Raw genomic sequence first — 42,263 nt, forward strand, 5'->3', positions numbered from 1 at the left:
ACCGTGGCGCGCATGTAGCAACGCCTCAGATCCAAGCGGCTCAACCAGATCAAGTGAAATGGGCAGGGCCGAGGATTGGCCCTCGTCGGACAATGTCACATGTTCAGGGCGTATACCCACGATGACGTCACGCCCGGCATGACCCGCAACCGCACCGTTGATCTTGATCTCTGCATCGCCGATCTTTGCCCCAGTTTCGGTCAGCATGCCCTTCATCTGGTTCATCGGGGGTGAACCAAGGAAACCAGCAACAAAGGTGTTGGCGGGGTTATTGAACAGCTCCATCGGGGTGCCAACCTGTTCTATCCTGCCATCATTCATAACGACAATCCGGTCTGCAAGGGTCATTGCCTCGACCTGATCGTGGGTCACGTAAACAGAAGTGACGCCCAAACGATTATGCAACCGCTTGATTTCGGCCCGCATCTGCGTGCGCAGCTTAGCGTCAAGGTTAGAGAGAGGCTCATCAAACAAAAAAACCTTTGGGTGGCGCACGATGGCGCGGCCCATCGCGACCCGCTGACGTTGCCCGCCCGACAGATCAGCAGGGCGGCGATCAAGATAGGGGGTCAGGCCAAGAATTTCCGCCACATCGGCGATAGTTGTCTTGATCTCGGCCTTGGGCATTTTGCGGATACGCAAACCGAAGGCCATGTTGTCGGCGACATTCAGGTGTGGATAAAGGGCGTAATTCTGGAACACCATGGCGACATCCCGGTCCTTTGGAGCCACCCGGTTCACGCGCCGGTCGTGGATCGTCAGATCACCGTCGGTGATTTCCTCTAGGCCTGCAATCATCCGCAATGTTGTGGATTTTCCACAACCAGAAGGGCCAACAAGAACCACGAACTCCTTCTCTGCGACAGTCAGATCTATTCCATGGACAACCTGCAAAGCCCCATAAGCCTTAACGATTCCGCTTAGATTCACACCCGACAATGTTTCCCTCCCTTTAGCGCAGTTGAAGCGGTGCCCGGGCGAGGGGCCGAATCAACTACAAACTAGTATACTAGTAAGAAACAGGAATGCTAGACTGGTATACTAGTCTGAGTTCTGATAGTTGAGAAAGCAGGTCGGCTTGAAAGGAGCACTCTTATGGCTCAAGCACCCGTAGTTTCTGAACGGCGCACGGTGGTTGATGATGTGTTTGATCATCTACATGAACAGATTGCGACATTGCAGCTAAAACCAGGTGATCGCATTTCAGAAGCAGAGATTGCAGCACAATTTGGCGTGTCGCGCCAACCTGTGCGTGATGCATTCAGCCGACTGGCAAACCTTGACCTGCTGCTGATCCGCCCGCAGCGTGCCACCGAAGTGCGCCGTTTCTCCATGCGAGAAATCGAAAAAGCGCGGTTCGTGCGCGCGGCCATTGAAAAAGAGGTCTTGTTCCGCGCCGCCGACGCATGCGATGCGGCCGGGGCCGCGCGTCTGGATGCTGCTTTGGAACAACAGGACATCGCCGTAAAGGCCAAGAAAGTGGACGTGTTCGGGCGGCTCGACTACGAATTTCACCAGATCCTGTGCGAGATTGCAGGTGCTGATTTCGCCTTCGACGTCATCTTGGAAGAAAAAGCCAAGGTCGACCGGCTGTGCATGCTGGGGCTATCCAAAGAACAGCGGATGCCTGATCTGGTCATGGATCACCGCGCCATTGCGGACGGGGTCAAGAAACACGATGCGCAGGCGGCCATTGCCGCCGGTATGAAACATCTGTCGCGCCTTGATGAAACCATCACACGGATCACCGCTTCGAATGCCAATTACTTTGAGCATATGAACGACTGACGCCAAGAACCGCACGCGGGACAGCGTGAAACGAAAGCAGGCCATGACAGCCACCCAAACGCTCACTGCCGCCAAGCCCGCGCCGGGGGCCAGAGAGGTGTTCACGCTAGCCTGGCCAATGACGCTCAAGGCAATCTTTCTGCATGGCACGGTCGTGATTGACGGCCTTCTGCTGTCGTCAATTGGTGAAGGCGCACTGGCCGCGATGGGGCTGGCTGCAGCATTGGGTGGTATCGTTCTGGGCGTGATCTTTGCGTTTTCGCATGCGATGCAGATCCGCACAGCGCAGGCCTTTGGCGGTGCAGACCCGGTCTTTCTCAAATCCGTGCTTGCATCGGGCCTGACGATCAGCATCGGTATTGGCGTTGTTGGTGCCAGCATCATCTTGCTGTGGGGCGGTACGCTGATCGCGGCACTGGCCCCCTCACCTGCCATCGCGGTTCAGGCACAGACCTATCTGTCGATCTTCACCATCGTCATTCTTGGCGAAGCCATCGGCCAATGCATCGCAAGCTTCTTCAACGGATGCAGCCGCAGCAAGCTGCCGCTTTATGGCTACCTCTTATCCGTACCGATCAATGTCAGCGCCAGCATCGTGCTAATCCACGGCTATTGGGGGTTTCCTGCGCTAGGGGTTGCGGGTGCGGCCACAGGCAGCGCGATTGCAATCACGGTTCAGACCATATTCTGGAGCCTCCTTTTACTACGTACCAACGGTCATCTGCGCCATGTCTTGGGCTGGCACCGCAACAGCTTTGTGCCAACCGTTCAAGGGCACATGCGGTTTGCCCTCCCCATCGCTGCAACTTTTGTCAGTGCAACACTTGCTGGGCATGTCTGTTCCTTGATCTACGTAAATATGTCGCTGAACAGTTTTGCCGCGATGACGCTGATTGCGCCCTGGAACATGCTGGCCGGACAGATCGCGATGCAATGGACCCAGGCGACCGGCATTCTGGTGGCGCAACTGTTGGGCAAAGGCACACCCGAAGACGTGCTTGACCGTTTCTTGTCGCGCGCATGGAACGGCGCCTTCGTGGCAGCGGGGATCGTGGCAACCATCTTTCTGGTGATGTGCCTGTCGCTCGACTGGATTTATCCAAACCTAGAGGCTGACACCCGCGCCATTCTGTTTGGGTTCCTGCCGATCCTGCTGATCATCCAGTTCCCCCGCGCCACCAATGCCATCTGCGGGAACACACTGCGCGCGGCGGGCGATACAGTTTACGTCATGCATATCTTCATCTGGTCACAATGGGCATTTCGTGTACCGGCAACGGCATTGTGCATCCTATATTTCGATCTGTCCGCCTTTTGGATCTTGTCACTCTTTCTTTGGGAAGAAGTCATCAAGTTCCCCGCCTTCCACCGCCGCCTGTGGCGCGGTGACTGGAAGCGGTCCAACGTCACGGCGTAATTGCCGTACGCCACCATCATGCATCACGGGAGGAAACGATGCTCGAAACCAACCTACGCCGCGCCATTGACCCGCGCCACGCCAAGACCTTCGACACAACTGAATTGCGCAATGAATTCCTGATCGAAAACCTGTGGAAAGATGACGTGGTTTGCCTGACCTATACGCAATACGACCGCATGATCGTGGGTGGGGCCTCCCCCAAAAACGGTCCACTGACCATCGATGGCGTTGACCAGACCGGCACGCCATCATGGCTTGACCGGCGCGAGGCTGTGTTGGTCAATCTCGGCACATCGGGCACCGTCACGGCAGGCGGAGAGACCTATCAGATGGGGCGCTGCGATATGCTGTATCTTGGCATGGGCACCGGGGCCGTCACACTTAGCGGGTCAGACGACGCGCATTTCTACATCATCTCGGCCCCCGCGCATCGCACCATCGCGGCCCGCCTGATCACCATTGATGACGCAGCACAGGTGCCGCTCGGCGACCGCGACACATCCAACGAAAGGGTGATCTATCAGTTCGTACATCCGGCCGTCATGGAAAGTTGCCAGATCGTCATGGGTATGACCAAGCTGGGTACAGGGTCAGTCTGGAACACCATGCCCGCACACCACCATGAACGCCGGTCAGAGGCCTATCTTTACCTCGATCTGGATGAAGGGCAGAACATCCTGCACCTGATGGGGGAACCCGACGAAACCCGCCACCTGATCGTGCGTAATGAACAGGCAGTGCTGTCCCCGCCGTGGTCAATACACTGCGGGGCAGGAACGTCATCCTACAGCTTTATCTGGGCCATGGCCGGCGATAACGTGGACTATACCGACGTCGATATGGTCGCGATGGAGGATATGCAATGAACCGGTTTTCAATGAAGGGCACGCGCAGCTTTGTAACAGGGGCCAACACAGGGATCGGTCAGGCGATTGCCGTCGATCTAGCCCGGGCCGGTGCGCATGTCGTGGCGGTAGGACGGTCCGGCATGGACGACACATTGGCAAAAATCGCAGCAGTCGGCGGGACAGCTGATGCGCTGCAAGCCGACCTTGGCACCGTCGCCGCCGCACAAGCTGCTTTCGCGCAGGCCGAAAGCCAGTTCGGCCCCGTTGATACGCTGGTCAACAACGCCGGGATCATCCGCCGCGCCGATAGTCTGGATTTCTCAGAGGAAGACTGGGACGCCGTGATGGACATCAACCTGAAGGTTGTCTTCTTCCTCAGCCAAGCCTTTGCCAAGTCCCGCGTGGCCACTTCGGCGGCGGGAAGTATCATCAACGTAGCCTCGCTGTTGTCGTTTCAGGGGGGCATTCGTGTGCCATCCTATACTGCCTCGAAAAGCGGGGTTGCAGGGCTGACCAAGACCCTTTCAAACGAATGGTCAGCCAAGGGCATTACCGTCAATGCGGTCGCACCAGGTTATGTCGTCAGCAACAATACCACAGACCTGCGCAACGATCCCGAACGCAACAAAGCCATTCTGGATCGCATCCCGGTGGGTCGTTGGGCAGAGCCTGAAGATATCGCCGGTGCGGTCACCTTTCTTGCTTCGCCTGCGGCACGCTATGTGACAGGCATCACTTTGCCGGTCGATGGAGGATGGCTGGGCAGATGAACCCACTGCGTGACGCAGGACATTCTGTGCAACTGCGCAAGGCCTGCCCCGCTGACGCCCCGCATGTGCTGTGGTTGGAAGAGGTCTGTATGAAAGACCATGCAACCGCACTTTGGGGTCAGTGGCGGCCTGCCGATACGCTGGCAACGCTTGACCTTGCGGGCCATGAGATGATCGCGTGGCAAGGCCGCGCCGCAGGCTGCCTCGCAACCAACCAAACACCAGAAGCATTGCATCTATCGCGGCTTTATCTTGCACCCGACGCCAGAAACCATGGGGTCGGCACACAGGTGCTTGGGCAAGTCATCACGCGTGCAAATCAACAACAGATACCAACCAAGCTAAGTGTCCTGATCACAAATCCCGCCGTCCGATTCTACCAGCGCCACAGGTTCTGCGTGCAACGCAAAACATCCGAACGCTATCTGATGATCCGCCCCTACAGCCCCTCGCAGGAGGATGCCACTCATGAAAATCACTGATGCAAAGGTCTTTGTCGGGGGTCCCGGCAAAAACTATGTCACGCTCAAGATCATGACCGATCAAGGCATCTACGGGCTGGGTGATGCCACGCTGAATAACCGCGAAACGCTGCCCGCAGCCTACCTGCGGGATTATCTTATCCCGAACCTTATTGGGATGGACCCGCGAAACTCTGAAGATATCTGGCAGTTTTTCTATCGCGGCGCGTACTTCCGCGGTGGGCCTATCGCCATGGCGGCCTTTGGCGCGATCGACGTCGCCTTGTGGGACATCAAAGGCAAACTGGCCAACTTACCGCTTTATCAGCTTTTCGGAGGCAAAAGTCGTGATGGCGCCATGGTCTATGCCCACGCGACAGGGGCAGATTTGCCTGACCTGATGGAAGCAGTCGCACACTACGTCGCGCAGGGTTACAAGGCTGTGCGCGTGCAATGTGGCATCCCTGGCATGCCAAAGGCGGGCTATGCGGTACCAAATGAAAAGGGCAGTGCTGGCGATTACATCACGGATTTTAGCGGTATCCGCCCGCAAACCGAAATCTGGGACACAGATCGCTACATGCAGTTCATGCCCGGCGCATTGGCCGACATCAGGGACAGCTTCGGGCCAGAGTTAAAAATCCTGCACGACGTACATCACCGCCTGCTACCCCGCGAGGCCGCAGCTTTTGCCAAAGCAGTTGAACCGGTGGGGCTTTATTGGCTGGAAGACCCGACACCTGCCGAAGATCAAGACGCCTTGCGGCTGATCCGTCGGCATGCAACGACCCCTATCGCCATCGGCGAGGTCTTCAACACGATCTGGGATTGCAACAAACTGATCCAAGATGAGCTGATTGATTTCATCCGCGTGGCCGTGACCTATGCAGGTGGGATCACACCTGTGAAACGGATCGTCGATCTGGCCGGGCTGCATCATGTGCGCACGGGCTTTCACGGTGCGCCCAGCCATTCGCCCATCTCAATGGCAGCGCAACATCATCTGAACGCATGGGCACCCAACTTTGGCATTCAGGAATACCTCGTGCTTGGCACGCCCGAATGTGACGCGCTGTTTCCGTCAGATCACCAGATGCACGACGGGTTGTTTTATGTCAGCGACGCCCCCGGCCATGGGGTTGATTTCGACGAAAAAGAAGCGGCACGCTATGAATACAAACCCGGAAGCCACCCGGTTGTGCGGCTGCAAGATGGCACGATCTGGAATTATTGAGCGGCGCTCATCAGACAGCTACATTAGGCATTGGCAACGCAGGAGCAAAACGCGGGCCTTGCGGTCGCACACGCAATTAGCTTCAATAGCAGCTATCGGTTATCTGACATAGCTTGCACCGTTTAGGTCCAGCGTTGCACCACTGAGTGACCTTTGATCCGGGCGAAGGGCGAAGCATACCAGTTCGGCAACTTCACTAGGTTCTACCATTTCTCCGATCGGGATGTCGCCAACGGCAGCATCCTTGCCCTTGGCGCGAATGAATTCCTCAGCCATTTCGGTGCGTACAAAGCCCGGTGCAATACCTATCGCGATAATGCCCTCATCGCCGAACGAGCGGGCAATCGTCTTGGTCAAATTCAGCAGGCCTGCCTTAGACGCACCGTAAGGCATATGATTTGCGGTGTAGCCCCTTTGCCCCGCGCGGCTGGCGATGTTGATGATGCGTCCACCATCATATGTACGAAAATGCCTTATGGCCATGCGACACAGATCAGCAGGCGCGCGAAGATTGACCTGCAAATCAGCATCCCAAGCCTGTGACCAATCATCGAAATCATCTTCGATCCGCGTTGTCACTCGCATGCCTGCGTTATTCACCAGCGACCCGATGCGACCGACGCTGTTTTCCGCAGCTTCCCAAAGTTCTCTTGCGCCGAACTTTTCTGCTAGATCGGCCCTAACAAGTGTTCCATGGCCATCTATCGCCTCCAAGAGCGCTTGCGCGTTATGTTCATTGCTGCGGTAGTGGAGGATTGGATGGCCACCCAGTTCTGCAACACGACGAACGATTGTCCGTCCAATCCCGCCTGTTGCGCCGGTGACCAAAACGGTTTCGTTTTTCAAGGGTAGATGTGATGTCATTTCGTTGCTTTGAGATCAGAGACTTACAAGAGTTACTATACGTTAAGCGCGCAGTCGCATGTTGGTTAATGCCCCACTTATCGACTTTGCGCCTGCTGCAATGAAAACCACACCGATTGCGCGTGTGATGAAACGGCTGTGTCGCGCGAAAAGACGTCGTGTAACGGGCAAACCCGTCCAAAACACTACGCCCACAGTGGCCGCGCAGAATCCGAGGAATGCAGCAAGCACGAGAATGACCGCATTCTGGAAGGCCATAGCGTCTTCGAACCGTGCAAAAACAGCCGTAAACATCGCCAGCGCAAACGGATACGCTTTCGGGTTTGTGAAGCCAAAGATTAGGCCTGACTTCCAAGGCACATCTACAATGACGGCTGCGTTTGCGCCATGACTGCAAAGCGCCTTGACGCCCAGCCAAATGAGATAGGCTCCGCAGGCAAGCCCCAATATATCGAATAGCAACGGTCCAGCCTGCGAAACCCCAATGATCGCTGAGATTGCGAGTATCGCCCAGGCCAGATCACCAAGCAGATGACATGACAAGAAAATCGCGCAAGCCATTCGCCCAGAACCTGCAGAAAGGCTCAGAGCCGCTAGCGTCGCTGGTCCAGGAATGAAGACATAAAAAAGGCCCGCCACAAAGGTTGTTGCAAATAGTTCTGGCATCATATGCTCTTCCCGCGAATGGATATCGTCGTAAAAACTAACTTTCGCTGCGATGCAGAAATCTGTCAAACTGGGTTCTTTTGACACCTTCTCAGTTCCGCAAACGAACGGCTGGTTTCGATAACCTGCGATCTGGCCCCTACCCGAACGGGCCCTTGATGCGCCGCCGGTGTTACACGGCGGCGCATCTGACGTTTTGGGCCTCTAGAACCTAAGCAAAGACGAACGCGTCCTCGACCACGCGCTCGAACCCAAAGCCATCGAGTGAGAAGGCAGTGTCACCGACGGCGCGGATTTCGACGGCATCAAAGCTTGCGCCATCCCGATCTGCGGTGATCGTGCCTCCGCTGGCATCCAACACCTGCGATCCGATCAGGATACCATCTTCAAGGAACAGCACTTCAACCTCGCCGTCACCGCGCAGGTCCGCAAAGTCAAAGAAGGCCGCGGTCGCATCGCCCAAATCGCCATCCTGCAATGTGAACACGAGGGTCTCATCATCGTTCACAAGGCCAAACTCACCCGCAAGGAATTTGTCGCCACGCGACGCGACGCCGACTTCGCCATCAATGAAGGTCAGTTTTTCCCATCCCGCGTCCTCTGCTGTGAGATCCACAGCGACGTCCGTGAATGAGACATCATCCTTGATGAAAGACAGGCGGTCAGTATCCACGGTTACCCCGTCAACACTCTCGGTCGCGCGCGTGCCAAAGAACCCACTGTCCTCGAACGCGACGGCCACATCAACCGTGTCAGGTGCGACATCGCCAATGGTCAGCTGCGCGACCAGCGGGTCGTGATCACTGCCGCGGTCGTCCGTATCGGCGAATTCGGAATTGACATGCACAATGTCGAACTGCGCGTCCTCTGCCAAACCTTCTGACACCAGAATATGATCAAGCGCCTGACTGTTGCCTTGGAAATTGAAGCTATACCGCTCATCCTCTGGCAGCGTATTGGTCAGGTTGGTCAGCCCGGCATCTTCAAGGCCAGTCAAAGGGGACACAAATTCAAACTCATTGAAATCCCCCACGACCACAACATTTGCATCAGCATCCGCCGCAATCGCATCGGCGACAAAACCCGCCACAGCCTCGGACTGTGCTTGGCGCTCGTCTAACGATCCGTTGACATCAACGTCTTCCTGACGGTCCGCAAAGTCCTGCTCTACCCCCAAAATCGGCGCACTGCCCCCTTTGGACGAAAAGTGGTTGTTGACGACGGTCACTTCCTCGCCGTTGAATTCAAACGTCGCAACCAAAGGCAGGCGCGCACCTTCAAATGCCTCACCTTCTTCCTGCGATCCGATCGTCTGTACAGACCCTTCAACAAGGCTCACCCGGTCCTCTTTATACAGGAACCCGGTGCGAATATTGCCGCCCGGCTGACCGCCGCTTTCCAGATCGGTGATGAACGTATTGTCGATATAGGCATAGCCCGAACTGTCGTTCATGATCCCGTCATCCGCCATATCAATGGCATCAATCAGGGTTTCAAACGTCAATGCAGCCGACACAACACCATCACCGGTTTCAGCACCGGTACTGTCCTGAATTTCCTGCAGGCCGATGATGTCAGGGCTGCCAAGGTTATCCACGATCTGCGCTGCAATGGTGTCAAACCTGCCGTCGCCTATGTCATCATCCACATTGCTCGCGCTGGCGCCGTTGGTCAGATCCTGATCTTCAACAATCGGATCAAGGTTCAGCACATTATAGCTGGCGATGGTCAACTGGTTCTCGGACCCGGCCAGCGACGTACTTTCAGGCTCCAGAAGCGACGGTTCTGCCACCACAATCTGTTCGGTCGGGTTAATCTGGAAGTAGCCGAAATCATAAGACACAACGCCGGTGACATCCTCCAAGACAGCACCTGTATCCACGTCAACCGCATCAAGGCCAAAGTCCCAGTCGATCTGCACCTTTTCGGGGTTGAAATCATCGGGCGAGATATTGAGCGTGCCGCGCTCCGACAGACCCGTGGCCCCTTCCCCGCCATCGACAGCAACAAAAAGCTCTCCAAACCCGTTGGTTCCAGAAACAGCCACAGGCTGCGGTGCTGTCACCAGCATCCCTTCCAAGCTTTCCCAAAAATCGATGCCGTCGGTTTCAGGATCGAACGAGGTAAATCCATCATCCTCAATCGTCTCGGTCGGCAAGGGCCGCCCATCAGCGCCAAGGATCACAGCGGCAGGCAAGGCGTTCCCGCTTGACAGCACCGTCACCTCTGGGTCGCCCGAAATCTGGGTCGTGCTCAGGTTGCCAGTGCTCTGACCACCGGGGTAAAACTCGCTTACTGTACCGCTGACATCGACCGCGTCACCAATGGTCACGGCAGGCACCGTACCCGTAAAGACAAAGATCGCGTCAGAGGTGGCGATATCACCATCCCCATCGGGGTCCTGCATATAAAACCCGTTTGTATCGACCGCCGTGACAATCCCACCGGTGGTCACCAGCCCACTGCCCGTCCCCGTCGTCGGATCCAACGGAGTGGCACTGGTCAGGCCAGACACATGGCCCGCGCCCTGAATTTCCATGATGGTCAGACGCGGTCCGCCGGTACCGGTATCTGCCTCATTGCTCTCACCCGGCGTATCGCCAGACTGATCGTCAAAGGTCAGGGCCACAAAATCACCTGTGCCATCCACATCCCGCGCGCCCCCGGCGACTGTGAAAATTCCATCAGCAGGGATCACCGTATCGGCATAGCTCAGGTCAGCGTTCGCATCCCCATCCACCAAGGACACACCATCAAGAATGGCGTCCCACGGGGCGGCATCGAAAGTGCCATCATCATTGGTATCAAGGTCATCGCCCGCCGCACCGGTAAACCCTTCGACAATCAGAAAGCTTTGGGGAGAGCCAAAAAAGTCAAGCCCCGCGACACCCACATCGCCGGTGCCAAGATTGGGGTTCTGGTCATTGCCGATCAGGACAAAGCCACCGTCATCGGCAACGGCATCGTTCAGATCAATGGCAAAATCGATGGACCCGGGGGAAAACTCACCCGACACGACCAGCAATGTCTTACCGGCCAACGACGCGCCGGGATCGGTAAACAGCTCTACGAAGTTCGAGGTGTCATCGTCATCACCCGGAGAGGAAATACGAAATTCGTTAATCGCGACAGAAACCTGCGGTTCAGGCGCGCCAGGCACCGGAAACGGATTGGGCGCGCTTGCGTTATCGGTCACATTATCCAGCGCATTGGGTCCGCTGAATGTCCAGTCAGCCGGATCAAAGATCGGGTCTGGACCAGCATCAACAGCGCGTGATGCCCAGCCATCCATATATTCCCAAACCTCACCGGTGCCGTCGGTGTCGATATCACCAAAGAGATCAACAACAGCGCCATTCAGAAACAGCTCAATCGCGTCATCGCCATTGATATTGGCAGCACTGGACGTGTAGTCCGGCGCGAAGCCAAAGAAAGCCTCAAAGCTATCGGTTTCGCTCGCGATATAAATGGTTGTGCCTGCGGCCAAGGCGACCGCCGGGAAGGTGAATTCTTCACCATCCGTCCCACCACCATTATTGGCTGCGCCAATCCCATAAACCGACAAATCGGCAATATCGCTCACTGCCGTAAGCTGAATGGCCTTGGGCAAACCGCCCGAAAGGCTCCCGTCAATAACGCCGGTGATCATCAAATCTGACATAGTGTAATTCCTTGCAAAAGAAGGAGAGCGCACACCCGCCCCCACGGTTGAACAATCCAGTCTGGACCGACGTAAGCCGCGTTTGCAACAGTAGGATGTCAGTGACGCAACGTCCGCCACTTAACGTGCTGATTCTTTGCGCAGTTTACAGCAACGTCATCCTAAACCCGCATCGCCTTTAGACCGCGACATGGTAGATAAAGACTGCTTTGGCCAACCGTTTAAGGTTGCACTACGCATCATGCACCTCTGCAATGAATATATAGCCAGCCCCGTAAACGGTCTTAATAATACGCGCATTTTGCGCATCATCGCCCAGTTTTGTGCGCAACCGCGACACCTTCACATCAATGGATCGATCATAGGCATCATCCGCGTTGCTTCCCAGATAGTCGAGTATCTGTTCACGTTTGATCAGACGGTTCGGCGCGGCCAGAAACATCTTCAAAATCTCATTCTCGGCGAATGTCAGGCTTTTGTGCTCACCCGTGTCCTTCGTCAACTGCAGCAAGTCGAGATCAGCCGTCCAGCCACAGAACCGCACGCTTTTGGCTTCGATTTTTGAAGTTTCGGCGTGCGTCCTGCGTAAAATGACACGCAGGCGGGCAATGACCTCTTCGACCTCAAACGGTTTGATGATGTAGTCGTCTGCACCCAGCTCCAACCCCACAATCTTGTCGGATGTGCGCGACCTGCCCGAAATAATCAGGATCGGCACGTCAGACTGGCTTGCAAAGCGGTGCACAAGGGCCAGCCCGTCACTGTCAGGCAAACCCAGATCAATAATACAGGCATCAGGCGAAATCGTTTTGCAGGCATGCTCAAACTCGGCGGCGCGCCCGAATGATCGCACCCGGAACCCTGCCTGTTCCAGCGCATCAGACAGAATGCTGCGAATTTCCGGTGTGTCATCAAGCACAGTGATCAGCGGGGCAGGTTTCATGGCAGCGTCACTTCATGCATTTTCGCTGACAAAGCATCAAATTCAAAAGGTTTGTGCAAGACCCGATATGCCTGCGCCGCGGCCCTGCATTGCGGATCGTCCGGCGGTAAACCGGTGATGATCAGAATGGGCAAATCACCGCGACACTCGCGCAGGTATGCGGCCAACTCCAACCCTATACCGCCTTTCGCCAGTGTCAGATCGGTGACTACAAAGGTGACATCACCAACCAAAGCCAGTGTTTTCGCCTCTGCCACGTTATCGGTTTCCACGACAGCATGCCCCATGCGTTGTAGATAGCTTCGGACTGTCTGACGAATGTCGATATTGTCTTCCACCAAAAGAACGACACCGGGTACAACAGGCTTGGTCGGCAAATAAGGGACAAGTATTGATACTTGCGCCCCGCCCGCATCACGGTTTGCCAAACGCACGGTTCCACCACTTGATCTTGCAAAATCGAAGGTGGTCGATAACCCAAGACCGCGCCCGGCCCTGTCCGATTTTGATGTAAAAAATGGGGCTAATGCGTTACTTAGCGCATCTTGCGAAAAGCCGGGTCCTGTGTCCTCGACGCAGAAACGCAGGAAATTCGCAGCATCCACTGACACCGAAACTGTCACTGTTCCTTCCTCCTCAATCGCGTCGATCGCGTTAAGAACAAGGTTCAGCAAGGCATCCTGCGCAAATCCTGCATCAATCATCAAATGCGACGCGCTGACGTGATTATCAACAATCAGGTCAATCCGATCAGGCACAGCGGCCCGCGCCAAAAGGGTCATCTTTTTGATGAAACTGTCAAAATCGGTCAGGCGGATATTGATTGCGCGTTGCGTGTCCAGATCACCAAGGCCGGCAATCAGATCACCACCGCGCCGCGCCGCTGATTTGATTGTATCGATATACTGCAAAGCCCCCTCGGGTAACCCATCCAACCGCGATAGCCTGTCTTGCTCGCCCAGGATAATCGTCAGCAAATTCCCAAAATCATGCGCCAGCCCGCTTGTCAGCTGTGCCGCCAGTTCGCGCCTGCGCGTATGTGCCAAGGCCTGACGCGCCCGCACCTGCTCGGTCACATTGGTCGACAACAGATAGGCGCCGACAACCTGATTGGCCTCATCAATATCCGGGGTAAAGGCGACGCGGTTAAAACGCCCCGCCTCTTTATGCTCGAACTCCACCACCGGCGCGTCACCGGTCAGCGTTGCGGCAAACGCATCTGCGATTTTGTCAAAAACCTCTTGCCCTAAGGCATCAATCATATGTTTGCCGACAATATCATTGGACCGCCCCGGCACGATCGAATTCAGCTTATGGTTGGTGTAGGTATAGACCCCATCGCGATTGACACGCGCGATATGCGCCGGGATCATTGAGTTGGTCAGGTTCAGCCTTGCCTGCGATGCCAGCAGCTGATGTTTGGTTTCCTCTAAGGTCGTAACAGTCGCGGTCAACGTACGGTTTGCCCGCGCCAGCTCTTCTGAGCGGGCAATCAGCTCCTCTGACAGACCGGCAGAGCGCGACCGCAACAGCGCCTCTTGTGTCTTCAGCTCTGTGATGTCGGAATAGACCGCCACCCAACCGCCGCCCTGAAGTGGGCTGCCCTCGACCGAGATCGTGGTGCCATTGGCACGCGTCCGCTCAAAGTAGTGAGGTTCAAACGCTTTGGCCTGCGCCACCCGTTCAGCCAGAAAACTGTCCACGTCCTCAAGCTCACCATAATCGCCCCGCTCGGCCAACACCCGCAGCGTTTCTTCGAATGATCCGCCGGGTTTGACCAAGGCATCGGGCAAGTCAAACATCCGCTGAAATTGCAGATTGGCCAGGACCAGCCGCAGATCCTGATCATAGATCGAAATCGCCTGTTTGATCAGGTTCAGACCCGCTTGGGTCAATGTCTCGTGATTTGCGGACATATGGGCCATCCCATATCTGTAGCAGCAAAGCGGCCCGCCACAAGGGCACGACACCCTTGCAAGGTTTCGCAACATTTCGGATAAATTTCTGTAAAACTTGTCTGTCACACATGGAGGACCGACCTTCGGGAGGAGCATTGAAGGTCAGTCACGATTGCGTTTGGGAGGATGCATGACGGATCAACATCCACCAGAAACCCTGGTGTCTGTGCCCCATTTGCTGGCGCGCAATGCACAGCTTTACGCGGATAAACCGGCGTACCGCGAAAAGGAATTCGGGATATGGCAAAGCTGGACCTGGGCAGAAACCGCTGACGAGGTTGAGGCGTTAGCCTTGGGCCTGCTGGACCTTGGGGTGAATGTGGGCGACCACGTCGCCGTTATCGGCCGCAACCGCCCTGCCCTTTACTGGTCCATGGTTGCCGTGCAATCCGTTGGCGCCGTTCCTGTGCCCCTCTACCAAGACGCTGTTGTCGAAGAGATGACCTATGTGCTGGAAAACTGCGGCGCGCGTTTTGCGATTGCGGGTGATCAGGAACAGGTCGACAAGATTATCGAGGCGCAGGAAACGGTCCATGGGATCGACCACGTGATTTATTTCGACACGCGCGGGATGCGGAAATACGATCATAGCGAGATTACGTCCTTTGCCGACATACAGAATGAAGGGCGGGCAGCCAAAGCACGCCTGTCGAAACAACTGAACAAACGCCGCGATGCGCTGACCTATGACGACACCTGCGTGATGCTTTACACCTCCGGCACCACCGGTCGGCCCAAGGGCGTCGTCTTGTCCAACCGCAACGTGATTGAGACATCCAAGAACTCTTCTGAATTCGACCACCTGAGTGCTGGCGAAGAAACGCTGGCCTATCTGCCCATGGCGTGGGTGGGCGACTTCATATTCTCCATCGGCCAGGCCTATTGGTCAGCCTTCTGCGTGAACTGCCCCGAAAGTGCCGAAACGATGAATGCCGATCTGCGCGAGATTGGTCCCACATATTTCTTCGCGCCGCCTGCGATTTTTGAAGGGCATCTGACCCAAGTGATGATCCGCATGGAAGACGCCAGCCGGTTCAAACGCTGGATGTTTGCGTATTTCATGGAGCACGCCAAGAGCATTGGACCAAAATTGCTGGACGGCAAAACCGTCAGCTTCAAGGATCGCCTGATCCACAGCATTGGCAAATACATGGTCTACGGCCCACTGAAAAACCGCCTCGGCATGAGCCGCGTGCGGGTTGGGTATACGGCGGGCGAAGCGATTGGCCCTGAACTCTTTGATTTCTATCGTAGCCTCGGGATCAACCTCAAACAGCTTTATGGGCAAACCGAGGCGACCGTCTTTATCACCCAGCAGCCTGATGGCGAGGTGCGGTCTGATACGGTGGGTGTGCCGTCGCCGGGCGTTGAGGTGAAGATCGCTGACAATGGTGAGGTTTTTTACCGCTCACCCGGCACATTCGTGGAATACTACCAGAACCCCGAAAGCACCGCATCGACCAAAGACCCCGAAGGCTGGGTCGCCACCGGCGATGCAGGCTTTATCGAGGAAACCTCAGGCCATCTGCGCATCATTGACCGGATCAAGGACGTGTCAAAAATGGCGGACGGCAGCATGTTTGCGCCCAAGTATATCGAAAACAAGCTGAAGTTTTATCCCAACATCCTTGAGGCCGTCGTCTTTGGCGCCAGCCGCGACCGCTGCTGCGCTTTCATCAACATCGACCTGACAGCGGTGGGCAACTGGGCCGAGCGGAACAATATCGCCTATTCCAGCTATCAGGAACTGTCGCAGCACCCGCAGGTGCTGGATACCGTTCTGGGGCATGTGAATGCGGTCAATGAAAGCGTGTCGCAAGACGAAATGCTCGCCGCCTGCCAAATTCACCGTTTCCTTGTGCTGCATAAGGAACTTGATGCCGACGACGGCGAAATGACCCGCACGCGCAAAGTGCGCCGTGCGGTGATTGCCGAAAAGTTCGATGATCTGATTGATGCGCTCTATGACGGGTCCGATACGGTCTATACCGAAACCGAAGTCACCTATGAGGATGGGCGCAAAGGCAAGATCAAAGCCACGCTGGACATTCGCGATGCGACCGTCATCGCAAGAACAAAGGTGGCGGCATGACTGCGTTCGAGCGAACGATCCTAGTTCAACTTGTGATCGCGGCAAACGTGGCTGCCGCAGTCTTCATTTGGGGCAGCGATAGCCTCAAATTCTCCATCCTCCCTTGGTCGATTGCTTGGATCGGCGCACTTATGCTCTTAACGCAAGTTACATACCGAGATGGTGCTTCCAAAATAGTCTTTTCGGAGGGTGAATTGGGTCAACTCATTTTCCCGATTATGTCCGCGATGCTTGGCGTTTTCTTCGCTAGTCTTGCGGCCATCCCTCTTGTCGGATTTGCTTGGTTCTTGGGGGCAATATGAATTCTCCAGTCGAACACTACGTTACGACCGATGGCCGCCAAATCGGCGGCGTCATGATGGACCTGCGCGATATCACCCTGCGCTTTGGCGGGGTTGAGGCGATCAAGGCCATCAGTTTTGACATTCGCGAGGGCGAAATCCGCGCGATCATCGGGCCGAATGGGGCTGGCAAGTCATCCATGCTGAACGTGATCTCGGGTTTTTACAAACCGCAGCAGGGGGAGGTGTACTTTCGGGGGCAAAAACGCCCGCCTTTGAAACCCTATCAGGTCGCCCGCCAAGGCGTGGCCCGTACGTTCCAGAACATCGCACTGTTTGAGGGCATGTCGGTGCTCGACAACATCATGACCGGGCGCATGGGGCATATCAAAAGCAACATGCTGGCACAGGCGATTTGGGCGGGTAAAGCACAGCGCGAAGAAAACGAGAACCGCGCGGCGGTAGAGCGGATTATTGATTTTCTGGAAATTCAGGCAATCCGCAAAACACCGGTCGGGCGACTGCCTTATGGTTTGAAGAAGCGGGTTGAACTTGCCCGTGCGTTAGCGGCTGAACCTGATCTCTTGCTGCTGGACGAACCGATGGCTGGCATGAACGTCGAAGAGAAAGAGGACATGAGCCGCTTTATTCTGGACGTCAACGATGAATTCGGCACCACAATCGCCCTGATCGAACACGATATGGGCGTGGTCATGGACCTGTCTGACCGCGTGGTCGTAATGGACTATGGCCGCAAGATTGGTGACGGCACCCCCGATGAGGTGCGCAACAATCAAGAAGTGATCGATGCGTATCTGGGGGTGGCACATGACTGATCTGATCATCCATAGGAGGGCCGCCTATGTCCGCTGATTTCCTCTACGGCATCGAAGTTGTGATCAACGGCCTGATGGCGGGTGTGCTTTATGCATTGGTCGCTTTGGGGTTCGTGCTGATCTACAAGGCCTCGGGTATCTTCAACTATGCCCAAGGCGTCATGGCGCTTTTTTCGGCCCTGACGTTGGCGGGCATCATGTCCGGTCAGGTGCCCTTCGCGCATCTGATCAACGCCATCTTCGGCACGGACATCCACTACTTCGGATGGAACGTCCCTGTCCTTGCCGCCATCATCCTGACCCTAATCGTCATGGTGATCTTTGCCTGGGGCGTGCAGCGGTTTGTTTTCCGACATTTGGTGGGGCAGGAACCAATCATCCTGTTCATGGCCACCATCGGCCTTGCCTATTTCCTTGAAGGCGTGGGGGATCTGATGTGGGGGTCCGACATCAAGACGCTTGCCGTGGGCCTGCCGCAGGGTGGGTCGCTGGTGGTGGAAGAATGGACAGCGGGCTTGGGCGGTGACGACTTCTTTGGCTTCTTTATCGACGAACTTGATATGGCGGCAACGGTCGTCGCGATCATCCTTGTGATCGGGCTGATCGGCTTTAGCCAATACACAAAACAGGGCCGTGCAATGCGCGCGGTGGCGGATGATCACCAAGCGGCATTGTCCGTGGGTATTTCGCTGAACTTCATCTGGGTGCTGGTCTGGTCGCTTGCAGGGCTTGTGGCGCTGGTGGCCGGCATCATGTGGGGGGCGAAGTCCGGGGTTCAGTTCTCGCTGTCACTCATCGCGCTCAAAGCGCTGCCCGTCCTGATGCTAGGCGGTTTCACCTCGATCCCCGGTGCGATTGTGGGCGGGTTGATCATCGGCGTGGGCGAGAAGCTGTTCGAGTACCTAATTGGTGCGCCCTATCTGGGCGGGGCCACCGAAAACTGGTTTGCCTACGTGCTGGCACTGCTGTTTTTGGTGTTCCGTCCGCAAGGGCTATTCGGGGAGCGGATCATTGAGAGGGTTTAACTGGTCCCTACGGTCTAGCCGCTTCGCAGCCTACAAGGTGTTGGTGAACGACACACTTGTCGTTTTGATTAGCACCATGAAGTTGAGAACGGCCAAAATGACCGCAGAGACAGCAATCCACCTTAGCGGTTTGACGCGGTCTTCCACGATCGCACGGCCAGCGGCAAACTCTCCTTTGGACAATTCACCAACATCACGCAAATACCGCAAGGCGGCGACTTCGGCGGTCTTATCACCTGCATATCTTACGGCGTTATCTGCAACATCTAAGTATACGGCGCGGCGCAGGTTGCTGCCCCATGACTTGATCCGCTCAATCTCGCCGGCAAAACCGGGCTCCTTCGTTAATCTAGAGACGACGTGTGAAGCAACAAGTAAGAACAGGGCAAAACCGAGAAAATATCGACCGGTCATCGGATACACGGTCACCATGGCGAACATCAGTCCATTGATAACCAGACCCGCAAGCAGGCCTGATAGAATTGGAGGAATGCGCCGAGATGGCAACCGCAATAGGCGGCGCTTTCGTTCATTGAAAGCGGTGCTCCCAATGATGTTCGCCTGCCTTTGGTCGATCAAATGGTTCAGTTCTTCGGTTAGGGTGTACTTCTTGCGCGTCATGGCGGGTTTTCCGGGTGCCTTCACGTGGTTCTGGCCTGACCGGACCCTACAGCGAGGAGGGCAGCCTTCCCACAGAAGAATTCTAGCCGGATTTGGGCTTAGACTGAACCATACAAAGGGTACATCATATGCTCTATCGTGAAGCCGGTGATTTCAAGACGACCTATGTCGCCGACAACCAGACCTTCCCGCTGAAGCTGGACCGGATCGGGTTCTGGGTAACAATGGCTGTAGCGTGGCTGGTGATCCCATTCGTGATCAACGACTATTGGGCGAGTTCCCTGCTAGTGCCTTTCCTAATCTACGCCATTGCGGCGATTGGATTGAATATCCTGACGGGGTATTGCGGGCAGGTGTCGCTGGGTACGGGCGGTTTTATGGCTGTGGGGGCCTATGCCTGCTACAAGCTGATGACCTCTTTCCCAGATGTGAACATCATGATCCATATCGTGCTGGCCGGTGGGATCACCGCCATGGTCGGTGCAGCCTTCGGCCTGCCCAGCCTGCGGATCAAAGGGTTCTACCTTGCCGTGGCGACGCTGGCGGCACAGTTCTTTCTCGTCTGGCTCTTTAACAAGGTCAGTTGGTTCTACAATTACTCCGCCTCCGGCCAAATCAGCGCACCCGAGCGGTTGGTCGCGGGTGTCGCCGTCACAGGCCCCAGCACGCCTGCGTGGGCGCAATATCTGATCTGCCTGTTCTTCGTGACCGTCTGTGCGGTCATCGCGCGGAACCTGACCCGCGGTACAATCGGCCGGTCATGGATGGCGATCCGCGATATGGATATCGCGGCCGAGATTATCGGGGTGAACCCGTTGAAGGCGAAGCTGACTGCCTTTGCCGTCAGTTCCTTCTTCGTGGGCATCGCTGGCGCATTGTTCTTTGCGGTCTATCTGGGCGCTGTCGAAGTGGGCGAGGCGTTCGGTATCCAAAAATCATTCCTGGTGCTCTTCATGATTATCATCGGCGGGCTGGGGTCGATCTTTGGCAGCTTTGCGGGCGCGGCATTCCTTGTCCTGCTACCTGTCGCACTCAAGTGGTTGGGCGTTGATGTCATGGGCTGGCCCACCGACCTCGTTGCCCACTTCCAACTGGTGATTGTCGGCGCGCTGATCATGTTCTTCCTGATCAAGGAACCACACGGATTGGCCCAGCTTTGGCGGCTGGCGAAAGAGAAATTACGGCTTTGGCCGTTCCCTTATTAAGCGGGTGAAAACACCCATTCCACAATCGGAAATACCTATGGGAGGAGAAAACCGATGAAAATGAAGACACTGGCCGCGATGGCCTTAGCGGGGGCAATGTCCGCTGCACCAGCGATGGCCGATCTGGTCATCCCTGACCTGTCATATCGCACTGGCCCTTATGCGGCTGGCGGCACACCGTTCTCTGACGGCTATCAGGATTACTTTAACCTGCTGAACGCCCGCGATGGCGGCATTGGTGGAGAGGCGATCCGCATTGTTGAATGCGAAACAGGCTATAACACCGAAAAAGGTGTGGAATGCTACGAAAGCACCAAGGGCGAAGGCGCATTGATCTATCAACCGCTTTCCACTGGCATCACCTATCAAATCATCCCAAAAGCGACCGTTGACGAAATCCCGATCCACACAATGGGCTATGGCCGCACATCGGCTGCCAATGGCGAAGTGTTCAACTGGGTCTTCAACTACCCTGCGAACTACTGGGATGCGGCATCGGTGATGGTGAATTATCTGCTAGAGGAAAATGGTGGTGATCTGTCCGGCAAGAAAATCGCGCTGGTCTATCACAACTCTGCCTATGGCAAGGAACCGATCCGCACGCTGGAAGAGCTTTCGGCGATGCATGGGTTTGAACTAAGCCAGCTTGCCGTGGACCACCCCGGTCAGGAACAGAAATCACAGTGGCTGCAAATCCGCCGTGAACGCCCCGATTATGTCCTGATGTGGGGCTGGGGCGTGATGAACCAGGTGGCCGTACAGGAAGCCGCGAACATTGGTTTCCCTATGGAAAACTTCATCGGAAACTGGTGGGCCGGGGCCGAGCATGATGTCACCCCGGCGGGTGCAGGTGCGGATGGCTATAAGTCGCTGAACATGAACCGCATTGATGCCAGCCTGCCTGTGTTCGCGGAAATCCAATCGTTGGTGCATGACGCGGGCAATGCCGCCGGTGACGGGTCAAACATGGGTTCGGTGCTTTACACGCGTGGCATGTATGCGGCGATGTTGGCAGCCGAAGCGATTGCCAAAGCGCAGGAAATCCATGGTGTGTCTGATGTGACTGCCGCGATGGTGCGCGATGGCATGGCCAATCTGGAAATCACCGAAGCACGCATGGCAGAACTTGGCATGTCCCAGATCGGGCCAGAGTTCAGCGTATCGTGTGAAAACCACGGTGGTTCGGGCCTTGGCATCGTGCAGCAGTGGAATGCCGCTGACGCGCAGTGGGTCGCACTGACTGACTATATCGCACCCGATGACAGCGTGATTGACCCGCTGATCGCTGCGGACTCGGCTGCGTTTGCAGCAGAGAACAACATTGAGCCAGGCTGTCTCTAAACACGCATTGGGTGGCCCTTGCGGGGGCCACCCTACCCCTAAAACCGAATGATGGATCAAAGCGCCATGCTGGATGATACGAAAGTTGAGACCCTGTTAGAGGTCAACAACATCGAAGTGATCTACAACCATGTGATCCTTGTGCTGAAGGGCGTATCCCTCAACGTGCCCAAAGGTGGCATCACGGCCCTGCTGGGCGGTAATGGCGCTGGTAAGACAACGACGCTCAAGGCGATTTCGAACCTGCTGCATTCCGAGCGTGGCGAAGTCACAAAGGGCTCCATTACTTATCGCGGCGAGCGTGTGCAGGACAGCTCACCTTCTGATCTGGTCAAGCGCGGTGTTATTCAGGTCATGGAAGGCCGTCACTGCTTTGAGCACCTGACCGTTGAAGAGAACCTGATGACCGGCGCCTACACGCGGCGCGATGGCAACGCCAAGGTCAGTGATGATCTGGAACTGGTCTACAATTATTTCCCACGCCTGAAAGAGCGGCGCAAAAGTCAGGCAGGTTATACCTCTGGCGGCGAACAACAGATGTGCGCCATCGGCCGCGCCCTGATGTCACGGCCCGAAACGATCCTGCTGGATGAACCGTCGATGGGTCTTGCCCCGCAACTGGTCGAAGAGATTTTCACCATCGTGAAGAATTTGAATGAACAGGAAGGCGTCTCCTTCCTGCTGGCCGAACAGAACACCAACGTCGCCCTGCGGTTTGCCCATCACGGCTATATTCTGGAAAGCGGGCGGGTCGTTATGGAAGGCCCCGCCGCAGAGCTACGCGATAACCCCGATGTAAAGGAATTCTATCTGGGCATGTCCGATGAAGGACGCAAATCATTCCGCGACGTACGCAGTTATCGTCGCCGCAAGAGGTGGCTGGCATGAGCACTTTGGACCCACGCGAAACCCGGTCAACGGATGCGCGCGAAGCAGATCAACTGGCGCAATTAAAGGCGCAATTGGCCCCCGATGCCGCCAGCCAAATCACGTCACTGGCCGATCTGGCAAAACTACCGGTGCTGCGCAAATCAGAGCTTAGTAAGGCGCAGGCCGCTAACCCGCCCTTTGGCGGGATCGCAACAAAAGGCATCACACGGTTGTTTCAGTCACCGGGCCCAATCTATGAACCGGGCGGGCAAGGGGCCGATTGGTGGCGGTTCGCCAGTGCATTGCGCGCGGCTGGCATCGGTGCTGGCGACGTGGTGCAAAACACATTCTCGTATCACTTCACCCCCGCGGGCGCGATGTTTGAAAGTGCTGCCATTTCCGTAGGGGCACAGGTCTTTGCTGCAGGGCCGGGGCAAACGGAATTGCAAGTGCGGGCAGCGGCAGACCTTGGCGTGACAGCCTATGCCGGAACACCGGATTACCTTGGCGCGATCTTGACCAAGGCAGATGAGATGGGCGCCGATCTATCGCAAATCACCAAAGCGTTGGTGTCAGGCGGGCCGCTATTTCCCGCGGTCCGGCAAGCTTACACCGATCGTGGCATCCATTGTCTGCAATGTTATGGCACGGCAGACGTCGGCAATATCGCCTTCGAGACGACCGCGGATGCACCCATGGTAATCGACGAAGGGGTCTTGGTTGAAATCGTCACCCCCGGCACCGGCGATCCCGTGCCTGCTGGCGATATCGGCGAAGTCGTTGTGACACCTCTCAACCCTGACTACCCGCTCATACGTTTTGCAACAGGCGATCTATCGGCCATCGTGCCCTTCGTATCGGATTGTGGGCGCACAAATCAGCGGCTGGCCGGTTGGAAAGGCCGTGCAGATCAAGCCACCAAGATCAAAGGAATGTTCGTGCGCCCCGAACAGGTTGCCGATCTGGTGGCACGCATGCCGACAGTTGCGCGGGCACGGGTCGAGGTCACACATGACGGGCAGCGCGATGAGATGACGGTGAAGCTTGAAACGCAGGAAACGGACGCCACCAGCTTTGAAGCCATCACCAGTGAAGTGCTTAAGCTGCATGCAACAATCCATCTGGTGGCACCAGGGCAGTTGCCACGTGACGGTGTGGTAATCGCAGATTTGCGATAGGGTTTGGGTATGCCAGCATGGTTGGCGCGGACCGGTTACTGTGATTGCCCACCAGCCTTGTGCCAAATCAACGTTACAGACAGATGGTCGGGGGCCACACTTGGCTCATGGTTGGAATAAACGCTGTAAAACTGTGGGCGCTTTGCCTTGCGTGTACTGCTCAAAGTAATTGCGAAACACGTTAGGTATAAAACGCCCCGATTTTTGAGACGGGCGCGCCCTAAAACATGTTTTCCAGTTTGCTATTGCAGCAGATCACCCTGCCGCGAAAAGGGCCCCCGACGTGCGATACGCACATCGGAGGCCCTGCGAAGATCAGTCACATTAATACGCAACCGCTGTGTCGCGCCCTTAGGCGAAACTGATATCTGCCAAATCGTCAAGCGACAGCCCGGTCAGTTCCACCTGTGTGTTCCATTCCAGCTCAAGCACAAGCGCATCGCTTGTTTCATAACTTTCGAGAATTTCCAGGTTTTCCACCACCAGAACATCAACGGCAACGTCGAAGTCTGCGATCACATCCCAGCCGGATGATGCGGCGAAAACAAATTGATCAGACCCTTCGCCGCCAAACAGCTCATCATGGCCTTTGCCGCCGGTCAGGATGTCATCACCTACACCACCGTCCAGATAGTCATGGCCTTTGCCACCTGCGAGGGTATCATCGCCCTCACCGCCATAAATCGTATCCTGACCACGATTGCCACGCAGGTTGTCATCACCCGCATCGCCGGTAATGGTGTCTGCTCCCTGCGCACCGGCGATATCATCATCGCCTGTCCCGCCGATCAGCTCATCCGCGCCGGATGTGCCAGTCATCACCACAGGCTCTGCCGCCTCTTCCAAAGGTTCCGGCAAGGCATCAAGCGCCATATCCGCCGAAACGCTCGCCGCAAAGCCACGCGCCTCCGCTTCTGTAGCGAAGGCATCCATTGCGTCGGCATCGGTAGAATACTCCAAGGCAAGAACGTCGATACCCTGATCCGCAAATGTCGACTGGAAGGTATCAAGTGCGGCCTCATCATAATACCCCGTGGCAAGCCCGAAAAAGCTTTCCGCCATGATGGCATCGATAGCATCAAGATAGGCCACGGCCTCGGCACTGTCGGTCGTGTACCCGGCATCACCGATGATGTAAGGGCCACCATTAGGGATCACGACAAAGTCAGGATTGACCGCTTTGCCTGCCTCGGAAATGGCGACAACAAAATCCATCATTTCTTGGGCATAAAGCTGCGACTGCTCTGTGCCCAACTCGTCGCGCAAGGCTGCAACTTCGTAATAGGACAACATGTTGTCCAAAAAGATGCCGCTATAACCGCGTGACGCAAGCTCGGTAACCTGATCAATGACCAGACCCTGCCAATCGGCGTCCCAGAATTCGACAATCGCGGCGTCATAGCTGTCGGCCTGTTCGGCCAACCACGACGGGGCGGCATCAGTCAAGACACCGGTGTCGGTTCCATCATCGGTCCATGACGTGTCCCAGTAAGGGCGCGCGTCATCACTTTGTCCGACCGATACATACCCCACCATGGTTTTGCCCGAGGCAACCAATGTGGCCACATCCGCATCTGACAAGTCAGCCGTTTCCGCATCACCCGGTTTGCCTTCGACAATCAGCAAATCATAGGGCGAGGCCGCAATCTCATCTGCATCAATGTTGGTGTATTGCACCGCAAACTGATCAACCTCCAAATCAGTGGTGGTGCCGGGCTCGCCGTCAACGGGCTCTGCCGTGTCTTCGGCCCATGGCGCGTTGAAATCACCGCCTTCCATGGCGGCCTCAATCCCCTCGTTGACGGCGTCGATTGTGCCATCCAATTCACGTTCGGCGGCAAAGGGGATCAACCCTTCATCAATCGCATTGGCGATAAACGCCTCTTGATAGGCATCTTGGGTCGGATAAGACGTGGCCAGCACGAATTTTTCTGCAGCCTGCGCCAAAGCGATGTAATCAAGATCACCCTGCGTCCAGTCGGACACCTCATCGTCATTATACCACAGGTCTTCAACACCAAGGCCATCAATAGCCTCCAGATAGGCGGTGTTTGCACCGCTGTCGGGGCCATCCTCAGTCATGCCCAGCAGGCCGACGGCATTCTGGGGGATAATCGCGAAATCCGGGTCTTGTGCCTTGGCGTATTCGGAAATGCCGATCACAAAATCGATCATTTCCTGACGAAGTTCCTCATCAGTGCCGGGATACGCGGCAATCACCTCGTCCACGGTGTAGCCGTCCACGATATCCAGATAGGCACCATCATAGCCTTTGGCCAACAAATCATCGATGCGCTCATAGATGATGGCTTGCCAATCGGTGTCCCAGAATTCCACGCGGAAGTTACCTTCCCACTCTGCGTTCTCGCCCAGCACATAATCAGGAGGGTTGGTGGTCCAGCTGTCTTCCCAATAATCACGATAGGTTTCCGCCTCACCGATGCTGGTATAGGCATAGAGCAGTTTGTCCTGCGATGTTTGCAGGTCGCTGACCTGTTCCGCAGTCAATTCTGAATCGTCAGGGTCAATGACCGCGACACGAAAGTCGCCCGCCGACAAAGAAGCGTAGTCAGCATTCTGAAGTTGATAAAGCAGAGGCATGGTCATGGTCGTATCCTTTGAGGTTAGGGAACAGGTTATCGTCTTGGTGTCAGGTCAGCGGCAGACAAAACGATGCTCATCACATCGCTTACAATGCGCCGCATTCTCAGCTCTTATGGTTCAAAAATGTACGTATCCGCCCACACGTGGGTCTTCGCAGATGAACGATAGGTCGGGGCCATAAATGGCTTGGTATTCGTCCCGGACCTGCGCGCAATTGGGTTCATCGTAATGCACGATCACCACAAGTTTGCCTGCCGCCACAAAGGACTTGGCACCGGCCTGATCCCACCAGTTTCGGTCGTCGGGATAGGATTCGTAAGTCACGCCATCAAATGACCCTGCCTCATCGACGGTGCTTTTCGCCATGCAAGCCATACCCTTGGAAAGCACATAATCGCACAGTGCCTGATAATACGCGGCACCTTCCGGGATCGTAGCGCTAAAGCCGTATTCCGCACGGTATTCATCGTCATAGACCCAATCCATGTTATCGAACTCAACCCAGTCAAATCCCCAAGACGCGATGCGGTCGACACGCGCTTTCATAATTGGCAGTGCACCTGCGGTATCAGACACGAAGTACTCGCCTTCCCAGTCACCCCATTGACGGGTCACCAGATAGGGATTCAGGTCTTCAAAGTCATCGCGCCAGTCTTCTCCGCTGCCGATACTGATATAGGCAGAGACTTCATTCCCGTTGGACTGCAGTTCAGACACAATAGCGGCTGGATCGGCCCCAAAACCCTCTGAAAACGGATCAAGCAGCACATAGGCATCGCGGGCTTGCGACACAATTTGGCTGACCGTGTCAGCTTCAGTATTTTCCTGATAGGCTTGGTTCCAGACAGGTCGGGCCTGAGACGGGGAACCTTCGTTCAGATCGGCAGGCGTGTCACATGCGATGACAGCTGGCAGTATCAATAACGCACTCAGGCGTGGTAACGTTCGAAGGCAGGAAAACATCAATAGGCTCCGTAGAAAGCTTAGCCGAACATATCGGCATACCCCCGTCGTAGCGGTGTCAATGTTATGCAAACATTACGTGGCCTTTAATATCATCTCAAACTGCTGATCGGCAGTAACGCGCGCCTGCAAATCAAGGCTTAGAATGTCAGCAAAGCCTTTGCACAAGGCAAGGCCCAGCCCCGCATGATCGCGATCAGACTGCTGCCCGTCTTTGCGCCAAAACGGCTCAAACACCTTGTCCAGATCATCCGCATCCAGATCAGGGGCCGGGTTCGTGACGCGCAGATGCAGCCCCGCTTGCGTGACAGTGTATATCACAGAAACCGTCGATCCCTGTGGCGCGTGGCTGACTGCGTTTTCAATCAGGTTGGTCAGGATCGATTGCAACAAGGTGACATCTGATGTGATCTTGTGATCCTGCGGCGCCTGCACATCAAACACCAAATTACGCTTTGCGATGGTCACGGCATTGCTCGCAATAATCTGACGGATCATGTCCGGCGGGTTTGTCGGCGCCATTTGCAGCCCGGCAGCCAAGGCATCTTTGCGGGCAATCCCCAAGAGCGCGTCAATCAAAGACGTCAGCCTGATCGACAGGTCATTGCTGGATCTGATGACATTCTCCAACTGCTCAGGTGCTGTTGGAAACCGCAGCGCCACGTCTGTCAGCGTGCGCAATTCGGCGATTGGGGTGCGCAGTTCATGGGCGGCGTCGGCGGTAAACCTGCGTTCAACCAATGACGCATCGGCAAGGCGAACAAGCAGGTCGTTCAGTCGCTCTGCAATGGGCTGCAATTCAACCGGGCCGTCTGCTGGAAAAGGTCTGCTGTAAGACGGTTCACGAATTTTCGCAGCGCGACCTGCTAAATCATGCAAAGGGCGCAACACCGTACTGACGGTAAAAAGCGCGGCCGCACCTGCAGCAAGCGCTGCAGCAATCGCAATGGAAAGAGTCAGCATACCTAGACTGCGCAACCGCGCCGTGAGCGGGGTATCATCCACTGCCAGCGTGATTTCGACCAGTTTCTCGCGCGCTTCAGGCGTGACTTCAATCGTTGTATCATCAATATCCCAACCCCATTGCGCTGGCATCACTTGCGTGACAATCACCGCGTCGGCCCCGTTGGGCGCGGTTCCCTCACCAAAAACCGGCGTGTCACGATTGGCCCCCGCAAGGCCCGCTATGGTCAGCCCTGCAGCATCAAGGCTGATGGATTGCGCAATCATCTCGTGCACATCTACATCACGCACCACAAACGCGCGGTCGCCGCCTGCAGCAAAGCCCGTCATCACCGTAGGGTTCAGCTCGACATAGACATCGCCATCGGTCCAGACTTTGACGGTATTGGCGACGGATTGAAACTGCTCCAGCACCGCCCGGTCAAAATCCACGATCAGCATGTTGCGCACCAATACATACGTCAGACCACAAAACAACGCCGTCACGCCAAACACCGCGACAGTCATCCAAAGCGCCATTCTTCGCCGGATCGACTTCATGCGCGGCGCAACCTGTATCCTTGCCCGCGTTTGGTTTCGATACGCGATGGGCCGTCTGGCGGATCGATGGCCTTGCGCAGGATCGATACTGCGGCATCAACCACGTTGCTGTTGGGTTCGACATGTTCATCGTAAATCTTTGCCTCGATATCGGCCCGGCTCACCACCGTTCCGGCCTTGAGGCACAACAACTCAAGCAAGGCATATTCCCGTCTGACAAGGGCAACAGGCACATCATTGATCGTCACTGTCTTATCCGCCAGATTGATCATGAGCCCGTCAATGTGCAGCACATTCTTGGCGATCCCGTTTGATCGCCGCGTCAGCGCCTCAAGACGTGCCAATAATTCGTCAAAGGCGAAGGGTTTAACCAGATAATCATCCGCACCGGACCGTAGCCCTTTGACCCGGTCATCAACACCGTCGCGCGCCGTCAGAATCAAAACCGGGGTGGCAATGCCTTGCGCACGCATTTCCGCCAGCACGGATAACCCGTCCCGTTTTGGTAAGCCAAGGTCCAGAACCACAACGTCGTAAATGGCAGCCTCAGCACGCCAAAGCGCATCTTCGCCATCCGCTGAAACATCCACAAGATAGCCCGCCCCGCGCAGCCCAAGGGCCAGGCTTTCGCGCAAAATCCTGGAGTCTTCAACAACAAGCAACTTCATGAGATAGCGACAACCCTTCGTGCAACACAGGCTGATGTTCAGCGGCGTTTATTATGTCATAGCCAATGTTACGCGTACATTACGCCAGATCGCAGTCTCGTCAAATGACCCCACCCTACGCAGCCGCCGTCCAGAACCTATAGCGCCCCTGCCCTGTGACTTCGCGGATGATGCCCTCCCCCGGAAAGCATCACCTGGCCGTTCGTGGCGCTCGCAGAATAAGTGTATCCGGCAGAAGAACTTCTAGGCTAACGGAAACTTTGCGACACTACCTCTTATGGCGCTCGGACGCAGAACAGATAGCGCGCACCCTGAAGTCCGCTGACCCAGCCGATGGCAACAGGGGCACCACCCTCAACGCATTCAATCGCCGTGACGAGAAACACCAGCAATGTCGGGCAGCCGACTGCGCCAAGCGATAAAGACGGCACAACAAGATCCTCGTCTTCGAGGGATAGAACAGATCCCAAAACCACTCCGAGCTCTTCTGCTTTGTGGCGCGGGCCGTCCGTGTCGGCAATCACTTTGGTCCCGGGCGGCAAATCCCCGAACGATTTCAGCGCGGGGCCCAGCGATAGCCCCATCAATCCACGCCCCGGCGCGGTCGGGTCGGCGGGTTCATGGCTGAGCAACAGGTCTGACACATGGGGCTGCGTGGTGTTGGCGGCGGTGACATGGATCGCGATGCCCGCTTCGCCGGGCAGGGGCTGATATTTCGCCGCGCGGACCGGTGCCAAATTCTGGGCGGCCATCAGATCAAGGACGAACGGAGCGATGCGCGTATCAGCACAAACAAGGACCGCGCTTTGCAACCGTCCTGCCCCTATGTCCTCCGACATCCGAACCAAAAGACCAGCCGCCTCCGCCGCGCCGCCGAAATAGATTTCGTCGGGGATGACACCAAAGGCGCCTGCCTGAATCATCTGATGTGTCTTGTCCACAAACGGGGCACCCGGGCCAAGCAACGCGGACAAAAGCAACAAAGTTCGCCCCGGCCGCGCAATCCCGCCAAGGTCAGCATGAGCAATCCGTGCGAGATGGGCCGTACGATCCACCAAATCGCGGGTGTTGAGACAGTCCATGACCGGCGCGCAGAGCTGTTGAATTCCGTCCGCACCAATAAAATTTGGATGCCGTCGCTTGGTCGGTGTTCCCGCCAAGATTTCTGCAAGCGCCGCCGTGGCGTCCGGTGCGCCTTCGGCGTCAAGCGCTGTCGCCAGCCCGACGCCTGCGATCGAAAGAGGGTTAAATTGGGTCATCGCGCAATCCCGCTGACTTGACGCAGATAGATCGTCGAGGAGTGGATCAAGTGGTCCTGCCCATCGCACGGCAGCGCTGCGAGCCACAGCAAACCGACCGTTCCGAGATCCAGATCAACGTCAATGCGTCGCAGGTCCAGCGGCACGTCAATCCTGTCAACACCGATATCGGTAAAGCTTTCCGCCCGAATGGCTGGCAATTTATGCGAGAGGTTTTGCCCCTCTCCAAAACCGACAAGGTTCAGGGTCTCATTTCCCTGAAACGCCTGTGCTTGCCGCAATCCGGGCGGGGCCGCGTGGTAAAAGTCGGGCTTGAAATCCAATGGCAAAAGAGGTGCCCTCTGATCTTGCCATGCTGCATCATAGGTACCGGCATCCGTTAAACGGGGCGCCCAATGGCGGTGAATGGGGCCGCATCCAACAGGGTGTGTCTGAGGGTCCAGGAGCGGATTCGGCTGATCCTGAGGTGCAAGCACGCGCGGCAACATTACAGGGTCCGAGCCCGCCGGTGTCAAAAACCCGCAGCCCACAGGATTGGATGGATGAAGGCTGCCATCGTCCCGTTGCCCCCCCGCAGATTGGCTCCAAGTCAGGGGCAATCTGTCTTCGTAAAGATTTTCAACGACCACCCTGTCTTGGACACGGCGCGCTTGCCGCGCGGGCCAGAACTGCATGTCTTGCGCGATGTTACCGACGCCGATGTGCGCAAGGCTGCCGTCCTGTGGAATGTCTTTGCGAACAGTACCAGACACTGTGATCTCGGCACCTGCCAGAAAGGGCACGATATCGCTGTCCGCCGTCAGCTCATCGAGGTCAGCACCCGCCATTTCAGGGGCCAGGCGCACCGGGGTCTGGCTCTCTGACAAATCCCATAAGCCGTCAGCGCGGGCGATCAGCGTTGCCCGCAGCGCAAGGCACAGAACCTCGTGCCCCTCACGGTCACGATCAAAGGCTTTGCCAGCGGCAAACGGGGTTTTGTTCTTCAATGCCCACATGGATCAATCTGTCCGTGCACGCGCTGCCGCCAAAAGCGGGTCGACGATGGCATCTGCGGCGTCTTTTATGTCTTGGGGGGCTGCGGCTGTCAGCTCCGCACGACCATGTATCGGAAACCGAACAGCCCATGCGGTTCCGGCCCGCTCAAAAACGTAATCATGCATCAGCGCCCAGCCATCGGCGGCGCCAAATCTCTCAAGCATCCGGACTGCGCCGAGAAGCAGCAGCTGTTCGCGCCAATTTTCCGCCGCGAGCAACGCCGTCAATGTGTATCGACCCTCGCCAGATGTCTCAAAGAAAGATCCCTCTCGCTGCCCTTTAGCCTTCAGGTCGTTGAGGATTGAGCTCACGCGAACGGCCCCAATCCTTTGCCACAGTATAAAATCGTCTGATTGGGCACCGAGAATGGCCCAATCGTTCCATTCCTGTGGCGGGGCCAAGGACGCGTCGCGCCACGCCTCAAGAGAGGCCGTGGGGAGTGTGATCGACAGGCATAGGGTAGAGGGTTCTGACATCGCTAAGTCGCCTCTTCAAACCGGCGCAGCCATCCCAATGTGGTGACATGCGGGTCAAGGGGGGGCGGTACTTTGAACAGATGCATGGGCTTGTCGGGATAGTCCACGTAACGGTGTGGTGCGATGAGCTTGTCTACGGCAACATAGGCTTCTGGAACCCCGTGCATGTTGATGTCACCCATCTGCGGATGGGTGCAGGCCTGAACGATGATCCCACCCCGATAATCATGGACGCGACCTTCGGGGTGCAAAGCACCAGCAATGGCATCCCGCCCGCCCAGTGTTTCCACCCAAACATCGTCCAGCACCGTGAGCCAGTTCACGGCACGTAGACCAGCATGCGGCTTGCGCGCGGACCAATCAATATTCGTTGCATGGTCTAATCCGCTAAACCGCGCCAGAGACGGCCAAGCCTCAACCGTGCGTTGCCGCTCCATCCCCGGCGTACTCACCAGCCCAATTCCAAAACTCCCTTGTTCAGGTTTCAAATGGCTGCACCATTGTTGCAGATGGGCGACGAAATCAGAGCGGTTTGATTTGAGCCATGTCAAAGGCATGTGAAAACGACAGCGCCCATACTTCGACTTCAGATTGGGGTTGTCCAGATCGTAGGGCGCAAAGACATCCAGCCGAAATGGTGGGATTACACCTTCAGCAAACAAATCCAAATTGAACGAAAGAGTATAGTCATCTTCAGGAATTGCATTTTCGAAGTCGTGACGCCAGTTGTCACCGACAATGGGTAACTCACGCCCATTGGCTTTCCGAAAACGAGTCACCGCACGGCTGAAAACGGACAAATATGCATCGGCCATATCGCTGATTGCGGGTGCCTTGCGGTGGTCGGTGTTGCTTAGAAAAAGGGTGCCCACTCCTGCATAGCGCAACACTTCCTTGCCGGTCTTTTCTGACAGTACAGGGATGTTGTTGAGATTCTGGTATTCGTTCTTTTCGTCCATGGTACCGTCTCTTTAACTTCCTGAGCGTTCTGGCCCTATTGCGTCGCCAGCGCCGTGCCACCACCGAGTACCAGAGCGCCGGCGCATGCCACGGATGCAACGCAAGCTGCGCCCGCAACCCCGACAACAACCACACCAGCGACCACACCAGTGCCAACGAGGATTCTTTTGCCCCAAGACCATTCGCCTTCATCCTCAAGCGATGGCGCAGGCGCAGGTGTTTCGACCGGCACGGGTTCACCGGGTGGGCCACCGCCCCAGCAGGGGCAATCATTCTCAACGTCGATCTGTTCATATTCAATCCCGAGATCATCAGCCGCCCGGTTGTAGGCGCTGTTTGGATCTGCCGGATTCTGGTTCGCGTTGAACGTATCGCCGGGGAATTTCATCTCGATCATCCGCGTCGGGTTGCCCGCGCTGTCAACGGTTACGATATCAGGGCGAATGCCCCCACCCGGTGTGAAAACATTGGAGGTGGGTCCGGTCCCTGCTCCGTTTGAAATGACCTGCCAAGCGCCATTCACAACCGTCATCGACACTTCGCGCCAGATGCGCGACCCGCCGGGATAGACACCATCATCATAGAGGTGCTCTTCGATCTTTGACGCCACACAGTTCTGAAAGAAAACAGCCGTGGCGCATTCGCATGCGGCCTCACACAGCCAATCGTCAATTTCGCTGGGTGTCAGCGGCGGCTGATCCAGCCCCCCCAATGAAACGGTGTTGCCCTTGTTCATCAGCATCTTGTCGGTCAATCGGCACGCGGGCTGCCCTTCGAAATAAACATCCGGAGACCAGCTTAACCACGTGGCTTTGTCCTTGTTCACGCCAGACTTCACGCCGCCGCCAGAGCCCGGCTCGTCCCCGATCGAAACCGAAAACTCGGACCCTTTGATGGCGCACATGTTTCCGCCATCGGCCTTCACCGATGTCGTGCCCTTGGCCAGGTCCTTTGAGAACGCGATATTCGGATAAGGGAGGGGCGCGTTGTTTGCTGGCGGCGTTTTGCAGACGTCGGGCAGAGTGTTTCGCACCACACCTTGAGATGCCTTATGGCAAAGGCTGAGCCCGTTGATGTTGACCGTGATGACCATCAGTTCAGTTCGATCAACGCACCATCAAGCGTAATGCTCTCCGTTGCCGTCTGAACCACGGCCGCACCATCAAGACGGATTGTGCCATTTTCGTGCAAGGTGACACGGGCTTTACCGACCTGAAGCGCAAGCCGTGCACCGCTCGCGTCAATGTCCACCGCGTTCAGCAGAAAACGAAGCTTCACCATGTCCTCTGGCGATACCGCCATCCCGCCGTCTTCAGTCGCTCGGGCGTCGAAGAACCCTTCTGTACTCAATTTATTCATAGCGTCTTCCTTTCTGGCCGTTCGGGCCCATGCTGTGCCTCAAAATTCACAGCATGGGCCCTGTCACGAGCGAAACTCCTGTTTACAAAGACGGCCCGATTGTGGGCCACCAAAAATCATTCCTTTGGCACAGCGCTGTAATAGCTGTGCAACGCCTCAATCTGCATCGCCTGCACATAGTTGGCATGCATGCTTGTTCCCAAGAGGTAGGGTTCCGATGGCGCGGCAGAGAGCATAACCGTCGCCAAGACCCGCCCATCGAGCCCAATCGTGTGAAGCACGTTCACCTTAAGCATCGGCTCACCTTCGGCTTGTTCAGCCCGGAAAGTGTACAACGCGTTAAAGTGCGTGAGCGGCCGCAAAAACGCAAAGTTGGTCGCTTCGACAGGGTGCAATTGAAATGGAGTGTCCGGCGCCAGATTTTCGAGCGCAAGTCGCGCCAAACCTGCAGCTGAATTCGCGACATCATCGTATGATGGTGTTTCTTCTGGAGCGGACGTCCAACCTTGCGGTGCAGGTATTGATGCAAGCATCGCTGCGACATTTCCTAGCCGGTCAGCACCGTCTACCCAAAAGTCAAAAACGCCCTGCGAACCTTGGTCGATTGGACCTAGAACGCGGTTCCAGTGCGGTGGAAACTGCGACGTGAACTCAAGAGTTTCAGCCGCCGGCAAAGTCGTTGCCTGCAACGCGGTGTCGAACGGGCGCGGATCGGTGCCCGTTTCGAACCGGATACTTCCGACCATACGCGCGATATCTTCGGAATAGGTCTCGAAACGTTCAGCATCGAAACGCTGACGCAGCACGAGAAGCTCTTCGCCCCGTCTGAACACACTGATCCGATTGATCTTCATGACACCGCTCGTGTCATCACCGCCCAACACCTCACCAAAACGGGGGTTATGCGCCGTCACACCAAAATTCGTCTTCCCCCAGGATCGGGCAAATAGGGTCGCGTATTCCGCAGCAACCGCGAGGCGTTCAGGCGCAACACGGGCCCGATACAGGCGCACCTCATAGCGGTCCCGTTCAAGCGGATCATATCCGATACGGATCTCCTCGAACGCATCAAACAAGCCAAATTCGATAAAATCGCGCGGCACATCATTGCTGTCGTTCCAGATAAACCGCTCCGGAGCAGCCGTGCTGAAATCCATCGTCTCGCCGGACAGATCAAAGGTGACCGTCGGTTCAACAGCGATCAGTTCAAATTTTTCGCCCTGCGGTTGTGCCTGACCCATCGTACCTGCCACCATTAATCCAAAAAGGACGCAAAAGAAGCGACCCAACCAATTCGCGTGCTGTCGCATGGATGAATTCTCCTGCACATGCTTAATTGTTCCACCAAGACGAGATCATATTTGCAACCTTGTCGAGGCCGACAATACCACCGCGCCCTTTGACCCCTGCACCTAGTCCAAAGCCAGCCTTTACACCAGCCTCCGCAACTGCACGCCCGTCCTCATAGGTAACTTCACCTTCAGCACCAAGCTGAGCACCGACTTGCCCGCTCAATTCGGCACCGACCATGATGCCGATGTCCCAGTTTTCAGACAACTCTTCGACATCGTCGTTGGTGGACCAATTCCAAAGGTTAATCAATGGGTTGGCAATACGACGCGGCGTTATGTGAAGGTCGCCGCCGATCGTGCCTTCGACCACGTTAAGCTCACCGCCGAGTTTACCGGACAGTGTTACCTCTTCCGGCGATAGCACAGCTTCAACACTCGCCTCTGCTTCCCCTGACAAGACCGAACCATCCGCAGAGCCGACAAGCGCCAGATCCTCGTCGCTGGAAATCTCGCCTTCAAGGACTGAGCCGTTAATCTGCGCGACCCCGGACGCGTCAAGCCCCTCAGAGCCAAGCGAGAATGTTGCCGTCGCATCGCTATCTGCGCCAAGGACCCGTCCCGATCCGGCAAAGAGATCGCCGTCGTCCCCAAAGGAACCCTCCGCGACGGACACATCGAAAAATTCATGTGAGGCTTCGGCTTCAGCAACCGTGACCTCGAGATCGTCCCACTTCCCGGCCCAGTCGTCGTCTGACCAGTCAGTACCGTCTGGATTGCGACGCGTGTAACCAGAGGCAAGATACTCGCGCACCCCACGTTGCGTGCCCTGGCGAACCCCGACGTCCTTGGTACTCCGAGAGCCGTCTAGCCCTGAGAAACTCCAGATTTGCTCTTCTTCCTCCTCAGCAGGAGGGGGAACTTCGGGCACAAGAATATTCGCGGGAGAGGCCACCGCGAAATCTGTCGCAACGCACATGTCGGCTTGGCCAGTTGGCTCAAAAAACGGCGCGCCCATGGGGGGGTGCCATTGCATCACACTATCGGTTCCGGAAAACGGAATTTTTGACTGCAACCGAAGATCACTCGACATCATATTCGTTGCCGCAGGACCACCGACAGGTTGGTTTTGCGGCAAAAAGACATACGGCCCCAAGGGTGGGTCCGCTGGCGGGGTCGGTGTAACCGGTGGCTTGGGTGTATCTTGCGGCATACCGATTACACGATCAGTTCATGTCGATTTGGTCTGCGTCGAGTTTGATGCGTTTGCCTTTAAGTAGGATATCGCCTTCCTTAGACATGGTTAGTGTCGATTTCTCACCCACCTGAATGGTGATCTGATCGCCGACCCGCATCACTTGAACCTGACCGACATCAGATTCCCAACGGCCCCGCACAATCGTTGACATCGCCTTGCCAACCGTTTGCTGGAACGATTGCCCCACGACAGTCGACTTTGCCACGCCGACAACCTCGGATGACGCGACATTCACAATCTCGGATTTGTTCTTCTCAATGAAAATTTGCATGTTGCCTTTTGCAAAATTCAACACATCGGGGATTTTGACCTTCTCCATCACGCCGCCGAGCTTCGAAAAGAGCACCTGAGTCTTATTCATCAATGCACGCGAAAGTGGGTTCGAACCCACAGCAATCGACATGTTGCCCGAAATCACCTCGGAGTGATCACCACCAACCTGAATAGATTTGTCCTGCCCCACAAATTCCGACTGGTCCTCCTCAACGCGCTTTGAGCGGTCATTCAAGATTTCGATGTTCATGTCCTTTTGGGCATGCATGTAAATCTCTTCTTGGCCACTCTCGTCTTCGAACCGTAATTCGTTGTGGCCGACGCCTTTGTGACTATCAGTCATAAACGTGGACCGCGTTTTGTGCTTGGGCAGCTCATAAGGTGTCGTGTTGTCCCCGTTGAACACGCAGCCGGTCACAATCGGCTTGTCGGGATCACCGCGCAGGTGTTCGACGATGACTTCCATGCCGATGCGGGGGATCACCATGCCACCCCAACCCTTGCTTGCCCAGTTTTGAGACACACGGACGCGCATGGTGTGCGCACCTTCCAGATCCCAGTGGAACCGACACAGGATGCGGCCATGCTCATCGCAGTCGATCTCGCCCTCGCCTACGACCACCGCCGTCTCAGGCCCTTGCACCTTCGGACCAACCGTCCGGCGTTCGGGGCGGTAGGGCGTGTCTGTGGGCATCAGCACGTAGCTTCCGGCATAGGGCTGTTCATCATTTCCGCTGTCGCCGGACCCATAAGACTGCGCGCGGAACCGATGCTCGGCCTTGAGGCAAACAAACGTCTGTCCAGTGGCCCCCGGCACCTCGTCCCCTTTCAGCGCCACCCGCCAGCCCGCGCCAAGGCTCACCACATCCCCTTGCGCATGATGGCGCGGCGCCTGGCCGCGCTCAGCCTGTGTCCGACGTCTCACACCCTCGCGACCTTCGTCCTGTTGCAGGTAATCCCCCGGCCAATCATAGCTTTCAATCTCGCCCGAGGGGTGGGTCGCATCGCCGGTATGATCCACCTCTTGTGCAGCGTTGGGCGTCTTGAAATTATACTCTGTCAGCCGCACAGCCCCGGTCGTGATACGTTCGCCCACAGCCCAGGTTCTGAAGTGTTCCTCCTTATGCCGGTGGAACCCGTCAACACCATAAAACGGACGCGTGCCGCCGGGAACTTCCGGCAGGCCAAATTCTGCATCCGTCAAGAGCAGGGTATGCGACCCATCCTCATGCGCCCATGACCAGCTGATACCGTGGCGTTCCAGCTGGCGGCGCACAAAATCCGCATCCGTATCGCCGTATTGCGTGGTGTACTCCAGAACGGGATAATCTTCCGTCAGCCGCAGGTCTAAATGCGGGTTCCCCAAATAGGCATATGCCGACAGCACTTCCTCGACAATCTGCACCACGGTCTTGTTGTGAAATATGCGCATATTACGGCGCAGGCCCGCCACGTGCAGCCATGGCCGCAGGACCAGATTATAGCGCCAACCGTTCTCCGACGCACCACACGCCTCTGCCTCACAGACGACGCCATCAAAAGCACGCGCACCACTTGTGTGGTCAATCTCGACCGTCGCATGCGTACCGAGCAGGCTGTGCAAATCCAGCCCCGGTTGCGTTGATAGTGCCTCAACCCGCCACTCAAAATCGCCAGACAACTCCTCGGTGCCGTCCATGCGCAACAACACAAGTGTGTCCGCACCAAGCGACGTCGTAAGGCGGCCCTGACGATATTGCTGGGAAAAATGCGTGTTCATCGTTAAATCCAATGCATGCAATTAATAGGTGAAACTTACTGGTTACGCCAAATAAATGAAACCCACTTTCTCGATACCGTCCAAGGTTGCCGCTGCTGATCTGCGTGCCTTGAAGCCTGTTATGGGTCTGATTCTTATGTGCTCAGAACTGGATGCGCATCTGTCCCGTGATGCCCCAGCTATCAAGATCTTCGGCCTGACGCCCATCTACACGTACGGCGGCGTTAAACTGACGCGGTACCGTGGCACGACCAGCCGGATCAAGAAGGCGGACATAATTCAGGCCAAGCGACAGTTCACCATAGCTTTCGATGTTAGAGAGTGTGATCGGCGTCTCTTCCCCATCGCTGGTAAACAGCGCTGTCGGCTCTGGCGCGAAATCCTGGTACAGGGTCGCCGTCGCAAAATAATTCATAAAGCTGATGTTGTCGGGTAATATGGACAAGTGTGACACCGTACCAGACAAAAAGCCAAGCTCTTGCGTCGCATCATTTATCTGGATTGTTGAGTCTCCGGCATTGATCACATCCGTTTCGTATTCCGAGTAAGAGAGACCGAATGAGCCGATAAAGTTCAGACTTTCAATTTGTGGAATGTTCCAGGAATAGCCTGCCGATCCAGAGAATGTCGTCCCAGTCGTCGTAAACTCTTCATTGTCGACACCGATGTCGTTTGAACCTTCGCCGTTATTGTCCGCAGTATAGTCTGTCTGTTCGAACCGCACTTGTAGATCGGCGAACATTCGTCCGCGCGACGCGGTCAGATACGCGCCAGCATAGGTCTGTTCAAAATCGGTTGTCGTGACACTTAGGATCTCGCCTGTCGTATTGCGTTCAGAGTCTAACCGATTAATTTCATTTCGTGCAGAGCCGGTATTAACACCCAAGATGGCTCCAAATGACATGTCGTCACCCATGAAACGGTCATCAAAACATACCAAGTCGCTGCCCAGCTGAAGGCTTTGATAATCCAATGTCAGCGGGCTGGAGCCTGTCGTATCGGTGAACTCATCAGTGAAGCGCCCAGAGGCCTCAGCCGAACCGGTTGCAAACCGTGTCCAGCCGCCTGGACCACAGGGATCATCACCAAAATCAGTGGCGAGATCGGATACATAGGGGCTGGTCGGCCGATTGACGATTGCGTTGCCGATCGTCTGGATCAGACCAACCGACGCAGCCAAACCAGATATTCCTGTCGATATTGTGGACTCAAGCTGGATTGCGCCAGCATCGTTGTCTGCAATAAAATAATCATAGGGCGAAAATGCCGGTGCAGGGGTCCAACCGTCGACCACCAGGCTGCTGGTTCCACCATAAGTAATCAGATCAAAGGGTGTTTCTTGACGGGTGTCGCCCGAAACCTCGTTCAAATCAATCACAATGCTGCCCGACAGGTCGCCGCTGACGGCCAAAACGTCTGCAGATGCAGGTTGCCCCTCGGTCAAGTCGATATCAATCGCGTAGGTCCCGTTCAGAACAGCATCGCCAGTTACGTTGATCACGTCGCCTGTAGCACCATCTTGCGCGGACAATGTACCGCCAGTCTGTACGATACCGTTCACCGTGGCACCATTGTCCATATTGACGGTGCCATTGCCGATGTTGATAACACCTTGCCCGACGGCAGCGCCTACATCTGCGTCAAAGTTCGTCACGCCGCTATTGTGAAACAGGTTCCCGTTCAGCGTACCGTTTAGGTTTGTGGTGCCCGTCGACGTCGTCACATTGCCATTCACAGTCCCGTTCACGGCAAAGTTGGACGATCCGTTATTGATCAACCCTGCCGCGGCGGTAGTGTTAAAGATGGACCCCCCGGTTGATGTCAGCGTACCTGCTGGGCCAACCGTCAGATCGCCGGAAAAGGTGCCGGCGTTATCCAGGCTACCTCCGGTGATGCTAGTCAGCGCAGTCACCGTCAGCGTTTCGCCACCGCCCACATCAACAGTGCCACCGCTGCTGGTCAATGCGCCGGTAATTTGGCCAGCCGCATCCGATAGCGACACATCACCACCGTTGTTTGTCAGATCCCCCACCAACGTCCCGTTGACAACGGCACTGCCGGTGTTTGTTACCGCAGATGTAAAGGTGTTCCCGTTCAGAACGTTCAAGGTGCCTGCGTTGGTCATGCCGTTGGTTGCGCTCGATGCGGCGCTGCCGGTATTCACGACACCGCCGGATTGGTTCACAAACGTCCCGTTCAGGGTGCCGTTCAGGCTCAGGGTGCCGCCAGATTGGTTCTGGACAGATGAGGCATCGAGCGTTGCAAGGTCACCGATGGTCAGCTGTCCATCGTCTTCGTTTGTCACAGAGGCCGTCACCGTCAGCGTGCTGGTTGCGACGTTCACTGTTCCTTCGTTTGTCAGCGTGCCGTTGATCGTACTCGTTCCATTGGACGTAACACTGCCGTTGCCATTGTTATCAAGCGCATCAATGTCACCGCCATTCAGCGCCACGATACCCGTGTTGTCGACATCGCTGTTGACGTCCCCATCAGCGCCCACAGTCAAGGTAGCGCCTACGTTATTATCCAGCGGGGCTGCGCCGGTCACATCAAGGGTCCCGTTGACTGTCAGCGTTGTATTGGTGTCGCTGTTCGTCACGCCGGAAAATGTGGCGGACTGGCCGGCGTCGATCGTAAAGCTGGCACCGTCATCGTTGGTCAGCGCGCCACCATTGATGATGCTGCCTCCGAGACCCACGGTGAACTGCGTGCCTGCGCCTGTGTTATTGATCGCATTGCCATCCGCGTTTAGCACGGCCCCGACATTGAACGTCTCTTGGTTGGTCAATTGATCA

Annotated in this window: 35 protein-coding genes (1 of these 35 only partly in view); 14 read left to right on the plus strand and 21 right to left on the minus strand. The window is 56.2% G+C overall.

Annotated elements, in window-relative coordinates:
- A protein-coding gene (locus BC777_RS18990) for an ABC transporter ATP-binding protein (protein ID WP_100369801.1) crosses the window boundary here: on the minus strand, positions 1 to 939 show its 5' portion. It extends 138 nt beyond the left edge of the window; 939 of the gene's 1,077 nt are visible here — the first part of the coding sequence; its start codon is at positions 937 to 939; the stop codon falls past the left edge of the window.
- Between the two features lie 156 nt (positions 940 to 1,095).
- On the opposite strand from BC777_RS18990, the gene BC777_RS18995 reads away from it, so the two are divergent.
- The 6 genes from BC777_RS18995 to manD are packed head-to-tail and all read left to right on the plus strand — an operon-like array spanning position 1,096 to position 6,521.
- A complete protein-coding gene (locus tag BC777_RS18995; RefSeq protein WP_100369802.1) occupies positions 1,096 to 1,788 on the plus strand; it encodes a GntR family transcriptional regulator in 693 nt (230 codons plus the stop codon).
- Positions 1,789 to 1,831: 43 nt separating this feature from the next.
- A complete protein-coding gene (locus BC777_RS19000; RefSeq protein WP_100369803.1) occupies positions 1,832 to 3,205 on the plus strand; it encodes an MATE family efflux transporter in 1,374 nt (457 codons plus the stop codon).
- A gap of 38 nt (positions 3,206 to 3,243) precedes the next feature.
- Positions 3,244 to 4,074 carry a 5-dehydro-4-deoxy-D-glucuronate isomerase gene (kduI, locus tag BC777_RS19005; RefSeq protein ID WP_100369804.1) on the plus strand — a complete coding sequence of 277 codons (831 nt, stop codon included), beginning with the start codon at positions 3,244 to 3,246 and terminating at the stop codon, positions 4,072 to 4,074.
- Positions 4,071 to 4,826: a 2-dehydro-3-deoxy-D-gluconate 5-dehydrogenase KduD gene (gene kduD / locus BC777_RS19010; RefSeq protein ID WP_100369805.1), complete on the plus strand. Its 756-nt coding sequence runs from the start codon at positions 4,071 to 4,073 to the stop codon at positions 4,824 to 4,826. The genes kduI and kduD overlap by 4 nt, the downstream gene beginning before the upstream one ends.
- On the plus strand, positions 4,823 to 5,308 hold the full coding sequence (locus BC777_RS19015; protein ID WP_168769234.1) for a GNAT family N-acetyltransferase: 486 nt from the start codon (positions 4,823 to 4,825) through the stop codon (positions 5,306 to 5,308). The genes kduD and BC777_RS19015 overlap by 4 nt, the downstream gene beginning before the upstream one ends.
- A complete protein-coding gene (gene manD / locus BC777_RS19020) occupies positions 5,295 to 6,521 on the plus strand; it encodes a D-mannonate dehydratase ManD (RefSeq protein WP_100369807.1) in 1,227 nt (408 codons plus the stop codon). Before BC777_RS19015 ends, manD begins: the two co-directional genes overlap by 14 nt.
- Positions 6,522 to 6,620: 99 nt before the next feature.
- Here manD and BC777_RS19025 read toward each other — a convergent pair whose 3' ends face one another.
- From BC777_RS19025 to BC777_RS19045, 5 genes are all read right to left on the minus strand, one after another.
- On the minus strand, positions 6,621 to 7,385 hold the full coding sequence (locus BC777_RS19025) for an SDR family NAD(P)-dependent oxidoreductase (protein ID WP_100369808.1): 765 nt from the start codon (positions 7,383 to 7,385) through the stop codon (positions 6,621 to 6,623).
- A gap of 42 nt (positions 7,386 to 7,427) precedes the next feature.
- Positions 7,428 to 8,120 carry a LysE family translocator gene (locus tag BC777_RS19030; RefSeq protein ID WP_100369809.1) on the minus strand — a complete coding sequence of 231 codons (693 nt, stop codon included), beginning with the start codon at positions 8,118 to 8,120 and terminating at the stop codon, positions 7,428 to 7,430.
- Positions 8,121 to 8,262: 142 nt separating this feature from the next.
- Positions 8,263 to 11,712, minus strand: coding sequence for a DUF8508 domain-containing protein (locus BC777_RS19035; protein ID WP_100369810.1), 3,450 nt, complete (start codon positions 11,710 to 11,712; stop codon positions 8,263 to 8,265).
- A gap of 232 nt (positions 11,713 to 11,944) precedes the next feature.
- The gene (locus tag BC777_RS19040) at positions 11,945 to 12,655 is read right to left on the minus strand and encodes a response regulator transcription factor (protein ID WP_100369811.1); all 711 of its coding nucleotides are present in this window, start codon (positions 12,653 to 12,655) and stop codon (positions 11,945 to 11,947) included.
- Positions 12,652 to 14,571, minus strand: a complete 1,920-nt coding sequence (locus tag BC777_RS19045; RefSeq protein ID WP_245834503.1) for a hybrid sensor histidine kinase/response regulator — start codon at positions 14,569 to 14,571, stop codon at positions 12,652 to 12,654. The genes BC777_RS19040 and BC777_RS19045 overlap by 4 nt, the downstream gene beginning before the upstream one ends.
- 172 nt (positions 14,572 to 14,743) lie before the next feature.
- On the opposite strand from BC777_RS19045, the gene BC777_RS19050 reads away from it, so the two are divergent.
- Genes BC777_RS19050 through BC777_RS19065 form a run of 4 tightly spaced genes read left to right on the plus strand, consistent with a single transcriptional unit; the run spans position 14,744 to position 18,847 of the window.
- Positions 14,744 to 16,705 carry an AMP-binding protein gene (locus BC777_RS19050; RefSeq protein WP_100369813.1) on the plus strand — a complete coding sequence of 654 codons (1,962 nt, stop codon included), beginning with the start codon at positions 14,744 to 14,746 and terminating at the stop codon, positions 16,703 to 16,705.
- A complete protein-coding gene (locus BC777_RS19055; protein WP_100369814.1) occupies positions 16,702 to 17,007 on the plus strand; it encodes a hypothetical protein in 306 nt (101 codons plus the stop codon). Before BC777_RS19050 ends, BC777_RS19055 begins: the two co-directional genes overlap by 4 nt.
- Positions 17,004 to 17,822 carry an ABC transporter ATP-binding protein gene (locus BC777_RS19060; RefSeq protein WP_100369815.1) on the plus strand — a complete coding sequence of 273 codons (819 nt, stop codon included), beginning with the start codon at positions 17,004 to 17,006 and terminating at the stop codon, positions 17,820 to 17,822. The genes BC777_RS19055 and BC777_RS19060 overlap by 4 nt, the downstream gene beginning before the upstream one ends.
- A 26-nt stretch (positions 17,823 to 17,848) precedes the next feature.
- Positions 17,849 to 18,847: a branched-chain amino acid ABC transporter permease gene (locus tag BC777_RS19065; protein ID WP_100369816.1), complete on the plus strand. Its 999-nt coding sequence runs from the start codon at positions 17,849 to 17,851 to the stop codon at positions 18,845 to 18,847.
- Positions 18,848 to 18,877: 30 nt separating this feature from the next.
- On the opposite strand, the gene BC777_RS19070 is transcribed toward BC777_RS19065, so the two are convergent.
- On the minus strand, positions 18,878 to 19,468 hold the full coding sequence (locus tag BC777_RS19070) for a hypothetical protein (protein ID WP_100369817.1): 591 nt from the start codon (positions 19,466 to 19,468) through the stop codon (positions 18,878 to 18,880).
- 128 nt (positions 19,469 to 19,596) lie between these two features.
- Here BC777_RS19070 and BC777_RS19075 point away from each other — a divergent pair, with 128 nt between their 5' ends.
- The 4 genes from BC777_RS19075 (at position 19,597) to BC777_RS19090 (ending at position 24,062) form a co-directional block, all read left to right on the plus strand.
- The gene (locus tag BC777_RS19075) at positions 19,597 to 20,673 is read left to right on the plus strand and encodes a branched-chain amino acid ABC transporter permease (protein ID WP_100369818.1); all 1,077 of its coding nucleotides are present in this window, start codon (positions 19,597 to 19,599) and stop codon (positions 20,671 to 20,673) included.
- Between the two features lie 54 nt (positions 20,674 to 20,727).
- Complete coding sequence (locus BC777_RS19080) at positions 20,728 to 22,014, plus strand: ABC transporter substrate-binding protein (RefSeq protein WP_100369819.1); 1,287 nt, start codon at positions 20,728 to 20,730, stop codon at positions 22,012 to 22,014.
- A 66-nt stretch (positions 22,015 to 22,080) separates the two neighbouring features.
- Complete coding sequence (locus BC777_RS19085; RefSeq protein ID WP_100369841.1) at positions 22,081 to 22,902, plus strand: ABC transporter ATP-binding protein; 822 nt, start codon at positions 22,081 to 22,083, stop codon at positions 22,900 to 22,902.
- Positions 22,899 to 24,062, plus strand: a complete 1,164-nt coding sequence (locus BC777_RS19090) for a phenylacetate--CoA ligase family protein (protein ID WP_100369820.1) — start codon at positions 22,899 to 22,901, stop codon at positions 24,060 to 24,062. Before BC777_RS19085 ends, BC777_RS19090 begins: the two co-directional genes overlap by 4 nt.
- Before the next feature lie 351 nt (positions 24,063 to 24,413).
- Here the strand turns inward: BC777_RS19090 and BC777_RS19095 are convergent, their stop codons facing one another.
- The 14 genes from BC777_RS19095 to BC777_RS19435 form a co-directional block, all read right to left on the minus strand.
- Complete coding sequence (locus tag BC777_RS19095) at positions 24,414 to 26,669, minus strand: MJ1477/TM1410 family putative glycoside hydrolase (protein ID WP_100369821.1); 2,256 nt, start codon at positions 26,667 to 26,669, stop codon at positions 24,414 to 24,416.
- 114 nt (positions 26,670 to 26,783) lie between these two features.
- Positions 26,784 to 27,587, minus strand: coding sequence for an endo alpha-1,4 polygalactosaminidase (locus tag BC777_RS19100; protein WP_168769235.1), 804 nt, complete (start codon positions 27,585 to 27,587; stop codon positions 26,784 to 26,786).
- A gap of 117 nt (positions 27,588 to 27,704) precedes the next feature.
- Entirely contained in the window at positions 27,705 to 29,099 is a 1,395-nt protein-coding gene (locus tag BC777_RS19105; protein WP_168769236.1) for a sensor histidine kinase, read from the minus strand.
- A gap of 29 nt (positions 29,100 to 29,128) precedes the next feature.
- Positions 29,129 to 29,800: a response regulator gene (locus BC777_RS19110; RefSeq protein WP_100369824.1), complete on the minus strand. Its 672-nt coding sequence runs from the start codon at positions 29,798 to 29,800 to the stop codon at positions 29,129 to 29,131.
- Between the two features lie 275 nt (positions 29,801 to 30,075).
- Positions 30,076 to 31,059 (minus strand): hypothetical protein, encoded by a 984-nt coding sequence (locus BC777_RS19115; protein ID WP_100369825.1) that lies wholly within the window; start codon positions 31,057 to 31,059, stop codon positions 30,076 to 30,078.
- Positions 31,056 to 32,054: a DUF2169 domain-containing protein gene (locus tag BC777_RS19120; protein WP_100369826.1), complete on the minus strand. Its 999-nt coding sequence runs from the start codon at positions 32,052 to 32,054 to the stop codon at positions 31,056 to 31,058. The genes BC777_RS19115 and BC777_RS19120 overlap by 4 nt, the downstream gene beginning before the upstream one ends.
- A 3-nt stretch (positions 32,055 to 32,057) precedes the next feature.
- The gene (locus BC777_RS19125; protein ID WP_100369827.1) at positions 32,058 to 32,570 is read right to left on the minus strand and encodes a hypothetical protein; all 513 of its coding nucleotides are present in this window, start codon (positions 32,568 to 32,570) and stop codon (positions 32,058 to 32,060) included.
- 2 nt (positions 32,571 to 32,572) lie between these two features.
- On the minus strand, positions 32,573 to 33,529 hold the full coding sequence (locus BC777_RS19130) for a type VI immunity family protein (protein WP_100369828.1): 957 nt from the start codon (positions 33,527 to 33,529) through the stop codon (positions 32,573 to 32,575).
- 35 nt (positions 33,530 to 33,564) lie between these two features.
- A complete protein-coding gene (locus BC777_RS19135) occupies positions 33,565 to 34,623 on the minus strand; it encodes a PAAR-like domain-containing protein (RefSeq protein WP_211095407.1) in 1,059 nt (352 codons plus the stop codon).
- Positions 34,623 to 34,889 (minus strand): hypothetical protein, encoded by a 267-nt coding sequence (locus BC777_RS19140; RefSeq protein WP_100369829.1) that lies wholly within the window; start codon positions 34,887 to 34,889, stop codon positions 34,623 to 34,625. Before BC777_RS19140 ends, BC777_RS19135 begins: the two co-directional genes overlap by 1 nt.
- Before the next feature lie 116 nt (positions 34,890 to 35,005).
- Positions 35,006 to 36,199: a hypothetical protein gene (locus BC777_RS19145; protein ID WP_133122602.1), complete on the minus strand. Its 1,194-nt coding sequence runs from the start codon at positions 36,197 to 36,199 to the stop codon at positions 35,006 to 35,008.
- Between the two features lie 22 nt (positions 36,200 to 36,221).
- Entirely contained in the window at positions 36,222 to 37,196 is a 975-nt protein-coding gene (locus BC777_RS19150) for a hypothetical protein (RefSeq protein WP_168769237.1), read from the minus strand.
- Between the two features lie 208 nt (positions 37,197 to 37,404).
- Positions 37,405 to 39,468, minus strand: a complete 2,064-nt coding sequence (locus BC777_RS19155) for a type VI secretion system Vgr family protein (protein ID WP_100369832.1) — start codon at positions 39,466 to 39,468, stop codon at positions 37,405 to 37,407.
- A gap of 142 nt (positions 39,469 to 39,610) precedes the next feature.
- Positions 39,611 to 42,263, minus strand: a 2,653-nt coding sequence (locus BC777_RS19435) for a beta strand repeat-containing protein (protein WP_168769238.1), incomplete at its 5' end; no start/stop codon positions are given.

This window comes from Yoonia maricola, assembly GCF_002797915.1.
Lineage (GTDB): Bacteria > Pseudomonadota > Alphaproteobacteria > Rhodobacterales > Rhodobacteraceae > Yoonia > Yoonia maricola.

What these genes read in the sequence shown, in the direction of transcription:
- BC777_RS18995 (WP_100369802.1), top strand. Translation starts at nt 1,096, where the DNA reads ATGGCTCAAGCACCCGTAGTTTCTGAACGGCGCACGGTGGTTGATGAT.
- BC777_RS19000 (WP_100369803.1), top strand. Translation starts at nt 1,832, where the DNA reads ATGACAGCCACCCAAACGCTCACTGCCGCCAAGCCCGCGCCGGGGGCC.
- kduI (WP_100369804.1), top strand. Translation starts at nt 3,244, where the DNA reads ATGCTCGAAACCAACCTACGCCGCGCCATTGACCCGCGCCACGCCAAG.
- kduD (WP_100369805.1), top strand. Translation starts at nt 4,071, where the DNA reads ATGAACCGGTTTTCAATGAAGGGCACGCGCAGCTTTGTAACAGGGGCC.
- BC777_RS19015 (WP_168769234.1), top strand. Translation starts at nt 4,823, where the DNA reads ATGAACCCACTGCGTGACGCAGGACATTCTGTGCAACTGCGCAAGGCC.
- manD (WP_100369807.1), top strand. Translation starts at nt 5,295, where the DNA reads ATGAAAATCACTGATGCAAAGGTCTTTGTCGGGGGTCCCGGCAAAAAC.
- BC777_RS19025 (WP_100369808.1), bottom strand. Translation starts at nt 7,385, where the DNA reads ATGACATCACATCTACCCTTGAAAAACGAAACCGTTTTGGTCACCGGC.
- BC777_RS19035 (WP_100369810.1), bottom strand. Translation starts at nt 11,712, where the DNA reads ATGTCAGATTTGATGATCACCGGCGTTATTGACGGGAGCCTTTCGGGC.
- BC777_RS19040 (WP_100369811.1), bottom strand. Translation starts at nt 12,655, where the DNA reads ATGAAACCTGCCCCGCTGATCACTGTGCTTGATGACACACCGGAAATT.
- BC777_RS19045 (WP_245834503.1), bottom strand. Translation starts at nt 14,571, where the DNA reads ATGTCCGCAAATCACGAGACATTGACCCAAGCGGGTCTGAACCTGATC.
- BC777_RS19050 (WP_100369813.1), top strand. Translation starts at nt 14,744, where the DNA reads ATGACGGATCAACATCCACCAGAAACCCTGGTGTCTGTGCCCCATTTG.
- BC777_RS19055 (WP_100369814.1), top strand. Translation starts at nt 16,702, where the DNA reads ATGACTGCGTTCGAGCGAACGATCCTAGTTCAACTTGTGATCGCGGCA.
- BC777_RS19060 (WP_100369815.1), top strand. Translation starts at nt 17,004, where the DNA reads ATGAATTCTCCAGTCGAACACTACGTTACGACCGATGGCCGCCAAATC.
- BC777_RS19065 (WP_100369816.1), top strand. Translation starts at nt 17,849, where the DNA reads ATGTCCGCTGATTTCCTCTACGGCATCGAAGTTGTGATCAACGGCCTG.
- BC777_RS19070 (WP_100369817.1), bottom strand. Translation starts at nt 19,468, where the DNA reads ATGACGCGCAAGAAGTACACCCTAACCGAAGAACTGAACCATTTGATC.
- BC777_RS19075 (WP_100369818.1), top strand. Translation starts at nt 19,597, where the DNA reads ATGCTCTATCGTGAAGCCGGTGATTTCAAGACGACCTATGTCGCCGAC.
- BC777_RS19080 (WP_100369819.1), top strand. Translation starts at nt 20,728, where the DNA reads ATGAAAATGAAGACACTGGCCGCGATGGCCTTAGCGGGGGCAATGTCC.
- BC777_RS19085 (WP_100369841.1), top strand. Translation starts at nt 22,081, where the DNA reads ATGCTGGATGATACGAAAGTTGAGACCCTGTTAGAGGTCAACAACATC.
- BC777_RS19090 (WP_100369820.1), top strand. Translation starts at nt 22,899, where the DNA reads ATGAGCACTTTGGACCCACGCGAAACCCGGTCAACGGATGCGCGCGAA.
- BC777_RS19095 (WP_100369821.1), bottom strand. Translation starts at nt 26,669, where the DNA reads ATGACCATGCCTCTGCTTTATCAACTTCAGAATGCTGACTACGCTTCT.
- BC777_RS19105 (WP_168769236.1), bottom strand. Translation starts at nt 29,099, where the DNA reads ATGACTGTCGCGGTGTTTGGCGTGACGGCGTTGTTTTGTGGTCTGACG.
- BC777_RS19110 (WP_100369824.1), bottom strand. Translation starts at nt 29,800, where the DNA reads ATGAAGTTGCTTGTTGTTGAAGACTCCAGGATTTTGCGCGAAAGCCTG.
- BC777_RS19115 (WP_100369825.1), bottom strand. Translation starts at nt 31,059, where the DNA reads ATGACCCAATTTAACCCTCTTTCGATCGCAGGCGTCGGGCTGGCGACA.
- BC777_RS19120 (WP_100369826.1), bottom strand. Translation starts at nt 32,054, where the DNA reads ATGTGGGCATTGAAGAACAAAACCCCGTTTGCCGCTGGCAAAGCCTTT.
- BC777_RS19125 (WP_100369827.1), bottom strand. Translation starts at nt 32,570, where the DNA reads ATGTCAGAACCCTCTACCCTATGCCTGTCGATCACACTCCCCACGGCC.
- BC777_RS19130 (WP_100369828.1), bottom strand. Translation starts at nt 33,529, where the DNA reads ATGGACGAAAAGAACGAATACCAGAATCTCAACAACATCCCTGTACTG.
- BC777_RS19135 (WP_211095407.1), bottom strand. Translation starts at nt 34,623, where the DNA reads ATGGTCATCACGGTCAACATCAACGGGCTCAGCCTTTGCCATAAGGCA.
- BC777_RS19140 (WP_100369829.1), bottom strand. Translation starts at nt 34,889, where the DNA reads ATGAATAAATTGAGTACAGAAGGGTTCTTCGACGCCCGAGCGACTGAA.
- BC777_RS19145 (WP_133122602.1), bottom strand. Translation starts at nt 36,199, where the DNA reads ATGCGACAGCACGCGAATTGGTTGGGTCGCTTCTTTTGCGTCCTTTTT.
- BC777_RS19150 (WP_168769237.1), bottom strand. Translation starts at nt 37,196, where the DNA reads ATGGGCGCGCCGTTTTTTGAGCCAACTGGCCAAGCCGACATGTGCGTT.
- BC777_RS19155 (WP_100369832.1), bottom strand. Translation starts at nt 39,468, where the DNA reads ATGAACACGCATTTTTCCCAGCAATATCGTCAGGGCCGCCTTACGACG.